The 57,671-nt window shown below is 42.4% G+C and carries 46 protein-coding genes and 2 pseudogenes (2 of these 48 cut by a window edge); 18 read left to right on the top strand and 30 right to left on the bottom strand.

The features are described from left to right. Positions 1 to 1,286, bottom strand: the start of a protein-coding gene (gene ppc, locus C2M32_RS17845) for a phosphoenolpyruvate carboxylase (protein ID WP_105169667.1). It extends 1,348 nt beyond the left edge of the window; 1,286 of the gene's 2,634 nt are visible here — the first part of the coding sequence; the start codon lies at positions 1,284 to 1,286; its stop codon lies off the left edge, out of view. 120 nt (positions 1,287 to 1,406) lie between these two features. On the opposite strand from ppc, the gene C2M32_RS17850 reads away from it, so the two are divergent. From C2M32_RS17850 to C2M32_RS17865, 4 genes are all read left to right on the top strand, one after another. Further along, positions 1,407 to 1,790, top strand: a complete 384-nt coding sequence (locus C2M32_RS17850; RefSeq protein WP_105169668.1) for a thiol-disulfide oxidoreductase DCC family protein — start codon at positions 1,407 to 1,409, stop codon at positions 1,788 to 1,790. Further along, positions 1,783 to 2,517, top strand: coding sequence for an SDR family oxidoreductase (locus tag C2M32_RS17855; protein ID WP_105169669.1), 735 nt, complete (start codon positions 1,783 to 1,785; stop codon positions 2,515 to 2,517). The genes C2M32_RS17850 and C2M32_RS17855 overlap by 8 nt, the downstream gene beginning before the upstream one ends. Positions 2,518 to 2,549: 32 nt before the next feature. Further along, positions 2,550 to 3,212, top strand: a complete 663-nt coding sequence (locus C2M32_RS17860) for a flavin reductase family protein (RefSeq protein WP_105169670.1) — start codon at positions 2,550 to 2,552, stop codon at positions 3,210 to 3,212. Positions 3,213 to 3,466: 254 nt separating this feature from the next. Further along, complete coding sequence (locus C2M32_RS17865; RefSeq protein WP_442792729.1) at positions 3,467 to 4,165, top strand: tetratricopeptide repeat protein; 699 nt, start codon at positions 3,467 to 3,469, stop codon at positions 4,163 to 4,165. Positions 4,166 to 4,203: 38 nt separating this feature from the next. Here C2M32_RS17865 and C2M32_RS17870 read toward each other — a convergent pair whose 3' ends face one another. From C2M32_RS17870 to C2M32_RS17955, 19 genes are all read right to left on the bottom strand, one after another. Beyond that, the gene (locus C2M32_RS17870; protein ID WP_105169672.1) at positions 4,204 to 5,607 is read right to left on the bottom strand and encodes an aldehyde dehydrogenase family protein; all 1,404 of its coding nucleotides are present in this window, start codon (positions 5,605 to 5,607) and stop codon (positions 4,204 to 4,206) included. Positions 5,608 to 6,097: 490 nt separating this feature from the next. After that, positions 6,098 to 6,340: a hypothetical protein gene (locus C2M32_RS17875; RefSeq protein ID WP_105169673.1), complete on the bottom strand. Its 243-nt coding sequence runs from the start codon at positions 6,338 to 6,340 to the stop codon at positions 6,098 to 6,100. A 131-nt stretch (positions 6,341 to 6,471) separates the two neighbouring features. Continuing rightward, positions 6,472 to 7,017: a hypothetical protein gene (locus C2M32_RS17880; protein WP_158678267.1), complete on the bottom strand. Its 546-nt coding sequence runs from the start codon at positions 7,015 to 7,017 to the stop codon at positions 6,472 to 6,474. 445 nt (positions 7,018 to 7,462) lie between these two features. Beyond that, on the bottom strand, positions 7,463 to 8,437 hold the full coding sequence (locus C2M32_RS17885) for a transposase (RefSeq protein ID WP_105169675.1): 975 nt from the start codon (positions 8,435 to 8,437) through the stop codon (positions 7,463 to 7,465). A 266-nt stretch (positions 8,438 to 8,703) separates the two neighbouring features. Then, positions 8,704 to 9,102: a hypothetical protein gene (locus C2M32_RS17890; protein ID WP_105169676.1), complete on the bottom strand. Its 399-nt coding sequence runs from the start codon at positions 9,100 to 9,102 to the stop codon at positions 8,704 to 8,706. A 608-nt stretch (positions 9,103 to 9,710) separates the two neighbouring features. Beyond that, a complete protein-coding gene (locus tag C2M32_RS17895; protein WP_105169677.1) occupies positions 9,711 to 11,159 on the bottom strand; it encodes an SLC13 family permease in 1,449 nt (482 codons plus the stop codon). Between the two features lie 160 nt (positions 11,160 to 11,319). Next, on the bottom strand, positions 11,320 to 13,176 hold the full coding sequence (locus C2M32_RS17900) for a M28 family metallopeptidase (RefSeq protein WP_199886187.1): 1,857 nt from the start codon (positions 13,174 to 13,176) through the stop codon (positions 11,320 to 11,322). 60 nt (positions 13,177 to 13,236) lie between these two features. After that, entirely contained in the window at positions 13,237 to 15,426 is a 2,190-nt protein-coding gene (locus tag C2M32_RS17905) for a M4 family metallopeptidase (RefSeq protein ID WP_105169678.1), read from the bottom strand. A 511-nt stretch (positions 15,427 to 15,937) separates the two neighbouring features. Then, positions 15,938 to 17,044 carry a DUF1513 domain-containing protein gene (locus tag C2M32_RS17910; protein WP_105169679.1) on the bottom strand — a complete coding sequence of 369 codons (1,107 nt, stop codon included), beginning with the start codon at positions 17,042 to 17,044 and terminating at the stop codon, positions 15,938 to 15,940. A gap of 2 nt (positions 17,045 to 17,046) precedes the next feature. Continuing rightward, complete coding sequence (locus C2M32_RS17915) at positions 17,047 to 18,213, bottom strand: imelysin family protein (RefSeq protein WP_105169680.1); 1,167 nt, start codon at positions 18,211 to 18,213, stop codon at positions 17,047 to 17,049. 14 nt (positions 18,214 to 18,227) lie between these two features. Further along, on the bottom strand, positions 18,228 to 19,622 hold the full coding sequence (locus C2M32_RS17920) for a di-heme oxidoreductase family protein (RefSeq protein ID WP_105170138.1): 1,395 nt from the start codon (positions 19,620 to 19,622) through the stop codon (positions 18,228 to 18,230). A 17-nt stretch (positions 19,623 to 19,639) separates the two neighbouring features. Continuing rightward, positions 19,640 to 19,753: a di-heme oxidoredictase family protein gene (locus C2M32_RS21045; RefSeq protein WP_267894542.1), complete on the bottom strand. Its 114-nt coding sequence runs from the start codon at positions 19,751 to 19,753 to the stop codon at positions 19,640 to 19,642. A gap of 34 nt (positions 19,754 to 19,787) precedes the next feature. Next, positions 19,788 to 21,344 carry a di-heme oxidoredictase family protein gene (locus C2M32_RS17925; RefSeq protein ID WP_267894539.1) on the bottom strand — a complete coding sequence of 519 codons (1,557 nt, stop codon included), beginning with the start codon at positions 21,342 to 21,344 and terminating at the stop codon, positions 19,788 to 19,790. An 87-nt stretch (positions 21,345 to 21,431) separates the two neighbouring features. Beyond that, positions 21,432 to 22,862: an imelysin family protein gene (locus C2M32_RS17930; protein WP_105169681.1), complete on the bottom strand. Its 1,431-nt coding sequence runs from the start codon at positions 22,860 to 22,862 to the stop codon at positions 21,432 to 21,434. 166 nt (positions 22,863 to 23,028) lie between these two features. Beyond that, positions 23,029 to 25,041: a TonB-dependent receptor plug domain-containing protein gene (locus C2M32_RS17935; protein WP_105169682.1), complete on the bottom strand. Its 2,013-nt coding sequence runs from the start codon at positions 25,039 to 25,041 to the stop codon at positions 23,029 to 23,031. A gap of 133 nt (positions 25,042 to 25,174) precedes the next feature. Beyond that, positions 25,175 to 25,435, bottom strand: coding sequence for a CBU_0592 family membrane protein (locus tag C2M32_RS17940; protein ID WP_105170139.1), 261 nt, complete (start codon positions 25,433 to 25,435; stop codon positions 25,175 to 25,177). Positions 25,436 to 25,597: 162 nt separating this feature from the next. Next, a complete protein-coding gene (locus C2M32_RS20900; protein WP_105169683.1) occupies positions 25,598 to 25,849 on the bottom strand; it encodes a hypothetical protein in 252 nt (83 codons plus the stop codon). 3 nt (positions 25,850 to 25,852) lie between these two features. Further along, positions 25,853 to 26,251, bottom strand: coding sequence for a DUF1761 domain-containing protein (locus C2M32_RS17950; protein ID WP_325047882.1), 399 nt, complete (start codon positions 26,249 to 26,251; stop codon positions 25,853 to 25,855). 361 nt (positions 26,252 to 26,612) lie between these two features. Then, entirely contained in the window at positions 26,613 to 27,014 is a 402-nt protein-coding gene (locus C2M32_RS17955) for a nuclear transport factor 2 family protein (RefSeq protein WP_105170140.1), read from the bottom strand. A gap of 144 nt (positions 27,015 to 27,158) precedes the next feature. On the opposite strand from C2M32_RS17955, the gene C2M32_RS17960 reads away from it, so the two are divergent. Both C2M32_RS17960 and C2M32_RS17965 read left to right on the top strand, forming a co-directional pair. After that, positions 27,159 to 28,223: a ketoacyl-ACP synthase III gene (locus tag C2M32_RS17960; protein WP_105169685.1), complete on the top strand. Its 1,065-nt coding sequence runs from the start codon at positions 27,159 to 27,161 to the stop codon at positions 28,221 to 28,223. Positions 28,224 to 28,292: 69 nt separating this feature from the next. Further along, a complete protein-coding gene (locus tag C2M32_RS17965) occupies positions 28,293 to 29,759 on the top strand; it encodes an aminoacyl-histidine dipeptidase (protein WP_105169686.1) in 1,467 nt (488 codons plus the stop codon). Between the two features lie 49 nt (positions 29,760 to 29,808). Here C2M32_RS17965 and C2M32_RS17970 read toward each other — a convergent pair whose 3' ends face one another. Both C2M32_RS17970 and C2M32_RS17975 read right to left on the bottom strand, forming a co-directional pair. Beyond that, on the bottom strand, positions 29,809 to 31,176 hold the full coding sequence (locus tag C2M32_RS17970; protein ID WP_105169687.1) for a leucyl aminopeptidase family protein: 1,368 nt from the start codon (positions 31,174 to 31,176) through the stop codon (positions 29,809 to 29,811). A gap of 65 nt (positions 31,177 to 31,241) precedes the next feature. Next, positions 31,242 to 31,607, bottom strand: a complete 366-nt coding sequence (locus tag C2M32_RS17975) for a hypothetical protein (RefSeq protein WP_105169688.1) — start codon at positions 31,605 to 31,607, stop codon at positions 31,242 to 31,244. A gap of 90 nt (positions 31,608 to 31,697) precedes the next feature. Between C2M32_RS17975 and C2M32_RS17980 the strand changes: the two genes are divergently transcribed. The 3 genes from C2M32_RS17980 (at position 31,698) to C2M32_RS17995 (ending at position 36,290) form a co-directional block, all read left to right on the top strand. Then, positions 31,698 to 31,877 (top strand): oxidoreductase-like domain-containing protein, encoded by a 180-nt coding sequence (locus C2M32_RS17980; RefSeq protein ID WP_105169689.1) that lies wholly within the window; start codon positions 31,698 to 31,700, stop codon positions 31,875 to 31,877. A 242-nt stretch (positions 31,878 to 32,119) separates the two neighbouring features. Continuing rightward, positions 32,120 to 34,723 (top strand): TonB-dependent receptor plug domain-containing protein, encoded by a 2,604-nt coding sequence (locus C2M32_RS17990; RefSeq protein ID WP_105169691.1) that lies wholly within the window; start codon positions 32,120 to 32,122, stop codon positions 34,721 to 34,723. 97 nt (positions 34,724 to 34,820) lie between these two features. Then, a complete protein-coding gene (locus C2M32_RS17995; RefSeq protein WP_105169692.1) occupies positions 34,821 to 36,290 on the top strand; it encodes a tetratricopeptide repeat-containing sulfotransferase family protein in 1,470 nt (489 codons plus the stop codon). Here C2M32_RS17995 and C2M32_RS18000 read toward each other — a convergent pair. Then, the gene (locus C2M32_RS18000) at positions 36,247 to 37,152 is read right to left on the bottom strand and encodes an alpha/beta fold hydrolase (protein ID WP_105169693.1); all 906 of its coding nucleotides are present in this window, start codon (positions 37,150 to 37,152) and stop codon (positions 36,247 to 36,249) included. The genes C2M32_RS17995 and C2M32_RS18000 overlap by 44 nt on opposite strands. Before the next feature lie 130 nt (positions 37,153 to 37,282). On the opposite strand from C2M32_RS18000, the gene rlmF reads away from it, so the two are divergent. The 3 genes and pseudogenes from rlmF (at position 37,283) to C2M32_RS21055 (ending at position 39,440) form a co-directional block, all read left to right on the top strand. Continuing rightward, a complete protein-coding gene (rlmF, locus tag C2M32_RS18005; protein ID WP_105169694.1) occupies positions 37,283 to 38,143 on the top strand; it encodes a 23S rRNA (adenine(1618)-N(6))-methyltransferase RlmF in 861 nt (286 codons plus the stop codon). Positions 38,144 to 38,727: 584 nt separating this feature from the next. Beyond that, a pseudogene (locus C2M32_RS21050) lies at positions 38,728 to 39,177 on the top strand (alpha/beta hydrolase family protein); the annotation flags it as partial. Between the two features lie 68 nt (positions 39,178 to 39,245). Further along, positions 39,246 to 39,440, top strand: coding sequence for an alpha/beta hydrolase family protein (locus C2M32_RS21055; protein WP_267894540.1), 195 nt, complete (start codon positions 39,246 to 39,248; stop codon positions 39,438 to 39,440). A gap of 34 nt (positions 39,441 to 39,474) precedes the next feature. Here the strand turns inward: C2M32_RS21055 and C2M32_RS18015 are convergent, their stop codons facing one another. Genes C2M32_RS18015 through C2M32_RS18035 form a run of 5 tightly spaced genes read right to left on the bottom strand, consistent with a single transcriptional unit; the run spans position 39,475 to position 43,755 of the window. Then, positions 39,475 to 40,386: a DUF808 domain-containing protein gene (locus tag C2M32_RS18015; RefSeq protein WP_105169695.1), complete on the bottom strand. Its 912-nt coding sequence runs from the start codon at positions 40,384 to 40,386 to the stop codon at positions 39,475 to 39,477. A gap of 40 nt (positions 40,387 to 40,426) precedes the next feature. Next, a complete protein-coding gene (locus C2M32_RS18020; protein WP_105169696.1) occupies positions 40,427 to 41,017 on the bottom strand; it encodes a thymidine kinase in 591 nt (196 codons plus the stop codon). Positions 41,018 to 41,077: 60 nt separating this feature from the next. Then, on the bottom strand, positions 41,078 to 41,881 hold the full coding sequence (locus C2M32_RS18025; RefSeq protein ID WP_105169697.1) for a substrate-binding periplasmic protein: 804 nt from the start codon (positions 41,879 to 41,881) through the stop codon (positions 41,078 to 41,080). Between the two features lie 48 nt (positions 41,882 to 41,929). Beyond that, the gene (locus tag C2M32_RS18030; protein ID WP_105169698.1) at positions 41,930 to 42,394 is read right to left on the bottom strand and encodes a methylated-DNA--[protein]-cysteine S-methyltransferase; all 465 of its coding nucleotides are present in this window, start codon (positions 42,392 to 42,394) and stop codon (positions 41,930 to 41,932) included. Next, on the bottom strand, positions 42,391 to 43,755 hold the full coding sequence (locus C2M32_RS18035) for a DNA-3-methyladenine glycosylase 2 family protein (protein WP_105169699.1): 1,365 nt from the start codon (positions 43,753 to 43,755) through the stop codon (positions 42,391 to 42,393). The genes C2M32_RS18030 and C2M32_RS18035 overlap by 4 nt, the downstream gene beginning before the upstream one ends. A gap of 175 nt (positions 43,756 to 43,930) precedes the next feature. On the opposite strand from C2M32_RS18035, the gene C2M32_RS18040 reads away from it, so the two are divergent. The 5 genes and pseudogenes from C2M32_RS18040 to bfr (C2M32_RS18060) all read left to right on the top strand — a co-directional run bounded on the left by C2M32_RS18040 (position 43,931) and on the right by bfr (C2M32_RS18060) (position 49,871). Continuing rightward, positions 43,931 to 44,308, top strand: coding sequence for a DUF2946 domain-containing protein (locus tag C2M32_RS18040; protein WP_158678268.1), 378 nt, complete (start codon positions 43,931 to 43,933; stop codon positions 44,306 to 44,308). A 126-nt stretch (positions 44,309 to 44,434) separates the two neighbouring features. Continuing rightward, positions 44,435 to 45,583: an efflux RND transporter periplasmic adaptor subunit gene (locus C2M32_RS18045; RefSeq protein WP_105169701.1), complete on the top strand. Its 1,149-nt coding sequence runs from the start codon at positions 44,435 to 44,437 to the stop codon at positions 45,581 to 45,583. Positions 45,584 to 45,597: 14 nt separating this feature from the next. Further along, positions 45,598 to 48,729, top strand: a complete 3,132-nt coding sequence (locus tag C2M32_RS18050; protein ID WP_105169702.1) for an efflux RND transporter permease subunit — start codon at positions 45,598 to 45,600, stop codon at positions 48,727 to 48,729. 197 nt (positions 48,730 to 48,926) lie between these two features. Beyond that, the gene (bfr, locus tag C2M32_RS18055) at positions 48,927 to 49,397 is read left to right on the top strand and encodes a bacterioferritin (RefSeq protein ID WP_105169703.1); all 471 of its coding nucleotides are present in this window, start codon (positions 48,927 to 48,929) and stop codon (positions 49,395 to 49,397) included. A gap of 8 nt (positions 49,398 to 49,405) precedes the next feature. Beyond that, positions 49,406 to 49,871, top strand: a pseudogene (gene bfr, locus C2M32_RS18060) (bacterioferritin). Between the two features lie 64 nt (positions 49,872 to 49,935). Here the strand turns inward: bfr (C2M32_RS18060) and C2M32_RS18065 are convergent. Further along, positions 49,936 to 50,130 carry a bacterioferritin-associated ferredoxin gene (locus tag C2M32_RS18065; protein WP_070983077.1) on the bottom strand — a complete coding sequence of 65 codons (195 nt, stop codon included), beginning with the start codon at positions 50,128 to 50,130 and terminating at the stop codon, positions 49,936 to 49,938. 425 nt (positions 50,131 to 50,555) lie between these two features. Between C2M32_RS18065 and C2M32_RS18070 the strand changes: the two genes are divergently transcribed. Then, positions 50,556 to 55,058, top strand: a complete 4,503-nt coding sequence (locus tag C2M32_RS18070; RefSeq protein WP_105169704.1) for an EAL domain-containing protein — start codon at positions 50,556 to 50,558, stop codon at positions 55,056 to 55,058. Positions 55,059 to 55,092: 34 nt separating this feature from the next. On the opposite strand, the gene C2M32_RS18075 is transcribed toward C2M32_RS18070, so the two are convergent. Then, positions 55,093 to 57,671, bottom strand: the 3' portion of a protein-coding gene (locus C2M32_RS18075; RefSeq protein ID WP_234401337.1) for a hybrid sensor histidine kinase/response regulator. It continues 154 nt past the right edge of the window; the window shows 2,579 of its 2,733 coding nt (coding positions 155-2,733); its start codon lies beyond the right edge, outside the window; its stop codon occupies positions 55,093 to 55,095.

The raw sequence follows: 57,671 nt of genomic DNA on the forward strand, positions 1-57,671 counted from the left end.
AACGCCTGTTTATCTTGCTCTGACCAATCAGCATATTTGCCCAACCCTAAATACCCTGTGAGTTCACTAAACACTTCCGTATGACGGGCTGAGTCTTGCCTAATATCTAACTTACAGAGGTTGATGCCAAAGCAGTTTAGTCGGCGTAACACATCCAACAATAAACCATTGGCTATCACGCCCATGTTCACCTGAGTGAGTGAACGATAGATAAGCTCCAGCGGCGCTTTTAACTGTGAAACATGGGTAATTTTGTCTTGTTTCTTACTCGGCTCTTGCTTAATTTTATGTTCCAACGCCGCAATCGTTTCGCTTACTTGTGCTTTAAGAATTTTCAATAAGTACCTATATGGCTCGCTATGCTCACCCACCTGTTCTTTCAACTCATTGCTAGCACAGTGCATAGACAACTCGGCACTGAGTTTATCCAGATCTCTAAAGTACAGGTCGAGTGCCATCCAGCGACCATGATCCAGCACTGTTTGTGTAACTTGCGCGGTCACAAATGGGTTGCCATCTCTATCTCCCCCCATCCATGACGTGAACGCAATGGGTGAAAAGTCCTCTGGCAACTTAAGCTCAAGGATTTCGCTACTAAAGCGGTGGAACTGACGAATAAACTGCGGAACTGCGTGCCACAGACTATTTTCAATAACAGCAAACCCCCATTTCGCTTCGTCTAACGGTGTTGGCCGTTTATCTCGAATATCATTGGTGTGCCACGCCTGACTGATCAATTGCTCAATTCTATTGTACAAGTAGTCTTTATGCTGCTCATCTAGTTCATGTAATTCAAGCGCTTCTAAACATTCGCTTAACTCAACATGCTTGCTGATAATCGTGCGTCTTGTTACTTCCGTGGGGTGAGCAGTAAGTACAAGATCCATTTTCAAATTGGCGACCACATCTGCAACTTCATTGAGATTAAGTTTACCGTTATCAACTTGCGCTTTTAGGTCAACTAAGGTCTGTCTCAAGGCACTCAATGTCCCCTGTGGTGAACCTTGTTTAGAAATGGTATGAAACTGCTCGGCAACATTCGCAAGGTTAAGAAAATGATTAAAGGCACGTGCTACTGGCAATAGCTCTTCGTCTGTTAGAGAGTGTAAAGTTTCAATAAGCAATGCTCTATCTTGCTCATTGCCACTGCGAGAAGATTTGGACAATTTGCGGATTTGCTCAACTTTATCGAGCACTTCTTGTCCTTGAGCTTGTTTAATTGTTTTTCCTAGCATCTCCCCCAACATACTGACATTTGTACGTAATGTTTGATATTGCTCAGTCATAATGCATCCTTTGTCGATATTCTATACTACTCACTATACCGAGATTAATTCGATTTACGAGCGATCTGTTTTTAACTGTTTTACGTAAGTTACTCTAACAAAGTTATTCAACAGTTTGATATGAAAATATTTTATGATGGTCAGTGCCCCTTGTGCGTCGCTGAAATGAAAAAGCTACACAGGTTCGATCACCACAAACAAATAATATTAGTAGATGTGCATGACGAAAATTTTGCAACGCAATATCCACACATAGATAAATGCAAAGCTTTAAGCGTATTGCATGCTGAAGACGACAACGGCGAGGTCTTTTTCGGACTTGATGCCACCTACCAGGTGTGGAAATTGGTTGGCAAACATCGCTGGCTGAAAATCCTACGTGTTCGCCCTATACGCTGGTTTGCTGATTGTTGTTACTGGCTATTCGCCAGAAATCGTATGCGTTTGTCACGCCTGTTACTGCCAAGCCGCTGCAACAATCAAAGGTGTAAACTCGATGACTAAACCTGCAATTATTATTATCGGTGCCAGTAGCTCCATAGCCAAGGCTTTCTTTCGCGAGCAACATGAGCGCTATCCACAACATCTTATTATCACCATTAGCCGCCATAGTGTTGAGGACCTTTATACAAGCCCTGAGATGCACCACCGCCATATTATTTGTGACAACTCTCCCTCAGAGATAGCGAGGGTCATCGACGATATTGCACCGTTTATTCCTACCACGCAGAGCATCACCATTTTCAACGGTCAGCTACATAATGCCAACTTCAAACCAGAAAAGCGCCTGGAAGACATTCAAAGCGATTATCTACAGTGGTTATTTACTGTAAACACCATCACACCGCTTTTGTGGCTCAAAGGTATGGGTGAACTTTTGAATAACAACAGCCAATGTGTGCTAACTTGTCTCAGTGCAAGAGTCGCGAGCATTGACGATAATTCACTGGGTGGTTGGTATGGCTATCGTGCCAGCAAGGCAGCTTTAAACATGGCGGTTAAAACCCTGTCGGTAGAACTTACGCGTCGCGCCAAACACTGTAAATGTGTACTTTTTCATCCAGGCACCACCGACACACCGCTTTCTAAGCCCTTTCAAAGTAATGTACCAGAGGGTAAATTGTTCAGTCCTAAATTTGTCGCCATACAACTCAGTAATTTACTCACTCAAACCGTTGCCAATGGCCAAGTTGACTACATTGACTGGCAAGGTAAGCCCATAAACTGGTAAGTATAATTCTCCACGTAGTGACAGGAAATAATATGCACATTTGCTCAGCCGATATTGAAAACCTAGACAAATTAACCCGTGTAAATTTAATTAATTCATTGAGTGGTTTTAAGAGTGCGAACCTCATTGGCACTGTCGATAAGCTCGGACAAGAAAATTTATCGATAGTCAGTTCAGTCTTTCACATTGGTGCCAACCCGCCACTGATAGGGATGATCATCCGTCCACATTCGGTACCGAGACACACACTGGAAAACATCATTGAAACCGGTGTTTATACAATCAACCACGTCAATACAGAGATTTTTGCGCAAGCTCACCAAACCTCTGCGCGCTATGACAAACATATCTCCGAGTTTGAAGCAGTGGGCTTGCAAGCCGAGTACAAAATCTCCTTCAAAGCCCCATTCGTTTTACAAAGTAAGTTAAAAATGGCTGTAGAACTTATGAGCACTCAGACCATAGAGCTCAACCAAACAGAGCTGGTGATCGGTAAAATTACAGATATATATCTTGAGGACGAACTCGCCTATTGTGACGATGGATTTGTGGATCTGGAACGTCTAAATACGGTCGCGCTCAGTGGGCTGGATAAATACCACTCAACCACAGCAATTGCCCGACTGAGCTACGCAAAGTGTGATAAACCTTTGTCATACCTAGCAACCTCACCAAAAAACAGCGACTCAAATTAAACAGCAATTGCACACATACCTATGAATTAGACTAATAAATTACCAAATATGACCCAAAGTGCCGATTTACTGACCATGGCTTTAATCTTTACTTGCACTTAGCTTACGATCAGTGGTCCAATGTATTACATTGCTTGTATAATATTGCACCGAACAGCAATAGCATTTGGTGTTTTTAATACCTGCAGCATCAAGAAATATTCAGGAGGCATAACATGTGGTATTCAAGAGTAAGACTCGCCGTATGTATCGGCATGTTAGCTTGGGCAGCACCAAGTAGTGCAACCCTAGAGCAAGGGATTGAAGCAGCTAACAGCGGACAGTTTGAGGTAGCACTTAAAGAGTTCCGATATCTTGCTGATATGGGATATGGTCCGGGCATCTATGAGCTAGCAAAAATGTACCAAGGTGGCTATGGCGTTCCAAAAGACCTTCATAAAGCCGCGAAGTTATTTCAAGACGCCGTCAACACAGGGGTCGCAGATGCTATGTTTTCTTTGGCCGTGATGTATGAAAACGGTGAAGGCGTCAAGCAAGATAAGCAAAAAGCGGTAGAATTATACACTCGCGCTGCTAAAAAAAATCTCGCCGCTGCACAATTCAATTTAGGTGTGATGTATACCAACGGTGATGGTGTCATTAAAGATTACCATACCGCTATGGATTGGTATGAGAAAGCCGCAGCCAGCAACTACACCCTCGCCCAGTTCAATTTAGCTTTGATGTATTATCAAGGTCTGGGTGTTAGCAAAAATATTGAGAAATCTTATATTTGGAATACAGTCGCGGAATACAATGGCAGTCGCCAAGCTGCAAAAAGCCGCCAGTTGGATGAACAACAGTTGTCGCCTTCACAAATAGAGCGAGCAACAGAAAAAGCCAATGATATTTACTACAAAATTCAAGAGCGTAAATATATTCCAGAAATCAGACCTCGTAAGGCTTCTTTCTAAAAATTGCGTGTTAGTCAATGGCTTTGCCCATTGACTAACTATTTAAGCATCAACTTTTTAACCAAATTAATCAGCACTTTAGATTGCTTCACCATTAATTTCATTCGTAGCTGTGTTTTTTTGTCGCTTTGCAAAATGCTTTTAGCGTGGCTCACCGCCAAAAAGCCTTCTTTTGCATGATATTGACCCATACCTGAGTTGCCTATCCCGCCAAAAGGCAGATCCTCAACCGTAACCTGAAGCACCACCTCATTGATAGCAAGCGATCCTGTGCGTATGGTTTTACTCACTCTATCTATCAAATTCACGTCATGGCTAAATAAGTATGTTGCCAATGGGCGCTCACCTAACTCCACTTTCCGTAATGCAGTATCAATATTGTCCACAATAACAATAGGTAAGATTGGTCCAAATATTTCACTTTGCATCACCGCCATATCCTCTTTGACGTCTGTGATGATGTGTAAGCCCATTCTTTGTGATTGATGCTGCTCCTTAATCGGTGGCCAAATCGTAGCCGCTTTTTGTTTGGCATCTAACAGCACCTGACGTAAGCGATTCAACTGTCTTTCATTGATGATACTCGTCAGTTTCGGATCACTTTCTTGCTCAGGGTAGTAAGCCTTATAACACGCTTTTAATTCATTGATTAACGGCTCTGCACATTGCTTTGTAACCAAGACATAATCCGGCGCGACACATATTTGCCCCGCATTGAGTAGTTTGCCAAATAATATGCTTCTTGCGGTATGTGCTATATCCGCATCATCCGCAACAATCACCGGCGATTTACCACCTAATTCTAACGTGACAGGCACCAAGTTCTCCGCCGCCGAAGCCATAACCTTTTTACCGATTTCACTTGCTCCGGTAAAAAATAGATGATCGAACTTCAATTTCGAAAATGCAGCAGCAACGAGATGATCGCCCTCCACAATAATGCAATGCTCAGGTACATCAGAAAATATCTTTTTAATGACTTGATTAACATTGGGAGTGAACTCACTAAGCTTTAACATCACTCTATTACCTGCGGCCAATGCAGTAATAACAGGCGTCAAAGCTAACTGTATCGGATAATTCCACGGTGCGATGACCCCAACAACACCTTTTGGCGTATATTGCACATGTGCTTTTGATGGCCAAAGCATGAAGCCTGCTTTTCTTTTATCAGGCTTCATCCAACTTTTTAAGTGCTTTAAGATGTAATCAAACACACTCAGAGTAGGAATAACATCACCAAAAATAGAATCAAACTCAGTTCTGCCATTAAAGTCTTTATCTGCGGCCATAACCAAGGCATTACTATTATCAACAACTCGGCGTCTGAGTTGTTTCAATAACTCACAACGCGATTGATAGCTCATATAAGGCTCTTGTAAAAAACCAGCCTGCAACGACATAAGTTGTTTATTTAACTCAGACAATGATTCTACTTGCATAAGTGACACATCCATATTAGTGATTAGACCACTATAACAAGCGCTCAAAAGAACGCAATATTTTCACTTTATATTGCCATATACAGCAAAAGTGAGGTTGTTACACAAGGCGAGGTTTTTAGATGTAAACACTACAATTAGCTCGTTTTAATACATGATTAAATTACTTTTATTATTTTAGTGGCACTAACTACCAATGCTTACATCACAACTTTATATGTCGTTAACTTAATTTTAAATATCAATACGTTAGAAAGAATATCAGTTCTGTGCCATTTACGAACCTTCAATGCTTGAATCTGACATTCTGTTGGGTGGCGCCTTCGGCTTAACCAACCTACCCCTTGACGTAGGTCGGGATAAGGCGCGCAGCGCCGCCATCCGACAAAAGTTGTTTAATCACAATGGATTTCCTGCATCTTTCGAATTGTTTATAGCAGCTTTAAAAAGTCGTTTTTCAAACTCAACAACTAGAAACTTATCTATAATTTCAGTTCCCATTTTCTTTTCTTTGCTCAGTGCTTGGTTGTGTTTTCCAGTCCTTTGTCGACTCAGAACCGCACAACGCATCAATTTCTTCATCAGAAAACGCAAATTCCTCTGGCTTCTCAATATCTTTCACCTCTTCATAAATGGAGTAAATACATCGTTGTCCGTTCTTCGAAACGTAAACGAAAGAACTATTGCGACGAATAACATAACCACCATCATTTTCTAACATTATCTCCCCCATTATTTTTTTTCCTTTAATCCGCATTTGCGTGCACTGGTGCAACCTTTCACTTTTTAAATGCTCTTCATTGACACTGACACACACATCATTTTTGACTGCGTATTCGATATAGCTATCACCTGTTACATACCCTAAAGTGACGGTAAAATAATAATGGATATTAAAAATGGGATTGAATAGATAACGCCAAGCGTTGCAAAGATTAGTACTAAACCTGTTGTGATGAATGCAATTGGTGACCATAAGAATGACTTAAGCGATTTTAAAATTACCTTATCAAACGAGAATGTTGAGGTTTCAATATAGTGCTTAATCTTCTCTTTATTTCTATTAATAGTTGGTGGTATCAACCCTAGGATCAGTAATACGATAAGCCAGCTAGGACTATCTATTAGCCTAGCGATTGCTACACTCCAAAAGTTCTCAACATTTAGTGCTTTAAGGGCGTGCAAGTAACCTAGTACAGCCGAATTAAACACCTCTCTCAACTCATAGCTACCTTCTATATTTCCCAATCTCATTGCGAGTATCATTCCCTTTTGGTAACCCACACCAAACAAACCAGCAATGACAGTTGCTATGCCAATAAGCTGAATTAACAACGTCATCAGCTCTTTCTTTTCTTTTTTGTCGCTAACCGATACGGATTCCGTAACCTGCTTTACTTCTGATTCCATAATTGCCCTTATCATTAAGTTTTCTTTAGGGTACAAAAAAGGCACTACCAATTGGTAGTGCTGTAACTGCCCCAGTTTTAGTACAGCTCATTAGTAGAATTATACTGCCTCAAGATAGCCCATAAGAGTCTATCGCAGGGTAAACGGCACCCCACAAACCAACTCAAAGCAACTCAAAAACTCAAAGCAAAAACTCAAAGGACAGCCACTTTAGCAACTCAAAAACTCAAAGGACAGCCACTTTAAAAAGACATTAAAAAGAGCTTTCAAAAAACTCTCAATGACAAAACAGCTAACTTCGTCGCTAGATGTTATCAAAATCATGCCTAATATGGATATGTAATTGCTGAAATTACCCGCTTTTTAATCTATTTCTCACCCTTTAAACGCACGTATCCCTGCTATTTTGAAAGCATAAAAGTAAATGAATGAAATGAGCTTTTTGTCAGCTTAGTAACGTTGTGCAATTTGAGATGCTGTGTCTTCGCTTATGTTGTTGTCGCTCGCAATACAAGTCCAGCGCATGCTCTTTGCCTACCGCACCATGAAACACCTTTTCAAACTGAGTAGTGAGTTTTAGCCAGTTGTCTGCCTTGATATTCAACCGCTCAAGAATCGGTGCTTGGCGCTTCGCTATGTGACCGCGTTTGTCTTGACGAATACACTTCCCTGTAAGCTCAACAAGTTCAAGGTAACTTTTAAGCTCGAAGGGAAGGCCTTTAGGCATATGTTTTCTGGGGATACCTGCAAAGCGTGCAAGTTGCTTTGGCTGTTTACCCTCTGTGGCTTGTGCACAACGTATTTGAATACTGGTGTGGGCTGACTCTTCTGGTGTCTTTGCCATTTTGGCTCTGATTGGGTTTAAATCAACATACGCCATACAGGCCATCAATGCGGTCTCATCCAGTAACGCTTGGCTTTTAAAGCGCCCTTCCCAGAATCTGCCAGTACACCCATCTTCTTTGTTCGCTTCACGTGCGATGCCTTCGTTCAACACCCGCATAAACCAGCTAATGCTCGACAGTCGGCGTCGGTATTCTTTTATCTCTTTGTCTAAAAAGAATCTTTGACCTTCGTCTAGACGCTCATCGTGCAGATATTTATGACCCAGAATCGAGCCTTTAAACAACTTGTGCCAACGTATGAGTACAGCTCTGTCACTGAGTCTTTGGGCTTTTTTATCATCCACATACAGCACCACATGGGTATGATTGCTCATCACCGCAAACGCACATATATCAATGCAAAACACCTGAGCTAAAAACAACAATCGCTCTTCTACCCACCCTCGGCGGTGCTCATACGACTTACCCGTCAATTTATCTTCACCGCACAAAAATGCACGGCGAACACAACGTGAAACACAATGATAATACCGAGTATCCGACAAACTGATTTGTCGCTTCCTTGCTAATCCCATCGTTCACTCCTTGAACTTAGAATTGATTTAATTTTGAAGAACTCAAAGCTTAGACAAAACTGGTCGATTCACAACATGCAAATTGAGGTGGGTGTCCATGTTAATTCTGCAAATTGAGGTGGGTGTCCATGTTAATTGGGTGTCCATGTTAATTGGGTGTCCATGTTAATTGTGGGTGTCCACGTTAATTTTTTTTCTAATTTTTTCCACGTTAATTTTTTCAAGGAGCAAAAGCCAACTGTTTTTTATCCTTGTTTAACAGCTTGTTAGTTTTCAACTGCCGCTACCAATTTGCCGTCAATTGAAAGATTGCCATCGTGAATTAAGACATCGCCAAGCCACACTGAACCGTAAAATTTATTGTCCAGATACAGTTCTTTATTGTACCGACCAACAATTTCCAATTTATGCCGACTCGAATGTGTGCCAAATATTACAGTATGCCGTAAAGGTAAAGGTGACGTTTTACCTACTGTTGAAATGGGCAAAAGTTCCTCACTGTAGGGTTCCATAATTTTGACGGTTAGCCCAGGGTGATTGACATTATATTCCACCCAATCACCAACTCTCTTACCTGCATCTGCGCCAGTCAATCCAATCATGTTGGCGCAACCTGATAAAAAAAATACAATCCCAAACATGCTCAATTTGAAAAGCGTACTCATAGAATCCTCTGAAAAACTAACAGCGTATTATCGAAAATTCCTGTTAACACTCAATATGTCAATTACCAGAATTATCAAAATACGATTTTTAATAATCTAATTATTAACAACTTACACATAGCTACAAGGAATTACAATTGTTTAGACTACCCTATACCCGAGAATTTACTTAATCGAGAATGAATAAAATTACATAACGAGAATACATATTAAAAATAGTAAGAAAATTAATAACTTAAGTTTTTAAGAAAGTTTTATCGAGAAGCCGCTTAAATTACATAACGAGAATCGATTGTTTTTAAGTCTAGATTTTGAATGTCCATTCCTCGCTCATAGCTTTGCTCGCTACCAACGGTCGTTCTTCGCTCTAAGCCGCACTTAGAACATTTATGTTAACTCACTTCGGGGCAGAAACGCGTTAGCTGTACGTCCGTTTTATAGACTTGAGTCAATCCCACCAGATTACTTTGACCGATTCTTGATCGCCCATAACAGCCTATTGCAGGGTAAACCGCACCCCACAATAGTACTTTAGGCAGCAAGCTTAGCGACTCTTCAAAGGTAGCGGCGCAAAATAGCTATGCTAAGCATGTATGATGTACATGCTTTTAATAACCAAACAACCACGCCCCTAGCGTCATGGTAAGTACCGTTATAAGTACAATCGCTAGAATATTCATGGCGAAGCCCGCTTTGATCATTTCTCTAATTTTTATCTCACCAGAGCCAAAAATGATGGCATTTGGCGGGGTTGCTACGGGCATCATAAACGCGCAACTCGCAGCAATTGCCGCAGGAATAACCCAAATTAACGGCGTTCCGGAGATCTGCTCAGCTATCGGACCTAACAATGGTAAAAAGCCAGCAGCGGTTGCCGTGTTGCTGGTAAGTTCAGTTAAAAAGCAGATCAAAGCAGCTACCAATATTACCCCAACTACCAGTGGGACTGCTGAGGCCCCAGCTAATGAGTTAGCCACATAATCCGCCAAACCAGAGCTCTTAATTTGTGATGCCAAGGTTAAGCCACCACCAAACAATAGCAAAATTCCCCAAGGCAATTGATTTGCTGATTGCCAATCCATGATCTTTTGCCCTTTGGTTCCTGAGGGAAGTATGAATAGTAATAAAGCAGCTGCAATGGCTATGCCAGTATCAGTAATATTTAACCCGGTCCATTGCGCTAAATACGGGCGTAAAATCCAGCTTAGCGCTGCAAACACAAATACCGCAAAAACATTCTTTTCGGCCACTGACATTGCACCTAATGAGTGTAACTGCTTAGAAAATAATTTAGCTAAATCAACATCACTCGAGGTCACTTTTACCTTAAACGCAAAGCGTGTTAGCCAATACCATGAAAGCACAATCATCAATACACTAAATGGCGTCGCAAGTACCATCCATTGTGCAAAACCTATTTTGATCTGATAGTTTTCCCACAAATAAGCAGCCATTAATGCATTTGGAGCTGTACCTATCAATGTGCCAACACCACCTATACTGGCACTGTAAGCAATGGCCAGTAGTAAAGCTTTACCATAGTTATCACAGTTACTCTTATTCTCTTGTAAAACATGAATAACCGAAAGTGCTATAGGTAGCATCATCAATGTGGTTGCGGTGTTGTTGATCCACATAGATAAAAAGCCACTCACCAGCATCATTGCCAAGATTTGTACCCGAGCGTTGTTACCACAACGCAACATAGTATGTAGTGCAATTCGTTTATGTAATTGCCACTTTTCCATCGCAATGGAAATCAAGAATCCGCCTAGGAATAAGAAGATAAGTGGGTGGGCATATAAACTAGTCGCCGCTTTGATATCGTTGATCCCAGCCAATGGCACCGCCAATATTGGCACCAAAGAAGTCACAGGAATGGGCACCACTTCACTCACCCACCAAATTGCCAACCAAATCGCGAGTCCAGCCGTACTCCACGCCTGTGGGCTTAACCCCACTGGAGGCTGTGTCACGCAAGTGATTAAAAACAGGATTGGTGCAAACCAAAGTAACAATGTATTGATATTAAAATTATTATTTTTTATTTCTGTCATAAAGATAGCCAACTGCTTTTTCTTGGCACCAGTGTATTAGAAGATTTTGGACAAAGTATGAAGGAGCAAGTAGCTGACAACAAGCCTAAAAGTGAATAAATCGTTAAACTAAAATACGGGCCTGATGATCAGCCCGTATTTGTATTTTTATAACTCAGGGTTATTGAGCAGTAATGGTTAGTGTCACGCCGCTGCTAGCGCTATAACCTTTAAGGCCTATGTACCAAGTACCTGAGGCTGGCGCATCAAAGCTGCAAGACTCTGAATTACCGTTTTTATACGGTCTACAATCATAGACATTATCCGAAACCTGACCATTGTGTTTCACATATAAGTCCGCATCGCCGGAGCCTCCTGATATATTCACCGTAAGATTGGTGTAACCATCAACAAGCGCTTGTTCAAAGCGCAACCAGCTATTTCTATCGACGCTTAAATTGGTTTCCTGGCGGTTAATAGGCGTAGGGCCATCACCATTGGTTTGATAGCTGCCAGTGAGACTTACGCCACTGATTTGATTCCAAGCTTCAACCATTACATGATATGTACCAACTTGGATATTGCCAATATTACATACCTCATTACTGCTTGAAGTTGTGCTCTTGCAATCATAGCTGTTCAGCGTAGGTTGTGAACCATACTTCACATACAAGTCAGCATCCCCTGTGCCACCAGCGGTCACAAATTTAAGGTTACTACTATTAGCAGGTACTTCCAATGTGTAAAACACCTGTGCCTTCGCAGCACCTGAGATGCCTGTTACAGCAACACCATTTTCCAACTTATTGTCAGGTTCTGGGTCAACACTGCCAGCATCTTTTGCTAATTCAGCTAAGTAGGTTACCGCTAACTTTGCAAATTTACTGGCGTGAGTAGAGTCGAATTCCGTGTCATTAACAGTATGTATTTTGCGGTTTATATCTGACATCGATGATTCAAATGGCATCGAGGCCGCGTAGCCTTGTTGATACCAAGACGCATGATCAGAACAACCATAACCACATTGGTCATAGCCATAACTAATCGCTGGCAAATACGTATCGATTAGCTGACCCAAAAATTGGTTTTGAGCACTGTTGGTATAATCCGTCATCATCACGATGTCTTGAACACTGCCGTTTCGTCCGGTCATATCGAATTGCACCATACCGACAACATTTTTGTTTTGTGATTTGTATGATTGAGCAATCGCTTTTGATCCTCTTAAACCCACTTCTTCAGCGGCAAACCCCATAATTTGAATGGTGCGCTTGGGCTTGAAGTCGGTTGCAACAACAGCGCGCAGCGCTTCTGTTAGTACTGCGATCCCTGAAGCATTATCATCAGCACCAGGTGCTCTACCTGAACTAGGGTTAGATGAGTTAATTGAGTCTAAGTGACCACCAATAACGACGATTTCGTCCGCTTTTTCACTCCCCGGAATTGTGACAACAACCGAAGATTGCGACCAAGTGTGTGCGTAATAGTCCACGCTAATATCACTACGTGACGCGCTTAACTGCTGCCAATGTTCTTTTAACCACTGCGCAGCATCCACACCTGTTTGCTGGGTGTAATAACGATTATGAAAACCACTCATGGTATTAACCGTGTTGGTCAAATTATTTGCTGTAATTTGCCCTAACATCGCGTTTACTCTGTCTGGGTTATCAATGCTATAAACAACAGATTGTGAATTCACTAAACCTTGATCAACTAAAGAGAGTTGCTGAAGATATTGCTGCGCTTCTTCATAAGATTCATGGGCAACAAAACCGCCACAGCGGTGATAGTTGTCATGCATAAAAGTACTCAATTCATTGATCATGCCTTGATCTACCTGCATAAGGTTGACCGTGTTTAGATCACTTGCATATTTTTTTACTGTGTTGCCATCTAGCATACTTTTCAGTTGGAAATGTCCAGCCGCTTGAGGGCCAATTGTTACCCATACATTCTCGTCTGGCTGCTCAGCCATCGCCACAAAGCTCGCAAGCATGCTGACGCCAATAAAGGGCAATTTCAATGCTGTTTTCATGTTTTTTCCTTTACAGTTGCATAAAAAAGGGAGCCGAAGCCCCCTGAGTCACTTTGTAGACTAATTTGCTTTAATATTCAGCGTGACACCACTTGCAGCGCTGTAGCCACGTAAATCGATGTGCCATGTGCCAACTTGTGGATTGGTAATAGCACAGGTTTCGTTATTACCATTTTTGTATGGACGACATTGATACGTTGACGTTGTTGACTCTGAACCAAAGTTCACATACAAGTCAGCATCGCCTGTACCACCTGAAATTGTCACCTCTAAAGATGAATAACCAGCGGTTAACTCTTGTGTATAACGAGCCCAGTCGCTACGAGCAACAGAAATGTTTGACTCTGTACGGTCGATTGGTGTTGGACCCTCACCGTCGCCATAGCTTCCTGTTAAGGTTACACCTGAAATTTGATTCCATGCTTCAACCATTACAAAGTAAGCACCTGCTTGACCTGCACCGATAGTACAGTTTTCTGTAGAAGTTGAACTGGTGCTCTTACAGTCGTAAGTATTAAGCGATGGACGTGAGCCAAACTTCACATATAAGTCAGCGTCACCGGTACCACCTGATGTTGCGAACTGTAGGTTCGAAGCGCCTGCTGGCACATTCATTACGAAGAACTGTTGATCTTTTGATGCGCCTGAAATGCCAGTACGCGGAACGCCATTGAAAATTTCTTCATCTGTAATTGGACCACCACAATTACCGCCTGAACTTGCATCTGAGTTGACACCCACAGCAGCAAGTGCCGCTTTTACGTCATCAGTATTGAAACCAAGGTCACACGCTGCGTCAATTGCGCCGTTACCAGCTAGATCCCAGTTAGTGCTCGCAGTCCAATATTGTTGGTTTGCTCTTGCCATAACTAAGAACGCTTTTTTAGTGTCCCAACCCGTTGTTGTCGCTAGATTGTAAAACGCTTTGTTGAATACACCAGAACTGTGGTGAACGTCCATACCTGAACTGTAATCAGATTGATGGTCAATTGAGCGGCCGTCTTGAGTTGGATTGTTCATGTAGCGCAACGCACCATTGGCTTTGAAAATCTCTTGACCCACCAACCAATCGTTTGTGCCTTTCATGTAAAACTCAGCTGCTTCACCTGACATGTCAGAGAATGCTTCGTTTAGACCGCCTGACTTACCACTGTATACAAGGCCTGAGTTTTGCTCGGTGAAACCATGACTCACTTCGTGAGCAGATACGTCTAGGCTAACCAACGGATAGAATCTATCTTTACCGTCACCAAAGGTCATAGCGCTACCATCCCAGAATGCGTTCTCGTAACTATTGCCGTAGTGAACACGCATCTTAAGTTGGAATGAAAGTGGCGCAGTATTTAGCCAGTCGTTGTACATATTGAATACAACGTTACCGAAGTAATGAGCATCATTTAAAGGCGAGAACGCACCATTTATCTCTTTGTGTGTATTCTCTGGACATGTAAAGCTATAAGCCGTAGAGCCCGAAGAACTATGGTTAAGGTTGATGGTTTTAACGTTCGCGTTGTTCATCGTACATGTGCTGCCAGATTGAGCCACATCTAAGTAGCCATAGTCTGTGCCATACATGTATTTACCTGTTTTAGTATTACCACCGGGACCTGTTGCGTCAGCGTGTTGAAGATTTTCGTAGCTTAGTAACACTTCACCCGTATTGGCATCGACGATTTGATATGGACGAGATGGGCTATCACCATAAACAACATACTCGATTTCATAAGCTAGATGCGCCTTTTGGCTTTTAGGGTCAACCCATACAACAAGTTTTGATGATTCGTTATGCTTTTCAAGCTTTTTGCCTTGTGCGTTCATCGCCGCCATACCGTGTGACTGCTCGGCACTTGCCATCGCCATCTTTTTATCAAGCATCGGAGTAACAGATGGTACATCAGTCGCAATATTATAAACCGCAGCACCGTGAGCAAATTTTAACTGCTCGTTCTTATCAAATGATAAAATCACTGTATCACCAACAACTGGAATACCTTTATACATTTGTTGGTAACGACGCGTTACGCTGCCGTTAGGTTGTTTGAACTCTTTCAGCAGCACTAATTCGCTGTCAACGCCCAAGCCGATCATTTTTCCAGGCTGTGATGACAATACACCAGCGGCCTGTGAGTTAACGACATTCAAAACATTACTATTTTGATTTAGAAACTGCTTACTCGCAGCTGCAGCTGAGCCAGCTTGTGCTAATGCTAACGCTGAAAGTGTGGCTAAAGTGATATGTGATAATTTCACGTTTACGCTCCAAATTGTTGTTTATGTTGTATCCGTCAGAGTTCTGACTTTTATGCAATTTTTGCAAGTGGTGTTGTTTCACCACTGAATCCAGCGTAGACGAATGGATAAAAAAAAAGCAATAAATTTAACAAAAAATAAACAAGGCGGAAATAAAAAATATAAATTTAAAAAACAGTCAGTTGGGAACTGGCCAAAATCTACCCGCCCGTTTTTTGGGTAAAAACGTAAAGAAGTGATTACAAATATTAACAATATGGATACATAAAACTTTCCACCAGTCGTAGATAGGTCTCAGTTAACCAAAAGAATTTGAATTTAGGGTAAGATTATTTAGAAGATACAAAGATTGCAGCTCAAAGTGGTGTATTTCCCCATCTCACTATTTGCAAAATATATTATTCATTGTAAATATTATGGAACAACCAGAGTGTAACTTTCTTCGCATATTAATGAAAAGGCACCTCGGTCAGCGTGAGACTCAACAAAAGCGCCTAATCTATTATTATTTTTAAAGTTTAATCATATGGTTATCCCAATGTAATAAATATTCTGTATGGGATTTATATGAGACCAATTCACCTCTCCCCGTACTTGCAACAAATTCATCTCCCAATGGGGCAATACCAGCACAATCGCTCTGCGTTTCGAGCTTATCTAACTTGCCACTTTTTAGATGCCAGTAACTGATCACACCGCCCCGAGGCGATGTCACAGCCAAGGTGGTCTGGGCCTCATTGATAGCCAGACTAGCAGTGTATTGTTTAAGCGCCATCCATTGGCTGTCATTAGCACTCAAGGCGTTTAACTGTCCACCTCGTTGGTGTGCAAATATCAGTGGCTGCACCAAATGCTTTGCTCCCTGATACTGACAACCCACATATACACTGTCGTCTGAGGCTAAGCAAAGGTGTCTCGTGCTAAGTAAATGGTCTGCCGGTTGAACCTGCTCCACCACTTTACCTGAAGCTATATCAATGTAGCTTAGGTTTGGCTGCATCGAGTCTAGGTTAAGCTTAGTTCTTGGGCTCGCCGGATGGGTGTGAATTCCTCCATTAGCAACCACTAATGTATCTTCATGTGCAAGTGCTGCAAGTTGGTGGGGTCCGATCCCACCACTTGGAAACTGGCTTTCCACAGCGAAGTTATGAGTATTTCTCACTACGATCAGACCTTCGTAGGCTTTATAACTCTCATCAAAATAGTTTTCTGTGGTATACAACCATTGACCGTCATTGCTCAAAGCCCCATGGCCAAAAAAATGTTGGTTGTTTGCACTTTCCACTTTGCTTAGTATTTTATTTGATTGCATATCAATTACATACATAGCTCGTCCTGGACGTCTTGAAAATGCAAGTAGCGTATTGCTCTGTGCGATATGACATAAGTCATGCGCTCTATCCGCGATGCGTACCTGACCCAAAATGTTTCCAGATGCATCAAACCAAGCCACAAAATGCTGTCCCTGATTATCAGAAAAAGCACTTGCAAAACGTTTGTCTTTTAACGTCATGCACCCCGTTAATACAGGCATAACGCATAAACCAACGCCAGCCACCATCAGACTTTTGCAGAATTTCCGACGGGAGATAAAATCTGACGCCTTGTTATGTAACACCTTTAATCTCCATCATTGGTGTTAAACCCAGGTTTCAACCCTGTAACCTGTACAAAGTCACTGTCCATCAAGCTTCTTAAATTGGTAATTGCAGTGCCAATGTCATTTAGCTGCGCTCGGCCTTGTTCATCAATAAGTAGCTGTTCTGCGGGCATAAATTGCGTTGCTTCAAGCGCATCGTAAATAGCTTTAAAGTGCAGACGTATTTCGGTGTCTAGGTCCTCTCGCTGATTCACTTGCTTGAGATAATCATCAAAGCCAAAACCATCTCCCCCAGTGTAAAGGCGTTCAAGCGCCTCAATATTCGCCTTTATATTCACCAATGACGTTTGGCTAAATGCACTTTCGAGCATTTCAGCTTTTCCAGGCGCTTGTATTGACATAGGTTCATTAATTTTGTTGTCTTTAATTATTTCCAGATACTCGAACCAAATGGTTAAAAGCTTTTCCAGTGCGGCTTCTTTGCTACTAAACGAGCCATTTCCTGATTTGAATGTAGCACCATATTCTCCTTTCCAGCTTTCAATATCGCGGCTCAACAGGCCGTCAATATTGGCGGTGATCGCTTGTAAATATTCACAACGCTTCACAACATCTTGGGCATCAAGCAGTGTGACGTTTGAATTAAAGAGTACGTATTCATAGGCGGGAAGTCCTTGAAGTTGATGCTTCAAATTGGTTAACCCCTGTGAAAAGTCAATGCTTTGGCTAAGTAGGGCTTCAACGTCACTCGCCAGCTTTTGTGATGATATTGGCCAGAACTGGATCCGCGAATAATGGAAAGTATCAGCGATTGGCCCAAGCTTTATGGTTCGAGCTTGTTGCCATGCATAACTGGTCTTTTTCCACGTGGCTTGTAATGCCTCTAAGTCATTGTGTGTCGGTGATGTATTGCGACAAAACGCCTGTGTTTCGCTGTTCAAAGTTACAGTGGACGCATAAACTTGCTCATATAAAGGCACTATCACGCCTTCAACTAAATTTATCGTTAACTTTTCATATCCTTGCTCTGCGGTCATTTTTTCTGAGGTGGTATTATCAACCTCTGAGCCATTTTCCTCGACCTTGGTCTGGGTTGTAGCGTCACTGCCACCACAGGCACTAAGTGTACAGGTAGCCCAAGCCATAAACATGGCTAATAGTAATGGTTTTTTTTGCTTATTTGTCATTGTTTTCTCGCTACTTAAATTTGCTTTAAGAAATAAATCAGCGCATTTCTTTCGTTAATATTTAAACTCATAAATTGAAGCTTTGTTTGCTGCGCTTCTCCGCCATGCCAAAGAATGGCTTCTTCTATCGTTCGAGCTCGACCATCATGTAAAAATGCTTGGTAGCCCTGTACTCGTTGCTGTAAACCAATTCCCCATAATGGCGGGGTGCGCCATTCCGAACCTTGTGCCAAATTTTCCATCCCTTGGTCCGCAAGTCCCTCTCCCATATCGTGTAACGCTAAATCCGTATAGGGGTATATTTTTTGCCCTTGCAGTGCTGCAACGGGGTAATCTTTTTGGGTGGTATAACTTGGTGTATGGCAGGTATCACACTGTAATTGGTAGAATAAAGTTCGGCCCTGCTGTGCTTGAGGACTAAGCAAGTCTCTTGCTTTTGGTACCGCCAGAATTTGGCCCATATATGTGGTTAAATCGTGCAATTTCTTGGGAATATCAAGGGTGCCCTTTGGGTCTATACTGGCCGCTGACCTACACGCATGTTGAACTTTCGTGCATGTCTCTTGCTTAAAAAACGGGTTTGTAATACCGATATCATTAACAAAAGCACCTGCAATTTGCTGTTCTAAGGTAGCGTGTAATCCCTTAAAGCCAAAGCGCCCTATACTACGTCGCTCAGTGTTGAGGTTAGTAACCAAATTATACTTGGCGCTGATCCCATCTTGATCCTTGTCGGCTATGTCTTGTTGAGCAAACAAGTCTTGCTCTGAAATTGCATCGAGCAGTCCCATACCATATACAGCCGGCGCATAACGCGCTGATATAACGGTATCAGATTCAAGAGCACCATAGCCCAATTGCTCAATTTGATAACTGGGCTTGATTAGCGAATATGCGGTACCATCTGGATAGTAACCTTCAATGGTTTCGTACCGAACACGAACATTACCTTCTGCAAGCACTGGCTTTAACAGCTTAGGGTGTGATAAACGCACGGCGTTTGGTTGTAGCTGTCCGCCATAGTGCGCATCAACGCCCCATGTGTTTTTCTTTAATAAACGAAACAACAAAGCAGGTGATGCCAGCTCGCCTTCCTTTGCCAATCGACCACGCCCCCCATCGTTATGACAGGTTTTACATGACCGAGCATTAAATAGTGGTCCTAACCCATCTCGGTCTTTAGTGATAGCAGGGGAAGCAACCCAAGGGTCGCGAAAAAACGAAAAACCATCCCAAAAATCCAGCTGTTGTATGGTTGGCACATTACCCGCTGGATGAATGAAAGTTCTTCTCGCTACGCGTCTTGCTGTCGCTTGGCCACCTGGATACAGCTCTTGCTCTGAAAAGGCAGGCACAGTATGTACCTGCTCCTGTACGGTAATTGCACTTAGTAATGCTACCGAAAGCATACTACTAACGCTTAACATCACAACGAACCCAAAAATGCCAGCAACGCTGTACGCTGAGATTTATCCATATTGATGTATGCTTGCTGCGCAGCTAGCGCCTCACCACCGTGCCATAAAATTGCTTCTTCAATGGTTCTCGCTCGACCATCATGAAGGAAGGTCGCTTTAGGATTGACCGTTTGTACCCAAACCTAAACCCCAAAGAGCAGGCGTTTTCCATTCTGTACCTGTGGCCTCCCCTTCAGGGCGTCCATCCGCTAAACCATTACAGCGTTGAACATAAACACACTGTTGAGTGCTGTCATCACATGGTTCTGCTTTGAGTGACTCACGTGTCACTGTGCATGCGCCGCCCATATCGTGCAGTAATAAGTCTGTATAGGGATAAATTACTTGCTGCTCTAAAGCCGTGATATTGGTACGCGAGTCTTTTATGGATACCAGATCGACATCGCCTAGCACGCTGCCCGGCGCAGCACCCGTTTTATGGCGGGGAACATGGCAACTGTGGCAATTCGCTGCAAAAAACTGCGCGCGACCAGCTAATACATCAGCTTGCCACACATCAGTACTTGCGTCATAACCACGTCGCTTAGGTACTGCAAGTGTGCGGTTATAAAATTCCACCTGAGCAAGATCTATATCATTTAGGTCAACACCATCATGATGCTTGTCGTTTTCACGATTTGCCTGCTCTGAACAGGCGACTTGCAATGCGGTACAAGGTTCATCAGGATTGATTGAATTTGTCACCCCCATATCCCCTCGATATGCGCCAGCAATTTGTTGCAATACCGACCCTGTAACCGCTTTTTGCCCAAATCGCGCCAGTTGACGTTCACCTGTTATGGGATGGGTGGTGTAGGCTGCGCGACCAGAAATACCATCCTTGTCACTGTCCGTTGGATCGGCATAAGTGAGTATGGACTGCTCAGGAATGCTCTCCAGTAAACCCGAACCATACACATGAGGCGTAACGCGCGCTGAGAACTGCACATCAGCAATGAACGGCCCATAGGCTAAATCTTTTATTTTATATATCGGTTTGCGTAAGCTGTAACTTTCGCCATTAGCAAATTGGCCGGTAATGGTTTCATATTCTACCCAAGTGTAAGCTTCACCATACGCCAGACCTTCGTCCAGTGCGCCACGCTCCTTAGCTAATACGCCCCCACTTTGTCCCTCTATGGTGCCAAATACTTGTAATTGGTCACCATATGTTGGCTCGACATTACCCAAACTATCACCGACACGCAAAAACATACTAGTCATGGCTTCTTGACTGCTTGCAGGCACATTCCCTCGACCATCTTTAACATGACATCCCTGACAACTGGTGTTGTTAAATAATGGGCCTTGTCCATCGTGGTTGCTTCTAAACGTAAAGTCTCCAGCTTTGAACACTGCATCTAATTGAGGCGCTTCAACAATTTTTTGAGCTGCCTGACTGAATGCGTTGCGGTCAATTATATTTGTCGTCGCGTCTCCCGCAGACAAGTGTTCATTCTCATCAACTCTATCGATGAGTAACGGTGCCAGCCCATCATCCGCTTGAACCTTAAATGCATGATTACCAGTCGAAGTCTGCTCACCTTTGTCGGTGTTCGTATCTGTGTTTGTGTTACCAGCAGAATTGCCGTTTGTACTTTGTGATCCCCCGCCACAAGCAGTGAGTGCTGATAGCGCGGTGATTAAAATGATTTGATTAAAAGTATGTTTCACTTCAGTGCCCCTGCATCAAGCCGAATCTTTCATCCCGCCCGAAACTGAAATGGCTGGCATGATGCCAGCCCTAAACCCTAAGAATGGTTATAGATTTTCATCTGTGTCTTGTTTCAGATCTTCCGCTGACACACCCAGTGCATCTATGGCTTGTTGAATAAGATCTGTTTGCTCTGCCAGTGCAGAGATTGCCGCATAAATTTCTTCTTTATGCTGTGCTTGTTGAATTTGAACATCGAATGACTTACCCGACTTAGCGGTTTCGTCAATAACCGATGCCTTTGCCATCGTCTTATCTAAAGCGGCTTTTAACTGCTCGGCTAGCTCAGCGTGACCCCTTGTGATCAAAAGGTTATGGATACTTGCACCGCTTAATTCCAGACCATTTGTACGTGTGTAAATACCTAAGTAAGTATTGCGAATACCCTTAGCATTTAGCCAAATGTCTCTGTGTGTGTTGTCAGAAAAACATGAATGTTCATCTTCTTGACTATCAGTACGCACTGCGATGCTCATTCTTTCACCGGCTAGCTCACCAAAGCTCAAGCGGCCCATACTCTCCAGCATAGCGCCCAGATTGATAGCTGCGTTGTCTGCTTGTGTGTACTGAGCGTAGTAAAAGCCAGATTCAGGATCCCATGCATCCACAATACTTTGTAAGTCTTCAACGAGTAATTCTGCCGCGGCTTTAAGGTAAGCTCCACGACGCTGACAAATTTCGTCACTGGCACCTTGCTCACCTGACGTACAAGTGCGACCATTTACTTCATCTGCTGGAATATTCTGAGTCGTGTAATAATCCGTTACAGGGCGGTGTCCCGCTGTGTAATCACGTAATGCGGTGTAAGTTAGATCTGCATTCAAGTCTTGACCCCAAAGCAAAAATTCGATGGCATGATAGCCAGACGTGACATTCGCTTCTTCGCCGTCTAGTTCAAATTTTTCACGAATTAATTCTTTGTTGATCTGCGCGAAACTTTCCGTGTCCTGAATAATATTTCCGCCTGATTGGTAAACTGCTGCGCTCGTATCGCGCATCTCATTACCATCCATATCTTGTGTGTAGTCAATCAGTGCTTCAGCTAGAGGCCACGCATTAATTGCGCCTTCAGGGCCTTGTCCATCAACCAATGTCCAATTGCCCTGCTCGTCTTTTGTCAGCGCATCAATAGGACCTTCTCGAAAACGGAAGACTTCAGTTTGACCGTAAGGCTCACGTGCATTAAGCCACGCTTGTTTCGCCGCTGCAAAGTTTGCTTCACTTGGGTCTGCTACAAATTTATCTACTGCTGCTTGTAAAGCTTTTGCGCTTACTAACGCATCTGAATAAACAGCGAAGGCCTGGTCTGCATTTGTTTTTACAACACTTTCAACCGTAGCTGCGGGATGTACAACCTCAGTTTGTTCGTTACCTTGGTTGTCATCAACAACCGTTGTCATGTTCTTGTCATTGCTACCACACGCGGCTAATACACCCACGCATACCAATGAGAGTGCAATATTCTTAATGTTTTTCACAGTAATCCCAATTTTTGTAAGGTTATTATAGCGGGCGCATGTTAGCGAATAACAAATATGCATTCAATAACTATTTTCATTTAGATTTATAGACCCAAAACAAAAACACCTTTACCTAAATTCAATTACTAGGCTATTTATTTGATTTTTGGAATTAAAATGAATCTTAAAAACTTTGCAGATATTGGATCTGGATGCGTCGTCCTGCACCTTGAATTTTACCGTCCAGCATACGTGGTTCAAACACAAAGTAATTTTTGTCAAATAGGTTTTGGGCCTTGATGGAAATAGAGCGGTTACTCCCCAAACGCCATGAAAGCACAGCTCCAACCAAGTTGTAAGCCTCCTGATCAACAGGGTTTATGACATCAGGTTCAGGGCTGGGCACAAATACACTGTCTCGCCAAATCGTGTTAATACTGAGCTGAACAGGCTCCATATTGTGCGTAAATGACAGGCTCGCAAAGCGTTTGAAACTCGGGTTAAACGGCTCATCGAAAAGATGTGTATAGCCAAATTCCAACCATGTGCTATCTGATATGTTTAACTTACTATTTAATTCATACCCCTGCATATGCGTGTTAAATGTATTTAAAAAAGTAAAGCGCCTTTGTTCAGTTGGCAAAGCCGTTTCACGGATCGGCACCAAATTAATAAAATCCTTCAATTGGTTATCAAACAATACAATGTCCAATTCCCAATCGGTTTTTTGTGTATGCCACACTAACTCCGTGGTTTTAACATACTCCGAGGTTAGATTTGGATTTCCCACCGTGACATCATCGTTAGAGTTCAATTCATTACTGACAGGGGTGCGGAATGATTCTCCGTATTGAAGTTTAATCGTATGACTGGGTGATACCTTATATATCGCAGCAACTCTCGGAGAAAACTTACTATCAATATCTTTAACATCATCATATCGAGCACCGACAAATACCGTTAAATCCTCATTGATAACATGTTTAAGCTGCGCGTAAGCCGCTGTTGAATCAAATGATTGTAATAAGCTGTTGAAAGGTACATGAGGTTTGACCGTGATAATGCCGTTTTGATAAAACTCTTCACCGATAAATACATCTCCACGAGAAAAGTCATAGTAACTGCTATTGATCCCCGCTTCTGATTGCTCTTCTTCGGAGTATTCGACCCCAACATTAACTGATGTCAGTTCATTCAGGCGATACGCTACATCTAGGTTTAGTGTCAGATCTTTAGATTGCCACGATGGTCCCACATAAAAATCGTTAGCCAGCCCCAACTCTGCCCCTGTGGCAATTAGGCCGGCGGAATAAATATTGTGTTCGATATGCTTAAGAGCACTACTTACATTCCAATTATCATTGCTTAACCAATCATAGGCCAAAGAAAATGCCGTGTTTTGGCTTTTATGTTTGTTTTCCTTCGACCACCCAGCTAAGTTAGCAAAACCATTTAACTGTGTTTGGTTGTGCCAAACCGATAAGTTAAGATCTTGCCATTGTGCGCCAAATTCCAAAAAGTAGCTGGCGAGTGGATCTCTGACACCCTGTGTATATTTCTCTCCATCTTGTCCTTGCCAAGATACATTTCCATACACCTTTGCTTGTTCAAAAATGTCTTTATTAAAACTACCCGCGACCTGAGTATAACCGTGCTCGCCTATGCCAACGCTCATCTGATTACGCGCTTGAAAGGTAATAATATTCATCACCCCCAAAAATGCATTGCTGCCATATAGCGCAGATCCTGGTCCTCGTATAAATTCCACTTTATCTACGATATCGACCGAAATATGTGGCATGTAAACCGATGCCTTGCCAAATGATGCTTCATTGAGGCGTTGACCATTGATCATCACCAATACATTGCCACTATTTAAGAACACACCGCGCGTATGCTCTTTTGGCACAGCACCAACCCAATCACCTCGAGTCGACTGAAAACCCGGCACATAATTCATTAAATCGTAAACATTGTTAACACCGAGCAGAGCAATATGTTGATGGGTAAAAACAGTGGTACTAGATGGGACGGATGCACGGGTTTCGTCAGTTTTTGTTGCTAGGTTGATATTTACATCGAGTAATTCTTCAAAAGATAAAGTAAAAAGATCTTGTTCCGAACTAAACGCCATAAATGGTACGCTTAATAGCCAAGCAGCAGACAGCGAGAGAAGTTTTCTTGGAGTGTTTATCATGGTTTAGCCTAGCTACATGCACTGACTGAAACCAGATTGTTCAAATTGACAACAGCACAGCGACCTTTCACATCATATTAATAATACAAATGATAGGCTGCCGTGCAAGCTTTTAGATGTAATTTATTGAAATTTATGTAGCAATCGCGTCTTTGGCTTTAAAGTATTTCACCAATCCGATTATAGATGCAGCAATCCAAAACAACTCTATAACAAAACTTGCTAAGTTAAAGTTGTAGCACAAACTGATCAGCAATAAGATTGCGCCAGAGAGGTTCATCAGGTTGTAAGTCAGACTTTCCGGTGCAGCTTTACCCAGTTGCAGCATAAAAAACGCCCCAACGACTAAACCAGTTCCGCTCATACCGATCACATCAAACAATATATCAATCATGTTTTTGTCCATAATAAATGCCATGTAAAACTGGCCATCAATATCTCACCCAAACATCACTGGCCCATTCCATGGGAAGGGTGACTTTCAATCGTTGAAACAGCACAAACAGGCCAATATTATCAGTTCGATAATGCAGAGACAGGATATTTGTCCGCTCGTCTACTTGAACCTAACTTTACCACCGACAAATTTTAAGGCTGGTGTGCCTCGGATGAGTGTACTGCGGGCAAATTCCTGTTCGCATTGAGGACAATGAAGATTATCATTGGTATGGTTTTTTACGATCCGTTCAACAAAGCACTTAACTAAAGCCCCCTTTCCGCCTTTTCTATATTTGAATAATGGCTGTGAACAATTGGCGCAGAATATATCTATTGTACGAACAGGGCCTTTCTTATTTGGTTTCGCCATCTGTTACCCAGTAATGCTTAACACAGCCCCCATTAAAACAAATTGGCAGGTGTAGTATCCACCATTAATTAAAAATAGCTTTAATGGTCGTTGCTCAAAAATGTAACTAATACCCAGTGCCGTTGTCACCAGCCCGCCACCCACCAAAACACCAAGTAGAATGGCATCGCTTAACAATGGGTCTTTTCCAAGTAATACCGACATAAAAAATGCAGCCCCCAAAGCCAGAGCAAATGCGCCTCCATAAATCAGCTTAGGATCGCTGTGTTGTAGATCAACATCGGTCAAGCCACAGCCTTCCATCCACGGTTGGCCAAATAGCCAGGGTGAATACCAAGCTCCGCCAAGCATAAATGAAGAAAGCGCCGCCAGTAGCACCGCCCAATAGTTCAAGTCAAACATTGACATAAGGCATCTTTATTAACATGATTATTTAAATTTAGGCAACAAGCCTCGAATGGGCAAATTATCAATTTGCGAATTACAATATAGATGATTAACACAATTTGGCTCTAGTAATTAGTAACTTTTGGACAGACTGCTACTTAAGGTTGCGCGCCAATACCCTGTAATTTACGTTCACTATCTTGCTGCCTCAGATACATTACCATGACTTATCTTTAACATTTGCTGAATGTGCTCCTATCAGAAGCGTTCCCACAATACCGAATCGGCGCTTAGCCAGTTACCTGTGAATCACTTTGAGTCTATTAAAGTAGCGATTGATATTGCACTAGGTACAAGGCAAAAGTTAAAAAGTTCTTCAATCATCCAAATGTAAAGCGAACTCACCACAAGGCGTACCTTGATGAAAGACCAAACGCCAACTTTGCTGCTCCAGCCGCCATAACGACATTCTCACTGAATAATTTAGCTGGCACTTTACACTACGTCGATAAGCCGCCTGATAGCTTAGCTGAGCCACCTCATTACTCAACATCCGTCCATTAAATGCTTGATTGTAAAACTGAGGCACTTTTTCATCCGGTAGGCGCGACATAACATGTGCTTTGTTGAATATAAGGCCATTGGCGGAAATTTCATAAAAGTCATCACTAAGTAAACGCCCCAGCATATCACTTGATTGTCGAACACTGGGCTCAAGTAATTGACGTTCTAGCTCAATGAGGTGCTGTAGCAATTCCGCTTTGATTTTATTAGACATAATACCTTGCAAAACAATCTCTACCTTATTAATGAGTCTAGTCTACACTAAACTCTAAAGACAATATCGACTGGTGATCGCAACTGTTTTTGCGATATAATGCCGCGTTACGCCACAGGTCAGAGTAGACTTAAAGAGAACCACATGATTTACGCAAAAATTACTGGCTGGGGGAAATGTATTCCTCCTGCTTCAATTTCAAACGAAGATTTAAGCCAAATTGTAGACACCAACGATGAGTGGATCAGTACTAGAACTGGCATAAAAGAGCGCCGTGTAAGCCACGTTACAACAGCGGAACTAGCCACTGTCGCTAGCCAGCATGCACTTGCATGCGCAGGGCTTAAGGGCGAAGATATTGATTTAGTATTACTCGCCACATGCACACCATCAACGATGGTAGCCAACACTGCGTCATTAGTGCAGAAAAATATCGGTGCTGTCGGCGCAGCAGCCTGCGATACCAATGCCGCATGTTCAGGGTTTTTATATGCACTACAAAATGCTACAGCGCAAATTCAAGCCGGTATGATAAAACGTGCCGTGGTTGTCGCAGCCGAACGTATGACATGGTATGTCAACTGGGCTAAGAGAGACAGCGCGGTACTCTTTGGCGATGGTGCTGGTGCAGTTGTACTTGAAGCCTGTGATGAACCTTGTGGTTTATTAGGCACAAAAACAGGATGTGATAGCACAGATAGAGACATTCTACATATCAGTAACTATGGCACTGATATGGATAAGTATCAGCCTACGGGACCGTCGGACTTACTATTTGAAGGTCGTGAAATTTTCAAACGTGCAGTAAAAGGCATGAGTGAAGCCTGTGATGATGTGCTTTCACAAGCTAATTTAAAACTGGCTGATATTGATGTTCTAGTGCCTCACCAAGCTAATTTGCGTATCATTCAGGCTATTCAGCAGCGCTTGGATATAAGCGATGATAAGGTCATGGTAAACATAGATAAATATGGTAACACCTCAGCTGCGACTATCGCTATTGCATTGTGTGAAGCAGTAGAAAATGGGCTTATCAAACCCCACAGCAACATCATGTCAGCAGCTTTTGGTGCTGGGTTAACATGGGCTGCCAGCTATATTAAATGGTCAGAGCGGGTCACGCCTATTGCAACTAGCGACGCTTCCCTGCCAGAGTGTCATCACAGTGGCTTGGAATTGATAGCACCAGCTGTACAAGCCTGCAAATAGCGCGATCGCTTTTCGCCGCCCTACTTGAATGGTAAAATCTCTATTATTCATTCAAGTAGGGAAAACATTTTGTTTAAACCACACAGCGAAATCAGCCAACTAGAGCCTAAAGCCATTTGGCAGTTTTTTGACCAAATCTGCGCCATTCCTCACCCATCTAAACATGAAGAAGCATTAGCACAATTTATTGTTGATTGGGCAACGACTCAAGACCTCTCGGTACGAAGAGATACAACGGGTAATGTATTTATTAAAAAACCCGCTACTGCTGGGATGGAAGACCGTAAGGCTGTGGTCTTACAGGCCCATATCGATATGGTTCCACAGAAAAATAATGATACAAGCCATGACTTTAGCCGTGATCCCATTAAACCATATATCGACGGTGAGTGGGTAACAGCAACAGGCACAACACTCGGTGCTGACAATGGGATAGGTATGGCGTCTTGCCTTGCAGTACTGGCTGCGGATGACATTCCTCATGGTCCATTAGAAGTATTGCTTACGATAGATGAAGAAGCGGGTATGACCGGCGCATTTGGGTTAGAAGCAGGTTGGCTTGAGGGCGACATCTTACTGAACACCGATTCAGAGCAGGAAGGCGAAATTTACATGGGTTGTGCAGGTGGTGTGGATGCGAGTCTAACCATTGCCGTAGAGCGAGAAGCTCAGCCTAATCTGCAAACCTTTGAACTTGCTTTAAAAGGTCTAAAAGGTGGTCACTCAGGCGTTGACATTCATACAGGTCGCGCAAATGCAAACAAATTGCTTGCCCGCTTCTTGCAAAATCATGTCGCAGGCATTGATTTACGCCTAGTGTCTTTTACAGGTGGCTCTTTACGTAATGCTATTCCACGCGAAGCCTATGCTCACATAGCCATTCCTGCATCTCAGCTAGATGAATTCCAACAACACCTTGCAGAGTTTGAAACCACAATAAAGAGTGAACTTAGCTCTATTGAAACGGGTTTAACCCTTACACTACGTGAACTCGACACTGAACTTGCCCCTATGAACACCGAATCACACACTAGACTATTGGCTTTGCTCAATGCATGTCCAAACGGTGTGATACGTATGAGCGATGACATTAAAGGCGTGGTTGAAACCTCACTCAATATGGGCGTGATCACAACCGAACAAGACAAAGTGGAAGTACTCTGTTTGATCCGTTCACTGATTGATTCAGGCAGAGAAGATGTTTCGGGTACATTACGTTCATTGGCCACGCTAGCGGGAGCTAACATTGAATTTTCAGGTGCTTACCCAGGTTGGAAACCAGATCCAGACTCGCAAATATTGCATATTTTCCGAGACGTATACGAAGACATATATGGTAAGAAACCAGATATTATGGTCATTCACGCGGGACTCGAATGCGGCCTGTTTAAAAAACCTTACCCAAACATGGATATGATTTCATTTGGACCGACAATAAAATTCCCACACTCTCCTGACGAAAAAGTTAAGATTGATACTGTTGGCTTATATTGGCAGCAAATGAAAGCTATTTTAGCAAACATTCCGCGTAAATAGTTTGCTTTAAAAAGCAGGCCGCCATATGGCCTGCTTTAAATCTCGCGAATTACCCCTGATAACGATTAACTAAATAATCAAAAGTTGCGCGTAAACCTAAACCTTCGCCACCCACTGGGCGCCCTGGTAATGTCCGCACGTTCCAAGCCATTACATCAAAATGAAGCCAAGGGGTTTGCTCTGGTTGAACAAACTCTTTTAAATATAATGCCGCTGTTATCGCGCCACCAAAAGGAGATGAACCACAGTTGGCGATGTCTGCCACATCACTGCTAAACAACTCTTTATATTGGTCAAACAGCGGTAATTGCCACACTGGATCCTGTGCTTTCATGCCATATTCAATTAAGTGTGCCGCGATTTCGTTGTCGGTAGAGAAAAAGCCGGGTAACTCAGTACCCAACGCCACACGACAAGCACCAGTTAACGTTGCAAAATCGATCAATAGATCTGGGGTCTCATTTTGTGCCTCAGCCAACGCATCACACAGCACTAAGCGCCCCTCTGCATCGGTGTTATCAATTTCCACGGTGATACCCTTGCGGGTTTTTATGACATCTCCCGGTCTAAAAGCGTTTTTAGACACGGCATTTTCAACCGCTGGCACCAATACACGTAATCGAACCGGTAAATTAGCCGCCATAATCATTTGAGCTAAGCCAATCACATGAGCTGCACCGCCCATGTCTTTTTTCATATTGCGCATACCTGATGCTGGTTTTAAATCTAAACCACCTGAATCAAAACATACACCTTTACCTACTAGGGTTAATTTAGGATGGCTTTCATCACCCCAAACAAGGTCTAAAAGGCGCGGCTTGTTATCGCTTGCTCTACCAACCATATGAATCGTTGGGTAGTTGTGCTCCAGTAACTCATCGCCAATTAGTTGACTAAACTGGCCGTCAAAACGCTCAGCTAATTCAGACATCGTTTCCGCCAAATGCTGTGGCATCATATCTGCAGCTGGGGTATTGACGAGATCGCGTACTAGGTAAATCGCCTGTGCGCTTTGTGTTACGCGCTCCAACATGGCGCTATCTTCAAGCGCTAGTTGCGCCTCTACTTTTGCAGCCGACTTATAAACCGAGAACTGATACGCTCCCAATGCAAAGCTTAAAGCTTGGCGCTCAACAAACGCTTCATCACCTTGCAACTGATATATGCCTTTGGGCAACTGCTTAGCAAGATCGCCTGCCAACCACATTGAATCTAATGAATCGACTAAACACACAACACTTGAGAGGCTACTGTTCTGCATATCTGGGATCAGGAACAGTTTTGAATTGCTTGTTTTTGCTGATGTAATAACTGCTTGAACTATTGCAGACTGACTATTTAGCCACTCATCTAACTCTGATTTAAGAATAAAATGAATGGGTATGCCTGAGTCTGCTTGAAGGAGTAATCCGCGCATTATAATTTGTCCCGTACCTGTAGAAAGTCTAACCTAAGAATAACAAGTTACGAGACGTAAATCACTCATTTACGAGAAGGTTTATTTGTAGAAGAGAATGAACTTGGTAAAACATCAACACCGACCCATTGACCCAGTTTCACAATCAATGGAATGGTTATCGGCGCAAATGGCAATAATGCAAATACACCTAGTCCCAGCCCTTTGAGCAGGTCAAAAAACTGCTTATTGGCGATTTTGAGTTCTTCTTTTTGCGCCTTCCCAGTGCTGTATCTCTTATAAATATCAAGCATTTCTTTGGTCTCTTGCTTCTCTTGAGATAAAGCCAGTTTAAGCTCAAGCATCGCTCGACGTAGACGCATTTGCTGACGTCGTTTCGAGATCTTGGCAACCCGGATAGGTGCTCTATGTACTACCTTGATAAGCCTCATAAAAGTGCCATCAATAAAACTCGTTGCCCCGAGTTTAGCAAAATTTTAATTAATGGTACTATGTGATTTTAGTCTTAAATCAAAACTGCTATGTCAACCGAAGCTAACACCGCCTTTTTAGAAGAGCCCAAAAAACCGAAATCTGATGAGTGCTGTGGCGGCGGCAGTTGTTGTCCCTGCGTATGGGATTTGTACCGACAAAAAAGACAAGCGTGGTTAAAATACCAACAACAGAAAATATTTTGTACAAAAAACGAGCAAACGAATTAGATTAAAAATTTATTTTTTACCTTGTTCCTCACCCCATATCAGCGCTAATTTACCGATATTTGAAGCATTTAAAGAAAAGTTATTTAAAAATTTGCCTTTATTTAAATCAATGCTACGGTTAAAGCGGGTGCAAAGAATGTTTGCATCACAAGTTAATGATATGTATATATAAGTTGCGATAAAAAGCAAACATGAGTTTTGTTTAAAGCTTATGACAACAATAATCAAACTGGGGAAACAGGATGAAACTACAATTAAACGCGATTAGTCGTGCAATTACTTATGCTATCGCATCAACTGCATCTGTAGGTTTGCTATCTACATCTGCTTATGCAGAAGAAGAAGGCGCCAAAAAGGAAAAGATTGAGAAGATAGCGGTCGTTGGTTCGCGTGCAGCACCTCGTTCAGTTGGTGACTCACCAGTACCAGTCGATATTATCGGCGGTGATGAACTAAGCAAGGCGGGTGGCGATGATATGCTAGAGCTTCTTAAAGGCTCAGTACCTTCTCTGAACGTTCACCAAAACCCTATCAGTGACGCTGCGTCATTGGTGCGTCCAGCCAACCTTCGCGGTCTACCTGCTGACAGTACGTTAATTCTACTTAATGGCAAACGTCGTCATCGTTCATCTGTTATCGCCTTCCTAGGTGGTGGTATCAACGATGGTGCACAAGGTCCAGATATCTCGGTTATTCCAAGCGTTGCATTGAAGCAAGTTGAAGTTCTACGTGACGGTGCAGCCGCACAGTATGGTTCAGATGCGATTGCAGGTGTAATCAACTTCGTATTGAAAGATGCTTCTGAGGGTGGTAGTTTCTCTGTTAAGCAAGGACAATATTTCGAAGGCGATGGGGATACCACAACATTCGAAGGTAATATTGGTTTACCATTTACCGATGATGGCTTTGCTAACCTAAGCTTCCAGTACAAAAATGCTGATGCCACAAGTCGAAGTGTACAACGCCCTGATGCTGCAGCTTATGATTCTGCAGGTGTAGAAGGCATTCGCAACCCAGCTCAAGTATGGGGTGCGCCAGAAATTAAAGACGACATCACTTTGTTCGGTAACGTTGGCTTAGACCTATCAAATGATTCACAATTCTATATGTTTGGTAACTATTCTGAGCGTGATGTAAAAGGTGGTTTCTATTATCGTAACCCTCAAACCCGCCCTCAAGTATATTCAAATGACGGTGGCGAAACTTTACTCGTAGCCGACTTAGATGGTTTGGATACAGGTATTAGCTGTCCTACGGTTAACCTTAAAGATGCTGAAGGCAATCAAATTCTAGACGTTTCAACGATCGCCGCTTATCAGCAAATCGCGTCTAACTCAGACATTGGTAACAACTGTTTCGCGTTTAACGAAATTTTACCTGCTGGTTTTACACCTTTCTTCGGTGGTAATATCACAGATACTTCATTGACGATTGGTACAAAAGGCGAATTCACTGGCGGCTTTATGAAAGGCGGCTACTATGACTTAAGCGGCTCTGTTGGCCGTAACGAGTCGCGTTACTTTATCACCAACACTGTGAATGCATCATTAGGTGCAGAAACGCCCATGGACTTCAGCCCTGGTAAATACATTCAGTTAGAGAAAAACTTCAACTTGGATATTTCTAAGGGTTATGATTTTGGTCTAGCATACGACGTAAACGTAGCGGGTGGCTTAGAGTGGCATGAAGAAACCTTCGAAGTAATCGCAGGTGATGAAGCATCATTCATCGCAGGCCCATTAACAGAGCAAGGTTTTGGTATCGGCTCTAACGGTTTCCCTGGCTTTAAACCTTCTGCAGCAGGCGAATTTACACGTCGTAACTATGCAGCATACGTTGACGTAGAAACACCATTTACAGAAGAGTTCTTAATGGGTTGGGCGCTTCGTTACGAAGACTATGATTCATTTGGTTCAACCACAAACTTCAAGATCACAGGTCAATTCCAAGCAACGGATGACTTGTCATTCCGTGGTTCAATCAGTACTGGTTTCCGTGCTCCGACTGTAGGCCAGGCGAACGTTAGTAACGTTCAAACCAACTTAAGTAGTGGTGTATTAGTAGACTCTGCGCTACTACCACCGACTAACCCAGTATCACAAATCTTAGGTGGTACCGAGCTTCAGCCTGAAGAGTCAGAAAGTTACACATTTGGTGCGGTATATCAGTCTGGCGATTTATTCATGACTATCGATTACTACAACATCCAAGTAGAAGATCGTATCAGTCAGTCAGATAAAATTAACTTAACTGCAGAGCAAAAAGCAGCGCTTAAAGCGGATGGTGTACCAAACGTAGACAGCATTGCTCAAGTTAGCTTCTTCACCAACGACTTTGACACAACAACTCAAGGTGTTGACTTTGTAGCTAACTACTCTATGGACCTACTTGGCGGCTATTCAACGTTTGCATTCGCATATAACTGGAATGAGACTGAAGTTGATAGATTCTCTGAGATCACAGGTGACTTTAAAGTTAAGCGTCTAGAAACTGACTTGCCAAACCACCGTGCTACACTTACGTGGACCCAGCAGTGGGAAGACTTTACAGGCTTTGTACGTTACAACTACTTCGGTGAGTACCAAGGTGTTCACGTAGATTATGATGCAACAGCAATCATGGCTGACCCTTCAGTAACGTTTGATGCAGAAGTAACTTACTTTGCAACTGAGAACATTAGCCTGACTGTAGGTGCAAACAACATTTTCGATCAAGAACCTGAAAAGCTTGATTTTGAAAAAGCCACAGGTATTCCTAATAACAATTGGGGTGGTAAATACTACGAAACGTCTCCGTATGGTATCAACGGTGGCTTCTACTACGTGAAAGCAACTTACACGTTCTAATTTTTACTGTAACCCAGCAGTAAAGGCGAAATGGCATTGGCTATTTCGCCTTTTTGTTTTTATCATCTAAATATATGAAGTCAGAAATAGTCAAAACATGTTACTGATCCAAAGAGCCAATGAGTTAATGGCACAAAACAGGCTTCGAGAAGCCGAGTTTATGTTTAAAGCAGTTCTCAAAGAAAATAATAATAACGGTCACGCTTTGTTTGGTTTAGGGCGATTGTGTATCGAGCTGGCAGACTATGACAGCGCAATTTATTATTTAAGAAGAGCGTGCGAAAACCTTCCAAAAGAGTTAGATCCGTTATTCACACTGGCCAATTGCTTTGTTATCGTCGGCTCTGCGGTCGACGCCAAAACCGTATTGGAATATACCTTATCTATTGCAAGAACCAGTGCTCGCGCACACTATGAATTAGGTCAATTTTACCTAGACCACGGCTTTATCGAAAACGCCCGAAAAGTCTTTGAAGAAGGTCTTACTTGCGAGAATGAACCTGTTACCCCTCACATTATTTACGAAACATCACAGCTTTCAGCAACCTCTAAATTACCCTCGTATGTTACAAAGCTTGAAGAACTATCAGAGTTATATGGCAGCAATCAGCAGTTGAAGGTGGTGATTTACTACGCCTTAGGTAAATGCCAGCATAGATTGGGTAATTACCAACAAGCATTCGACGCATTTAAGATGGCAAATGACACCCAAATACAATTTTGTGACTTTCGAACTAAAGATATGCTGCCATTCTTTGCTCAACTAAGAGAGCATTTTTCGGAAGCCTATTTTAGACAGCACACTAATAAAGTAACGACCACATTTACACCTACATTTATCGTTGGCCTGCCCAGAACAGGCTCTACACTGCTTGAACAAATGCTGGTTCAACACAGCAACATTGGTTCCATTGGCGAGTGCACGGTATTCAGTGACACAATCGTGCCGTTTCTCGCAAAACGCGCAGAGGCCCCCTTTCCTTTTTGCGTCTCTAATTTAAGTACTTCAGTACTAGATTACTGTCGTAATTTGTATATTGATGAGATAAAAGATATGCGTGTGGGTGACGAGGTTGTCATCAACAAGTTACCTGCAAATTTTCAAAACATTGGTATGATTTATAAGATTTTTCCTAATGCACGTTTTATTCATTTAACCCGTAATTTCGGCGCTACCGCTTGGTCTGTATTTAGTAATCATTTTGAAGCGAACGAACCCTATTTTTGTTCTTTGCGTGAGTTTAAGCTATACGCTCAAGCGCAAATAGATATGATGGAACATTTTAAAAAGTTCATTCCACAAAATATATTTACTTTGAGCTATGAAGATTTACTCAAACAGCCAGCAAAAGCACTCAATCAGACACTACATTTTCTAGGCCAAGAATTTGAGCCTGAATGTTTAGAGTATTACCATGACAAGCGCTCGGTTTCGACGTTAAGCAAAGCACAAGTGCGTAAGCCGATCAGTAAGGCACCATTGACCAACTGGCACCACTATCAGAACAATATGTCCGAGTTACTTAATGACGATCATGACGAGCAAACCAATCTAGCAGGTCCTTAAACTGATCGTGCACAGCATGCTTATGTGTGAGCATATCGATATGGCCATAATCATGTTGGTGACCATGTTTGCGGCCATACAGCTTTAACTGCTGAACCCCTTGCCCTGACTCTTCCATGAACTTTTTAATATCTATGGGTTGAGCGAGCGCTTTATCTTTAACACCAGCAATATGTAATGTTGCTGGTAGGTGCATATTTTTTAGTGTCGCTGCGTAGTCAAAGCCATCATCGCTGTCAATCCATGGCTTGCGCTTAGCCCATTCCATCCCCTGACGGTGTGACTTTTTGGTTTCGTCGTCACTGCCCCACTTGAGCGCTTTAGAAGGCAAGTAGCCATGCTTTTTGGCATACAGTGGAGCAAGTCCATACCAAATCAAATTCGCCTGAAAGAACTTACTGATGTGTCTGTTATGCAAACTGCGCTTGGAGCCAAAGTAAACGCATGCATCCACTTTTTTCACTTGTGATGGAAAACGCGCAAAGTAGCTGTTCATCAATACGCCTCCCCATGAGTGCGCCACCCAAAAACGTGGAAATTCACCGCAGTGCTGTTCGATATATGACAGCATTGCGGGTATATCCTCTAGGATGGATTCAGTCTGACCATACTCAGAGCGCGCAGAAATTGCAGGTAAGCTTTGACCTCTGCCACGTAAATCAGCAACATAACAACGATAACCTTGAGAGGCTAAAAATGGTGCTAAGCCTTTATTACTCTGCGTGTAAAAAATTTTGCCATTTTCAACCGCACCATGCATAAAGAACACAGCGGGCCCTTTGCTATCGGTTTGAGCTATATATCTCAGGTGTAATGATTGCTCTTCGCTCAGTGGCACTAACAGTGAGGTTTGTTCGATCATAACGCATTCTAATTGTTGTTTTGTTAACTCATCCTACCAGTAGTGAAACAGACTCGCAACGCATACCTATTTGTCACCAATAGCTTCTCAGCGATATAATGACCGACCACTTACCACAAGCGCTCAAACAATGCACAGTAGAAATAAACATCGCCAGGGTTACGACTTTCAAGCACTTTGTGCCACGTTACCCGAATTATCAAGTCACCTTATCAATACTGTAAAAGGTCATATCAGTATCGACTTCAGTGATAGAGCATCGCTAATATGCCTCAACAAAGCGCTACTTATGCACTACTACGATGTAAAGTATTGGGCGTTACCAAAAGACTTTTTATGTCCACCAGTACCCGGAAGAGCGGACTATATTCATGCCCTAGCTGATTTGCTCCGCTCAACGACTCAAACGGTAATGTCTAACTCCACAGTAAAAGTATTAGATATTGGCACAGGTGCCAATCTTATCTACCCGCTAATTGGTCACGCAGAATACCAGTGGCAATTTACCGCATCGGACGTCAACCCAGCAGCACTCAAGTGCGCAAAAACTATCGCTCAAGCGAATGATTTGGATATAAAGCTGATTCAGCAAGCTAATACTGAACATATTTTCCACAATATAATAAAGCCGAATCAGTACTTTGAACTAACCATGTGTAACCCACCATTTCATGCTAGCCAAAAAGAGGCTGAGCAAGGCACCAGCCGCAAGTGGCAAAACCTTGGACAAAAGCCTACGAATAAATTGAATTTCGGAGGGCAAAGTCAGGAGCTTTGGTGTGATGGGGGTGAAAGGCGCTTTATTAAGACCATGATCCGTGAAAGTAAAGATTATGCCGAGCAAGTTGGTTGGTTCACTTGTCTAGTTTCCAATAAAGACAACTTATCGTCATTGAAACTTACGCTTAAGAAACAGCAACCTAAAGAAATTAAAACGGTAAAAATGGCTCAAGGCCAAAAAATTAGCCGCTTTTTAGCTTGGAGATATTGATAACACAACCAGAGTAGCGGTGTATTAGCTACATAATAGACTTTTTACTTGAGAGCCACGGATGGTGAGGAGGACAGTGCCAACCGATTGTACAGATGGCCACAGCAAACGGTTTGCGAGGTATAAAATAACAGAAGGCCAAAAAACCTTTGTATGTTACTATATAAGGGTCAAACCAGATTCGTATATTGTGTCTCTCGCTTAACTACTCAGATTATTTATCGTTAGATATTTAAACTAAACGTCCACACAAAGTACAGAATGTACGATACAAACACAAAGGAGTTGTTTTGAAAAAGCATCTATTACTTTTACCACTTTTGTTGACTTCACTTTCATCTCACGCGTCTAACTTAATTGATCATCAAGAAGTAAAAAATGAAAAAAGTTGTTTTAGCTGGGTCTTCGCTGATTACGACTCGTGGCGTGGTCAAATGAAAAAGAAATATGAAAAAGGGAGTAAATCGGCAGATATAGTAAATAGAAAACTGTCTCGGTTTGACTCCCTATTCGGCAAAGAAAAATATCAACAATTTAAAGATAGTTTAGATTGCAGCACCTTTGAATATGAGGTTGACTCCCATATGGTCAAAGGTTATGTCATCAAGCCAAAAATCGCCGAAGATAAATTACCCGTACTTATCTATAACCGAGGCGGAAACGGAAATTTTGGGGGGGTGGTTTTTGGTACCATGATGAGCCATTTATTTCCAATAGCTAAAGAAGGATTTGTCATCATTGGCAGTCAATACCGAGGTACCCATACACGATCAGATACGTTGGATGAATTCGGTGGTAAAGACGTAGAGGATGTCATAGCATTACTAGAATTTATCCCTACAATTGAAGGCGCTGACGCCAAAAGAATCGGTATGTATGGGGCTAGTCGTGGCGGGATGCAGACCCACTTAGCAGTTAAACAAGCCTCTCATATTAAGGCCATTGCAACGATTGCAGGCAACACTGATTTGGCAAAAGGTCTCTCTTACCGCCCAGAAATGGAGAAGGTTTATGAAAAACGAATACCAAATTATATTGAGAACAAGCAAGCGGAGTTAGACAAAAGGTCAGTATTACACTGGGTTGATAAATATCACCGGCTATGCCTATTCTGCTCTTGCATGGTACAGGTGATAAACGTGTATCGGTTAAACACTCACAAGACTTTGCCGCCGCTTTATCTAAACACAGAATTCCCCATAAACTGGTTGTGTATCCAAACGATAACCATGGACTAAGCAAGCACAAAGAAGAGGCTAACAAAGAGCTCATTAATTGGTTTCGCCAATACCTGTAAATGCAGTTAGTGGCGGTAGGAACACCGCCAATATTCATGATGATTTAGGCTTGATTCTAGCCGCTCCCATACCCAGCAATACTACCGCCGCGCCTGCGAATAAGCCAAATAATGCACTCATCACACTGGGCAGTATATACGCCAACCAAGAGAAGCTGACTGCTGCGAGATCAGCACTAAACGAGTTGATCCAAAGTGACAGTGAGTGCCAACCATGAGTTAGGATCCCACCTCCCACCATAAACATTGCAATGGTGCCCGCAACAGCCAAAACTTTCATCAATTTAGGGGCAATTACCAGCAGCGATGACCCAATGGCTTTTTTGATACCACTTACATTGGGTGCTGAGAGTAAATACAGCCCAATGTCATCCAGTTTAACGATGAGTGCAACCAAACCATATACGCCGACTGTCATCACCACCGCTATTATGCTCAGAACACTTAGTTGCATCGTCAAGTTTTGCGCGGCGACAGTGCCCAACGATATAACAATGATCTCAGCTGATAAGATAAAATCAGTCCTAATGGCACCTTTGATTTTGTCTTTTTCATAGCTGACTCGGTCCAAAACCAATAAATTAGCTTCGCTGTCATGAGGTTGCTTGTTGTTAGATAGCTTTTCAAAGACTTTCTGCGCCCCTTCAAAGCACAAGAACAATCCACCCAGCATTAGCAAAGGTGTGATTAGAAAGGGTAAGAAAGCACTGATCAAAAGCGCTGCGGGTACTAATATGAGCTTATTAACAAAAGACCCTTTAGCTACAGCCCATACAACGGGTAACTCCCTGTCCGCAGAAACACCTGTGACTTGCTGCGCATTAAGCGCAAGATCATCCCCTAATACACCAGCCGTTTTCTTTGCTGCTGTTTTACTCATTAGCGCAATATCATCCAACAATGTGGCGATATCATCTAACAATGAAAGTAAACTTGCCCCTGCCATATCATTCCCTTTGGTTGATAAGTATGAACTTGCTATCTATTTAGCTTTTTGTCACCTTGCTTAATTCAGCTTTATAATGTTCACGACACATTGAGACATATCTATCATTACCGCCAATCTCAACCTGCGCCCCATCCGCAATTGCAACACCATGTTCATCAGTACGCAGTACGCGATTAGCCTTGCGCCCACAATGACATACGGTTTTAAGCTCAATTAACTTATCAGCCCAAGCTAGCAAATACTGAGAGCCTTCGAAAAGCTCACCCCTAAAATCTGTTCTTAGACCATAACATAAAACTGGAATATGTAATTCATCAACAACATCAGTCAATGCACTGACTTGCGCTTTACTCAAAAACTGACACTCATCAACTAAGATACAATCAATCTGATTTTGGAGGTGATGGTCATTTACCAATTTCTTAAGGTTGGTCTGTGCATCATAAATGTGAGCATCTGCTTCTAGACCAATCCGAGACGCGACCTTACCTACCCCTGAACGATTATCAATTGCCGCAGTCAATATAAACGGTGTCATACCGCGTTCACGGTAATTAAATGCTGACTGTAATAAGGTGGTTGATTTACCAGCATTCATTGCTGAATAATAAAAATAAAGTTGTGCCATTTGAGTGTCTTAAAGCTTGAAAAGCCGTTAGTCTACCCAAAGTTCATTTCGTTTACTACGTTACTGTGAACTGGTCACGTTAGAAGCGTCACTCCTTTGAGACTGTTCATCCTCCTTTAGATATCTCATGTACACTTCAGCAAATGGGAATTTGACCAGTTCCGCCCATACTTGATCAGCTAGCTCTTTATTGTATGTATAGAAATTTTTAGAAAAGGCCAAAAATCCATAGCTAACATCAAATGGCGGATATTTGGCATGTAAAGTATCAGCATATGGGTATGCACTCACCTGCTTACCATTTATCATGCAAAGTCCAAACGTTCCATCCACAACTTCTTTACTCACCAAATCGAAAGCATCTTTTTGTGACAAAGTGTCGACTTTAGTGAAACGAGCATCTGATATTCTGTCCGCTGACGAATAGCCTCTTGGAATGGCGAGATTGAAAGTCCCTTCGTTACTGTCCAGTTGCGACATAAACGCCTCATTTCCAACTAAACATCTCCCTAATTCGTTGATTGCAAGAGTCGTGTCTAACTGCCCTTCTTTGCGACTAGGGAAAGTCATAAACTCTCGACGACTTTCAACATAACTGGCTATAACCGCATCTACTTTATTGCGTTTGATGTCATGTAAACAGCGCTGCCATGGTTGACGAACAAAGACGATAGTGAGCCCTCTGATATTCTTTTCGACCGCTTTTAATGCTTCAATACTTGCCCCAGGGTTTGTTGCAGGAACTTCCAGCCCTTTGCCCATATAAGAGGGAGCTAACTCTTTATCCTCATAGCAAAAGGTCAAAGTCTGAGCATATAAAGCTTGTATATTCAGTAACAAATAACTATAAAAAATCCAGCGCACTAGCAATCCTTTGTTCCCCAATGTTCATTCACTTGCTGTTAAGTATATCTAAGTTTTTTTATTTTGCTGCTCATGTTCAAGTAACCAAGCTTTTTTTTCCACACCACCTGCATAGCCAGTTAATGTGCCATTTGCGCCGATGATTCTGTGGCACGGTACTATGATACTGATTGGGTTTTTGCCATTTGCGCTACCAACCGCTCTGACGGCCTTAGGGTTATTCAAACAGTTAGCCATCCAACTATAAGTATTGGTATCTCCATATGTCACCGTGGTGAGTACTTTCCAAACAGACTCTTGAAACTCTGTTCCTTGCACATCAATCGCAACATCAAACTCGTATCTAGCCCCAGTAAAATATTCTCTAAGTTGTTGTAATGCAGTTTTTGTATGAGTATTGTGCTGTTCTGCATGCCAGCATTTTGGCTTGAAGCCAACATAAGTTAAACCGCGTTGTGACGCCTGAATGATCAGATCACCGATGGGTGTATTCATAGTGTGTTGATAAATCATAATTGTTGCCATAATTGAAAGGTGAGATAGCTTCGAAACGGAGCACATTGTTCAATATTTAGTTCCCCACATTTAGAAAATGCCTTTTTGACCCCCAAATCTGAACCTAAATAAATGTCTGGATTGCTCTGGCCGCGCATTTTTGCATAGTCGACAGTCCAAGGGCCAATGCCTTTGATAATCAACCAGTCATCTAGCTCTGTGCTAAGAGGATTTTGCACACAGTATTGCGCAAGGTACGCCAAAGCTTCTTTACGTCGTTGTGGCATTTTAAAAAATGCAAACTCACAGTTCGCCATTGCTTCAGGCGAAGGAAATAATCGCTGCCCCAGATGATTGACCCCCCCAAGTTCATTAACCAGCGTCGTCAACAAGTTTTTGGCCGCAGCAACGCTGACTTGTTGGCCCAACACAGCACGCACACCCGCTTCAAATTCGCTCCAGATGCCAGGAAGTCGTAAGCCTTCAATCAATTGAAATGACTCAGGTAAGCACTGATAGAAATGTTGATAAATAAAGTTTGGGTCCGCATCCAAATCTAATACTCGTCTAATATTACTAACTACCAAGTGCAAACCCGCTATATCGTTAATGGTGATTTCAACCTTAAACCTATGATTCTGTTCATCAAAATGTGCTTCAAACGCACCGTCATAACCACCTATTTGATAGGTCCTGCCGTAACTTTTATGCGTTAGCCACTCCATGGGCTCAATGAGTCGTTTAGATAAAAAGCCTTGTAGCAGCGCCCAGTTATAAGGTGGCCTAAATGGTAAGTGTAAAGTGATGTGCGATTGCACTTGTTCACGCTCCCCTCTCAGTTGGCTGGGTGTCAGTTGAAATAATCGAACAAATGCGTCATTAAAACGACGTAACGAATTAAACCCACTCGCAAAAGCAATGTGTGCGATAGGTAACTGTGTTTGTTGTAATAATTGTTTCGCAAAATCACATTGTTTATAGAGCGCGTATTGTTTTGGCGTCGTACCGTAGTATTGTGCAAACAACTTATTTAAATAGCGCTGCGTGATCCCCAAACGCTCTGCCAGTTGCGCCACAGAATGATTGGATAGCGCACCTTCATCAATCAATTTTTTCGCACGCACAGCGGTCGTCTGCGTGCCAAGCCAAGCGTAACTGCCTGGCGCTGAATCAGGACGGCAGCGAATACATGGACGAAACCCTGCATCCGCAGCATTGTGAGCATGTTCATAATATTCAACATTCTTTTCATGAGCCGCAGGCGCAGGGCAAATGGGACGACAATATATACCCGTTGTTTTTACGGCTACATAAAACAACCCGTCAAAGCGGTGGTCGCGACTCTTTCTGGCTTTTTGACATATGTCCGGAGAGTACATAATCACATTACAACTTACTTATCATGATGCCAGTGTATCGCAAAAACCGCCTTATAATCGCCATATCTGGAACTAAACCTTAAAACTTGCATCAGTAGCAGCTAAGACATACACATTGACCCCATTTACAATGTTTGTTAGCTTAGCCGCTTACAATATTTTGGTACAGACGCGCATGAATTTGAGAATAGTTATATGCATAATCATTACACTGGTGATTGCTTTACAATCAGTCGGTACAGTGGCGTCTGCATCTCAAACTCATCAAATTGATATTGAACACCTACAAACAGAGCATGTTCATGCCGAGCATATTCATGCCGAGCATCATGATGCAAAGCAATATCCCACCGTCACAGAGCTGTACGATCAGGATGGACATAATATCAAAGACTGCCACCATTGCGGTCATTGTAGTGGTAGTCATCTCAGTTGGTACGTCAGCAAACTCGTTAATCAATTACCTATCGTGCTGGCACTAAACGATTATTCGCAAACTCACTCTCATACAATTCACAGACACGAGCCTCAATTTAAACCTCCGAAAGCTTAATCTCATTATCTTTTTGGGTCTTATGGCCCGACTTAAATCCATCCACGGCTTAAAGCTATGTGGCATCGAGTCACTATGCCAGCCTTGGGTGCGCTAAAAATTATTTTATTTAGATAAGAGACTACTATGCGTAAACTAAACTTCATGGGCGCTATGTGTTTTTCGTTAGCTCAATTACTGTTCACCAATGCTGCGAGCTCTGCCCAACCGCACACTCATAACAATTCTATAGAGGTTGCTGATACTCTCTCTGAACATGAGCAAATAACACACATTACTCTGACAACAGCTCAGCAACAACTCGCAAAGGTACGTGTTACCAAGCTACAAAGGCATCAACCGAGCCAAAGACTCTATGCGCCGGGTGAACTAAAAGAGAACGGTTACACCAGCTATGTCGTATCACCACGAACAGACTCTGTCATAATTACCCGTCATACCGCTTTGGGGGAGCGGGTAAACGTCGCGGACAAACTAGTCACCCTTTACAGTGAGGCCATGGCACAGGCCCAAGCTGATTACATGGTATCTGTAAGCCAATGGCAACGTGTTGAAAACTTGACTGACCAATCACTGAGTGATAGCCAACGTGTGTTGGCAAAGACCCGCTATTTAGCTGATTTAGGCCGACTTACCGCTTTAGGGTTAAGCCCACAGGCAATCAAGCAACTTGATAATCAATCAAATGTCGAGTTAGGTCAGTACAGTTTGTATGCGCAGATATCAGGCGTGGTTTTACAAGATGATTTTGCTCAGGGGCAGCGAGTCAACACAGGACAGACTCTCATGCTACTGGCAAATGAGCAGAACTTATGGGTGGAAGCGCGCCTATCTGCTAACGACAGTCAACATATAAGCCTAGAAAGCCAAGTCGTGGTTGAGCTTCAAGGCCAAACCTACCCTGCAAAAGTGATTCAGGAATCTCACACCATTGACCCTGTTACCAGAACGCGCAATGTGCGACTTCAGGTTGATAATCAAGATCACCAACTACACGCTGGTATGTTTGTGAATGTTTATTTTCTTCTTCCTGCGCAAGAGTCGATACTGACTGTTCCTGAAACAGCGCTAGTACGTGGCACAGATGGAGACTGGCAAGTGTTTGTCAAAAAAGAAGAAAACCAATTTATTGCTATGGAAGTACAACGCGGTCGAGCTTTTGGAGATCAAATTGAAATTACTGGCCTCCCAGAAGGGGTAAATGTGGTCACTCAAGGCGCTTTCTTTATATCGTCACAGCTTGCTAAAAGCAGCTTTGACCCACACAACCATTAAGCGAGGTGAAAGCTATGTTTAATCGCTTAATAGATTGGTCTGTTAACAATCGAGTGTTGGTCATATTAGCACTGTTTATTACCTTAAGTGTGGCTGTAGTGACAATTCCTAAACTCAATCTAGATGCGTTCCCTGATGTCACTAATGTTCAGGTAACAGTCAATACTCAGGCTCCAGGACTTGCATCCGAAGAAGTTGAAAAACTCATCACTTATCCCATTGAGGCGGTAATGTATGCTTTACCTGACGTTGAGCAGGTGCGATCCGTATCAAAGACAGGCCTGTCTGGTGTCACCATCGTATTTACACAAGGAACTGATATTTATTTTGCCCGACAACAAGTATTCGAGCGCCTACAAAGCGCGAAAGAACTCATTCCAAAAGGGCTTGGCACGCCAGAGATGGGACCGAATACCTCAGGACTTGGGCAAGTCTTTCAGTATTTACTCATCGCAGAGCCTGATACTGATATCGATACCATGACGCTTCGAAGCATAAATGATTGGGTGGTAAAGTTACTGCTTATGCCCATTGACGGAGTCACTGATGTGTTGTCTTTCGGGGGGCATGTAAAACAGTATCAAATTAACATCAACCCCACGTTATTGCTCGCCTACTCGCTCACCCAACAAGACGTCATTGATGCGATTGAGCAAAACAATGAAAATGTTGGTGGCTGGTATATGAATCGCGGCCAAGAGCAACTCGTTATTCGTGGGATGGGCTGGTACGCCAGTGGTGAACAAGGACTAGCAGAGCTTGCACAAGTGCCATTAAAAAGTATTGATGGCACAGTCATCACCGTATCTGATGTTGCGAACATCCAATTAGGCAGTGAAATTCGCCAAGGAGCCGTCACCATGACACGCCGTGACGCACAGGGCAACATCGAACAATTAGGTGAAGTTGTAACTGGTATCATACTCAAGCGTATGGGAGCCAATACCAAAGCAACCATTGATGGCATTAATCAAAGGCTTGATGTTATTCAAAGGGCACTGCCTGAAGGAGTTCGCTTAGTTCCTTTTTATGACCAAGCCGACTTGGTTCACAAAGCGCTCAGTACCGTTGTTAAAGCACTGCTACTTGCGCTAGTACTCATTGTCGTTATCCTTGGTCTATTTTTAATGAGCTTGCGCGCCACTGCGTTAGTGCTTATTTCAATCCCTGTGTCTATTGCATTAGCACTGATGTGTATGACATGGTTTGGTTGGTCTGCTAATTTGATGTCGTTGGGCGGTATCGCTATTGCCATCGGTATGTTAGTGGATGGTTCAGTGGTCATGGTTGAAAATATGATTAAACGACTGAATCAAGACAAAACTACGCCTAACAACGACACCCTAAAATTGGCAGGCAAGGAAGTAGCACGCCCTGTGTTTTTCGCCGCACTTATTATTTTACTGGTATTTACTCCTTTATTTAGTTTTGAAGGTGTAGAGGCCAAGCTTTTTCAGCCTATGGCCATCAGTATTATGTTATCAATCGTTAGCGCAATCTTTGTCGCCATAATTGTCGTCCCCGCCCTCGCCAGTTATCTGTTTAAATACCCGCTCAGCAATAGAACAAGCATTATCACTGGCCCATTGGACACAGGCTATCAGTACCTACTTCGCAAAGCGATGCAACATCGTTTCTATGTAGTAGGTAGCGCATTAGTGCTGTTCTGCGCCGCTTTGGTCACGCTGCCAAAGATTGGCACGGAGTTTGTACCAGAGCTTGAAGAAGGCACTATCAATCTGAGAGTAACGTTAGCTCCCTCTGCTAGTTTACAAACGGCGTTGGATGTAGCGCCTGTGTTAGAACAGAAGCTGATGTCTTTTCCTGAGGTAACCTACGCGTTGAGCCGTATTGGTAGACCGGAGTTGGGCGGCGACCCAGAGCCTGTCAATAACATCGAAATTTACATTGGCTTAAAGCCAAAACAGCAATGGCAAAGCGCTGCAAGTCGACTTGAATTACAAGATCTGATGGCCAAAAAGCTGGAACAATTCCCAGGATTACTGTTCAATTTTTCTCAACCAATTGCAACCCGAGTTGATGAGCTTCTATCCGGCGTAAAAGCCCAACTAGCCATCAAACTTTTTGGTCCGCAGTTAGATATTTTGGCGCAAAAAGGCCAACAAATAGCCGAGCTGGTTAAAACTATAGAAGGCACAACAGACGTAGCGCTTGAACAGATCGTTGGAGAAACACAGCTGGTCGTTACTCCCAACCGCCAACAACTTTCTCGTTATGGGTTATCTGTTTCACAGGTAATGGATGTTGTGCAAGATGGCATTGGTGGCAGCTTGGCAGGTCAGATCATTGATGGTAATGAACGCTATGACATATACGTACGCCTTGACCAACCATTTAGGCAAGATGTCTCAGCCATTCAGTCGTTAAGGTTACGGGCTACCACTGGCGCGTGGGTCAAACTGGCTGATGTTGCTGATATTAGCATGCAGTCCGGTCCTCCGCTGGTACGCAGAGAGGATGTGCAACGCACTGTAGTGATCCAAGCCAACATTCAAGGCCGAGATATGGGTAGTGTTGTTGAACAAATTAAGATCGGAATCGATAGCATGATCGATCTCCCCTCCGGCTATTCTGTGGTCATTGGTGGTCAATTTGAGAGCCAGCAAAGAGCCCAACAAAGGCTCAGTGTTGTTGTACCAATGGCACTGGCATTGATAGCCCTGTTGCTATACTTCGCTTTTTCCTCGGTTGGTCAAGCTATGCTCATTTTGTTAAATGTACCGTTGGCCATTATAGGCGGCGTATTTACGCTGTACATTAGTGGACAATATTTATCGGTCCCAAGCTCAGTTGGCTTTATCACCTTGTTTGGTGTGGCGGTGCTAAATGGCGTAGTCATGGTCGAGAGCATCAATCAAGGGATAAGAAATGGACTGAATGAATCACAGGCGATCTTTAGTGGTGCTGCATCTCGACTCCGACCGGTACTGATGACAGCTTTAACGTCTGCATTTGGGTTAATCCCCATGCTACTGGCAAGCGGCGTTGGTGCAGAAATACAAAAGCCCCTCGCCAGCGTTGTCGTTGGCGGGTTAGTCAGCTCAACTTGTCTCACACTATTTGTACTGCCCGCGCTTTATAGTCGGTTTTCAAGACATCGATATATTCACTTAAAGCCTCGTTAGAGGCCAAATCTGGCCTTGAGTAATATCAGCACTCAAGGCCTAACCCTGAAAAGTCAGTAATCCACATAATGATACAAAAATGAACTGTAATGCGAATTATAATCAATTTTTAACCGTATGATTTTTATAGTTTTTTCATTGACAGCGCGACACATTTAGATAAACTGGCCGCAATTAATCTTTTTTAGGCAGACGGTATGAAAGGTAAGCAAAAAGTTATTGATGCATTTAATGCACTTTTAGCAAATGAGTTGGCAGCCATTGATCAGTATTTTATCCATTCACGCATGTATGACGACTGGGGCTTGAACAAGCTATATGAACGCTTAAACCATGAAATGGAAGAAGAAACCACCCATGCAGACTGGTTAATAAAACGCATTCTATTCTTAGAAGGTGTGCCTAACATGACCAAACGCCGAGACTTGTTAATTGGTCACGATGTTCGCTCTATGATGCAAAATGACTTAACGCTTGAATTAGAAGTTGTTGAAAGCGTTAAAGAGGCCATTGCCATTTGCGAACAAGAGCAGGATTACCAATCACGTGAAACGCTTGAAAAACTGTTATTTGATACCGAAGAAGATCATGTCTATTGGCTGGAACAACAACTCGGTCTAATGGATAAAATCGGTATCCAAAATTACATTCAATCGCAGATAGGTTAGGAGCCGACATGAAAGGAAATAAAGAAGTCATCACGGCGCTAAATGTTGTACTTGCAAATGAATTAGTGGGTATCAACCAATACTTTTTGCATGCGCGTATGTTTAAAGATTTCGGTTTCACCGCATTAGACAAAGCCGACTATAAAACCTCGATTCAAAAAATGAAAAATGCTGATCGCCTAATTGAGCGTATCTTATTTTTAGAAGGGCTACCGAATCTACAAAGCTTAGGTCGTTTACGCATTGGCGAGAATTGCGAAGTAAATGATCGCGGCAAATATGGAATTCGAACAACTATCATTAGTTGATTTGAAAAACGCCATTGAGCTTGCAGAGCAAAAGCGTGACTATATTTCACGTGAAGCACTTGATGCCATTCTCAATGAGCAAGAAGAACAAATTGACTGGTTGGAGACTCAGCAAAGTTTGATCAAAACAATGGGCATTGAAAACTACCTACAGTCGCAGATGTAACCACCAGCAACAAAAAAGGGCCAAAAGGCCCTTTTTTGTATTATAAACTTTTTATGTTATCCGATTATGCAACTTGATCGGTGATATCCACTATCTCAATGAGCTTTTCATTTAATATCTTTTTGGTACAGTTGGTACATTTACCACACTGAGTACCCACACCAAGCTCTTTACTTAATTCACGCATGCTGGTTGCCCCATCATCAATCGCCTGAGCAATCTTTTTATCTGTTACACCATGACAAATGCAGATATACATGAATACAAACCAATCTCAATAACATTAACTGTCGATGAGTTTAATCTAAACAAAAATAGTTATCAACTACAAAAACTCAAAAAATGATAATTATTGTCATTTAGCTTTGCGGGTCTGCTTTTCAAAAGAGCAAAGATTGCCTTAAAAACCTTTAACTTCTCCATAATTCTCATGTGATTAGTGAAAAAGTAGACTAAAGTTTGGATATAGAAGCAGTTGAAGGTGTGTGTGGGCATAACTTAGCGTTTAAATATTGCAAGCTTGTAGTCATAAACATAAATATTGTGTTAAATTAGTGGCTTGAAAACCTCAGTTTAACCAAATGGATTTACCCTACTTGTAAACAATGCTATGACAAAATCTAGTATATGCTTAAGTTGTCAGGAGACAGTTATATAATCAATTTTTATTCAAAGGCTTAATTCATGTATCGTTGCTTTGCGCTTATATTACTCCTGTGCTTTACAGCTATGCTGCAAAGTAAAGCTTCTGCGCAAAATGTTGGCAATACAATTAACCGCCTTTCTACTGAGGAAGGGCTATCACAAGCCAGTATCAGTGGTATCGTACAAGATAAGCATGGCTACGTTTGGATTGGCACTCAGCTGGGTCTTAATAGATATGACGGGAACAACATCACACTCGTCAAGAGTCAATTTAATTTAGCAACAAAGCATATTTCTTATATCACCCTTGTTGACCCTGATTTATTGCTGGTCTCAACGGCCTTCAGTGGCGCGTACCTAGTCAACATCAATACCCTTGAAGTCGAACAAGTTTATTCGGGCAGATTGGTTACCAACTCAAACGCTTTTTCTGAAATAACCGCCGCATTCAAAATTGGCAATATGCTATATGCGGGTATCGATAACTTTTTATATAAGATTGATTTAAACAGTAAACGCTCCACTTTGGTGACAAGTTTTGAAAAACACAGCTATATTCGAGCATTACTACGACTGGATAAGGTTTTACTGATAGGCACTAATCAAGGCTTTTTTTCCTATAACTTTGAATCCCTGCAACTCATAGAACAGCAATTTTTACCTGAGCAACAAAGAAATAGTCTTAATAGCAATGTTAAGTTACTAAAAATCGACCCAGCCATTGGCCTGCTTGTTGGTACCGTTCAAGGGTTATTTAGCATCCCCATCAATAACAAAACGCTACAACTAGAATCGGCTTATACCTTAGTACCAGAGCTAAACATTTGGGATCATGTAATCACGCCCTATGGTGAGCTGATAGCAACGGAGCGCGGGGTCTATACCATTGATAGAAAACGTCAAACAGCCAGTAAATTACTGTCGTTAAAGGAGAGCCAGTTCGCACTTGCGCAAAGTAATGTGATCGATCTCATGTTTGACACCTATGGCAACATATGGATGGCGACACTCAATCAAGGTGCATATTACTGGCCATTGACATCACTTCGTTTTAAAACATTAAAGGCCGAGAATAAAGCCTTTATCAACCACAATATTTGGTCGATTTACGAACAAAATGAAAACCAGATCTGGGTTGGTACTGACAATGGTTTACTCATGTTCAAGGGGCTACATGATACAAACCCAAAACACTATTACAAAAATACCGACCCTAAGGCCGCCTACGCGACCAATGCCATCTACAAAACCATTGCGTTAAATCACATCGATAACAATGTGTTGTTCGTGGAAACTCTGTCAGGTCTGCGTATGTTAAACAAATCTGACGATACCGTACATTTACCTCCCGTTGAAACACCACAGAAAAACCCATTTCTAAGCTTGAACTGGGGAGCCTCGGTAGTCAGTAAAAACGAAATAGCATTCATTAGTAGCGAAGGGTTTTTCGTATATGATGCGCTAAACAAAAGTGTGCGTTCATTAGTCGACCTCACACAACAATTAGACGTAGATAGCGCCTATAAATTTCTTCCACCGCTGCCATCGCGACAGGGGGAATATGTGCTCAGTACCGAACGTTACTTGGTCAGTTATAACGAACGCACAGGTAAGTTGACAACCATTTACGAATTCAACAAACAGGATGCTGAGCGGTTTTCGGTGATTGACCATTGGGTCTACACCGAAGACGGTACGCTTTGGCTGGCAAGTTCTGTGGATGGATTGATAGCGCTTGACGAGCAAAGCTTAGCACTCAAGTACACGCTCAAAATTACGGATGGGTCTGAACCTCAGTCTGCTTATCAGCTGATCCCTGATAACTTTGGCTATTTATGGATAAGCAGTCAATCAGGTTTGTACCGACTCAATATCAGTAATCGACAATTACAAAAGTTCGACGCCAGTCATGGTTTACCCAATAGTGAGTTTAACGCTGGAGCAAGTACGACACTTGAATCTGGCGTGTTGGCGTTTGGCACTATCAACGGCGTAGTTTGGTTTTCTCCAACTGACTTTCTTGAAAATAATACCTCTAGAACCGAACTGGCTATTACGGACATTAGCCTAATGTCTCGAAGTATCGACTTCTACCCTACTTTTCTAGAAGCTCAGCCGCTTGTTCTCAATCACGACGACTTGGGCCTGAAGGTGATGTTTAGCAATTTCGATTTTTCTAATCAGCTCATCTACCACTATCGTGCAAACTTGACGGGCCCAACATCTATTGAATTTAGTAATTTAAATTCTAATTATCTATTTTTTAATCACTTAAAGCCAGGTGAGTACACCTTACTTATTGAACAGCTCGCGCTTGGTAATCAGCAAGTAAATGATGCCATTACATTGTCATTTAAAGTTGAACACTCGTTGTTTAATTCACCTCTTGCTTGGGCTGTCTATATCCTATCAGTAATGAGTATGGTCTTGATTTGGCTAAAGCAAAACAACAAAAAACAAAGAACTATCAAGGCAGCATTGAGTGAAATGACCATCAGTAAACAACAAACTGAAATGGCGCTTAATACTACTCGAAGCGGCATATGGCAGGTAAACCTAGCCGCTAAAACTGTGAAACAACGCAGAAATTTTGACTGCTTACCCATATCTTCTGACACAGAAGTGGCCACACTTAATGACTACTTTGAGCTTATTCATCCCGATGACCAAGAACATGTACAACGAGTTTGGAAGCAATTTATCTCTTCTCCAACAGATAAGCAGTTGTCATTAACCTATCGCGTAAAAGGCATCAATGAACCTTGGCTTTGGTATCACGATATTGGTCAAGTACAGAGTTTTGACGAAAAAGGTAAAGTCAAAGACATTATGGGTATTTATACCAATATTACTGAGCAAAAGGCGACAGATTTGCGTGCAACCATTTTGGGTGAAGCATTTAGCCAGGTCAGTGATTGGATCCTCATATTAGATGCTGACTTGCATCCTTTATCAGTAAATGCGAGCTTTTGTCACGCTTTTGAACTTGACGAAAACTATGCGGTAAAAGAGCTTTCTTTCAAAAAGTTTACTAAAGTGGTTGGTTATAAAAAGCTCAATAACTTACTCAAACGCATCCAAAAACTGGGTCCAAATCACCACATCAGACAAGAATTAACGGTTAAAACATCTCATCAGGATGCACACCCAATTCATCTCAGTATTAACGCAATTTCCAAAGATAACCGTCAAATAGAACACTACGTCATCGTAATTTCAGACCTTACAGAGCAAAAGCAGGCTGAAAGCGAGCTACGTTACCTAGCAAACTTTGATGCGCTAACAAAACTGCCAAATCGTAATCTTATGCTACAGCACATCGAGTTTGCCTTACACAATGCACAATCGTCAGAGCGAAACTGCGCTTTACTATTCATTGATTTAGATAAGTTTAAACCTATTAACGATGCCTACGGACACCACACGGGGGATCAACTGTTAATCAAGATCACCGAGCGGATCAGCGACATACTCCCAGGAAACTGTGTATTAGGTCGGCAAAGTGGTGATGAGTTTATTGTGTTAGTTAAAGATGTTCGTTCTCCACATAAACTGAGTGAACTTGCAACTAAGTTACTTGATTGCCTGCCCAACAAAATTGAGATCGGCGGCATTACGATGAGTATCTCCGCCAGTATCGGTGTAGCTATGTATCCTTTTGACGCGCAGACGCCAGAAATGTTGATCCGAAATGCAGACATTGCAATGATCCATGCAAAACAAGCGGGCAGAAACGGCTTTAAGTTTTTCACAACCCAAATGAACACGCAGTTTTCACGTAAACTAACCTTAGAAAATGCGTTAAAAACAGCCTATAGAGATGAGCAGATATACAACCATTACCAACCTATCGTAAATATTATCAGTGGTCGAGTGGTGGGTGTTGAGCTATTAATGCGCTGGGAATATGAAGGTGAGAATGTTTCACCAATTGATTTTATTCCAATCTCAGAAGAAGTTGGTTTAATTGAATTGATGACCGAGCAAGCGCTAAAAAGGGCATTGCGAGAACTACGCGAGTTTATTGAAAATGACAGTGAGTTTTACTTGTCCTTAAATCTGTCGGCCGTGCATATTCTTAAATCTGATATTGCCCAGAACCTAGTTAATATTCTTAACTCCTTCAACTTAAATACCAGTGTGTTGCGACTAGAAATCACCGAAAGCTCACTCATGGAAGATACTGATAAGGCAAAACGTTCACTCATAGCACTTAAACGCGCTGGGTTCGTTTTACTGCTGGACGACTTTGGAACTGGTTATTCTTCATTAACCTACCTCAATCAGTTTCCAATTGATATTATCAAGATTGATCAGGGCTTTGTCAGAAAAATGGACAGCCTTAATAGCAATAAATCTATCATCCGCACCATTTACCTCCTCGCTGAAAGTTTACAAATGTCGTGTATTGCGGAAGGTGTAGAAAACACAGAACAGTTGGTATTCCTCAAAGAGTTGGGTTGCCACTATATGCAAGGTTACTACTTTTCAAAACCGGTCAGCGCTGAAGATTTAGCTAAGATTATAGAACAAGCATTGTAACGTTTCAGTTATCGTATTGAGTGGACAAAGGCGGCTATTTCGCATGTGATAGCGCCTCAGCCAATGCTTTATACAGCACACCTTTTTCAATTGGCTTTGCAACAAAATTATTCATGCCTACTTGTAAACACTTGAGGCGATCCTCTTTGTAAGCATTAGCAGTAATCGCTATGATATAGGGTTTACCGTATACATTGGGTTCTTTTCTAATATGCTTGGTACATTCATATCCATCCATGTTTGGCATCTGACAGTCCATTAGTACAATATCAACACTGTGCTCTTTTAAAAATGCTAGCGCTTCAACGCCATCCATTGTTTTGTGTAAAATACATCGCGTATCTTGTAGCGCCTTTGCCACCACTATTTGATTAACCAAGTTATCTTCGACTATCAATACTGATGTGTTACTTAAGTCGGGAGTACTGGTTGACAAGTCCGCCTGTGTTGATAATTCCGCGACTGGGGCTGGTATCTTCAAGGTGAAACAACTACCCTCTCCTTTTACACTCTCGACCGCTAACTCACCTGCCATCAGTTCGGACAAACGCTTTGAAATGGTCAGTCCAAGTCCTGTACCGCCATATCGACGTGTGGTCGAAACATCTAATTGAGTAAACTCATTGAATAATAGCTTTTGCTGGTTACGTGATATGCCAATACCTGTATCTTTCACTCTGACTATCAACTGGTTATCTTCATAGTCGACCAATAATGATACAACGCCTTGTTCTGTAAATTTTCCTGCGTTATTGAGTAAGTTATTAACGATTTGATTGACCCTTAGCGAGTCAATTAATAAACATGGCGGTAATTTAGACGATAACTGATACTCAAACGTAACCTGTTTTTTCAAGCCTACTTGTTCAAAGAGCATTGCTATGGTGTCAAATAGCTTGAATACATCTGTTGCATGTAAGTCAAGGGCTAATGCCCCAGCCTCAATTTTTGAGTAATCTAAAATGTCATTTAGGATCAGTAGTAAGTTCTGCGCTGACGTATGCACAATCTCCAGCTGTTTGAGCGTCTCTTCATCGCCTTTTTTCTGCTCAACGAGTAGGCCTGTTAGACCTATAATGCCATTCATGGGCGTACGTATCTCGTGACTCATATTAGCTAAAAAGCGGCTTTTCGCTTTATTTGCATTATTGGCCGCAGCAACAGCAGCGAGGAGTTCTTCTGTTTTTTCATTAACTTGTTGTTCTAATTCACGATTAAAGTTAGTCAGTTTCTTGTTAAGCTCTTCATTCTCACTGTTGGCTAGCTGTAACTTTGAGAAGTTCATAGTCAGTTTAAATGCGAGTTGATTAAAGTGTTGTTGCAACGTGATAACTTCCAAGCAACTGGCTTGCTCACCGGCAGAGTTCCGTAATATTGAGCTAGGCTCAAAGTGATTAATGTCTTCGCTCAATGCCGCAATAGGCTTCACCAGATAACGAGATAGCTGGCTTACAAATATGCTACTGAGGACAATAATTACCAAAGCTAGTAGCAACGATTTTCCCCATGCCGATGCAGCAGCAATACGCACATGATGTCCTTCCAGCAGGGTCACCACAGTCCAATTTAATCCTTCGATTTTACTCACATAGCGATACAAAACTTTCCCTTGAGGATTTGTATAAGTGGCATTGCCATCATCTTGCCATGCGTCCAAAACCTCACTGGGCAAACTATCTAACGCCTGATATGACGAAGGCAGCGAGCTGTAGACAATTTGATTAGTATTATCAAGGATTATCAATTCACCACTATTCACTAAGATGTTGGGACGGAATCGGGAAAATGATTCAAATATCAAGGAAGCTTCAACAATGCCATTGAACTGACCATCATTGAATATAGGTGCTGAAATTGCGATGATTAGGTCTCGTCCAAACCCCCGCCCTTCTAACATAGGGGAGATATATCCATTTGGATAAAATGGTGCTTGTACAAAATAATCTCTATCTACCACAGACAGCGCTTCTTCCATCCGATTGTTTTTAAAGACATTGGGATAAAAAGCGTCAATCATGCCTTTGGCATCAGTTGAAATCGCGGTACGTAAATCTGGTTGTAACTCAACCAAAGTTCTAAGTGCTACACGCTCATCCAAGCCCAGCTCTATATTTTTAGCAACACCTACGACAGCGCGTCGATACCCTTGTAGATAATCATTAAGCTGAACGCTAATATTTTTTGCAGCGCCTTGCAGTTGCTCTTTGACTTCATACTCAATGCGGGTATAGCTATTATTGGTCAACACAATAGAGGTGATTAGAACCACTAACACAATCAAAAGGCTAATGGTGTAATTAAGGATGGCATTCAACGGCTGTGCACGCCATAAGTGACGTATAAAGAAAAAACCGAGTAAATCAACAATTGCTAGGTATAGCGCTGCATTAATAAAGTACTTCGCCAACGCTGTGACGATTACAAGATTAGGTAAGCTTAAAAGATAGTAGCCGAAGATCAGTAATATGGGTAACCCGATCACCAACCAAAATCCCAATCCCCTCATGAAAAAAGGCTTACCCTTTTTCACACATAAGATTTGTAGCCAAATTATTTCAAGCACAAATACCACCGAGGGCCAACTATGGCCCCAGCGATAAAATATAAACCCAG

Origin of the sequence: Pseudoalteromonas sp. T1lg23B, assembly GCF_002964665.1 — a bacterium.
In the GTDB taxonomy this organism is placed as follows: Bacteria; Pseudomonadota; Gammaproteobacteria; order Enterobacterales; family Alteromonadaceae; genus Pseudoalteromonas.

Coding starts and splice junctions, on each gene's coding strand:
- C2M32_RS17975 (WP_105169688.1), bottom strand. CDS start 31,607: ATGAGGCTTATCAAGGTAGTACATAGAGCACCTATCCGGGTTGCCAAG.
- C2M32_RS18045 (WP_105169701.1), top strand. CDS start 44,435: ATGCGTAAACTAAACTTCATGGGCGCTATGTGTTTTTCGTTAGCTCAA.
- C2M32_RS18065 (WP_070983077.1), bottom strand. CDS start 50,130: ATGTATATCTGCATTTGTCATGGTGTAACAGATAAAAAGATTGCTCAG.
- C2M32_RS17870 (WP_105169672.1), bottom strand. CDS start 5,607: ATGCAAGTAGAATCATTGTCTGAGTTAAATAAACAACTTATGTCGTTG.
- C2M32_RS17915 (WP_105169680.1), bottom strand. CDS start 18,213: ATGACAAATAAGCAAAAAAAACCATTACTATTAGCCATGTTTATGGCT.
- C2M32_RS17950 (WP_325047882.1), bottom strand. CDS start 26,251: ATGTTTGACTTGAACTATTGGGCGGTGCTACTGGCGGCGCTTTCTTCA.
- C2M32_RS17995 (WP_105169692.1), top strand. CDS start 34,821: ATGTTACTGATCCAAAGAGCCAATGAGTTAATGGCACAAAACAGGCTT.
- C2M32_RS18050 (WP_105169702.1), top strand. CDS start 45,598: ATGTTTAATCGCTTAATAGATTGGTCTGTTAACAATCGAGTGTTGGTC.
- C2M32_RS17855 (WP_105169669.1), top strand. CDS start 1,783: ATGACTAAACCTGCAATTATTATTATCGGTGCCAGTAGCTCCATAGCC.
- C2M32_RS17935 (WP_105169682.1), bottom strand. CDS start 25,041: ATGATAAACACTCCAAGAAAACTTCTCTCGCTGTCTGCTGCTTGGCTA.
- C2M32_RS17970 (WP_105169687.1), bottom strand. CDS start 31,176: ATGCGCGGATTACTCCTTCAAGCAGACTCAGGCATACCCATTCATTTT.
- C2M32_RS17880 (WP_158678267.1), bottom strand. CDS start 7,017: ATGGAATCAGAAGTAAAGCAGGTTACGGAATCCGTATCGGTTAGCGAC.
- C2M32_RS17865 (WP_442792729.1), top strand. CDS start 3,467: ATGTTAGCTTGGGCAGCACCAAGTAGTGCAACCCTAGAGCAAGGGATT.
- C2M32_RS18020 (WP_105169696.1), bottom strand. CDS start 41,017: ATGGCACAACTTTATTTTTATTATTCAGCAATGAATGCTGGTAAATCA.
- C2M32_RS17890 (WP_105169676.1), bottom strand. CDS start 9,102: ATGAGTACGCTTTTCAAATTGAGCATGTTTGGGATTGTATTTTTTTTA.
- bfr (WP_105169703.1), top strand. CDS start 48,927: ATGAAAGGTAAGCAAAAAGTTATTGATGCATTTAATGCACTTTTAGCA.
- C2M32_RS17920 (WP_105170138.1), bottom strand. CDS start 19,622: ATGCTTTCGGTAGCATTACTAAGTGCAATTACCGTACAGGAGCAGGTA.
- C2M32_RS18030 (WP_105169698.1), bottom strand. CDS start 42,394: ATGATTTATCAACACACTATGAATACACCCATCGGTGATCTGATCATT.
- C2M32_RS18040 (WP_158678268.1), top strand. CDS start 43,931: ATGAATTTGAGAATAGTTATATGCATAATCATTACACTGGTGATTGCT.
- C2M32_RS17860 (WP_105169670.1), top strand. CDS start 2,550: ATGCACATTTGCTCAGCCGATATTGAAAACCTAGACAAATTAACCCGT.
- C2M32_RS20900 (WP_105169683.1), bottom strand. CDS start 25,849: ATGGCGAAACCAAATAAGAAAGGCCCTGTTCGTACAATAGATATATTC.
- C2M32_RS18035 (WP_105169699.1), bottom strand. CDS start 43,755: ATGTACTCTCCGGACATATGTCAAAAAGCCAGAAAGAGTCGCGACCAC.
- C2M32_RS17960 (WP_105169685.1), top strand. CDS start 27,159: ATGATTTACGCAAAAATTACTGGCTGGGGGAAATGTATTCCTCCTGCT.
- C2M32_RS17990 (WP_105169691.1), top strand. CDS start 32,120: ATGAAACTACAATTAAACGCGATTAGTCGTGCAATTACTTATGCTATC.
- rlmF (WP_105169694.1), top strand. CDS start 37,283: ATGCACAGTAGAAATAAACATCGCCAGGGTTACGACTTTCAAGCACTT.
- C2M32_RS17940 (WP_105170139.1), bottom strand. CDS start 25,435: ATGATTGATATATTGTTTGATGTGATCGGTATGAGCGGAACTGGTTTA.
- C2M32_RS21055 (WP_267894540.1), top strand. CDS start 39,246: ATGCCTATTCTGCTCTTGCATGGTACAGGTGATAAACGTGTATCGGTT.
- C2M32_RS18015 (WP_105169695.1), bottom strand. CDS start 40,386: ATGGCAGGGGCAAGTTTACTTTCATTGTTAGATGATATCGCCACATTG.
- C2M32_RS18000 (WP_105169693.1), bottom strand. CDS start 37,152: ATGATCGAACAAACCTCACTGTTAGTGCCACTGAGCGAAGAGCAATCA.
- C2M32_RS17895 (WP_105169677.1), bottom strand. CDS start 11,159: ATGACAGAAATAAAAAATAATAATTTTAATATCAATACATTGTTACTT.
- C2M32_RS17850 (WP_105169668.1), top strand. CDS start 1,407: ATGAAAATATTTTATGATGGTCAGTGCCCCTTGTGCGTCGCTGAAATG.
- C2M32_RS17875 (WP_105169673.1), bottom strand. CDS start 6,340: ATGGGGGAGATAATGTTAGAAAATGATGGTGGTTATGTTATTCGTCGC.
- C2M32_RS17980 (WP_105169689.1), top strand. CDS start 31,698: ATGTCAACCGAAGCTAACACCGCCTTTTTAGAAGAGCCCAAAAAACCG.
- C2M32_RS17955 (WP_105170140.1), bottom strand. CDS start 27,014: ATGTCTAATAAAATCAAAGCGGAATTGCTACAGCACCTCATTGAGCTA.
- C2M32_RS17900 (WP_199886187.1), bottom strand. CDS start 13,176: ATGAAAACAGCATTGAAATTGCCCTTTATTGGCGTCAGCATGCTTGCG.
- C2M32_RS18070 (WP_105169704.1), top strand. CDS start 50,556: ATGTATCGTTGCTTTGCGCTTATATTACTCCTGTGCTTTACAGCTATG.
- C2M32_RS17885 (WP_105169675.1), bottom strand. CDS start 8,437: ATGGGATTAGCAAGGAAGCGACAAATCAGTTTGTCGGATACTCGGTAT.